General features: G+C 46.4%; 63 protein-coding genes (1 of these 63 only partly in view). 25 read left to right on the forward strand and 38 right to left on the reverse strand.

From position 1 onward, the window contains the following. From HMPREF2871_RS07690 to HMPREF2871_RS07700, 3 genes are all read right to left on the reverse strand, one after another. On the reverse strand, window positions 1-247 hold a 247-nt coding region (locus HMPREF2871_RS07690; protein WP_141747881.1), incomplete at its 3' end, for a porin. 314 nt (window positions 248-561) lie between these two features. Beyond that, entirely contained in the window at window positions 562-1,407 is an 846-nt protein-coding gene (gene truA, locus HMPREF2871_RS07695) for a tRNA pseudouridine(38-40) synthase TruA (RefSeq protein WP_049344877.1), read from the reverse strand. A gap of 227 nt (window positions 1,408-1,634) precedes the next feature. Continuing rightward, a complete protein-coding gene (locus HMPREF2871_RS07700) occupies window positions 1,635-3,623 on the reverse strand; it encodes a FimV/HubP family polar landmark protein (protein ID WP_004519665.1) in 1,989 nt (662 codons plus the stop codon). Window positions 3,624-3,976: 353 nt separating this feature from the next. Here HMPREF2871_RS07700 and HMPREF2871_RS07705 point away from each other — a divergent pair, with 353 nt between their 5' ends. The 6 genes from HMPREF2871_RS07705 (at window position 3,977) to dtd (ending at window position 7,379) form a co-directional block, all read left to right on the forward strand. Beyond that, window positions 3,977-4,510, forward strand: a complete 534-nt coding sequence (locus HMPREF2871_RS07705; RefSeq protein WP_049336720.1) for a septation protein A — start codon at window positions 3,977-3,979, stop codon at window positions 4,508-4,510. Further along, entirely contained in the window at window positions 4,510-4,800 is a 291-nt protein-coding gene (locus tag HMPREF2871_RS07710) for a YciI family protein (RefSeq protein ID WP_004519663.1), read from the forward strand. Before HMPREF2871_RS07705 ends, HMPREF2871_RS07710 begins: the two co-directional genes overlap by 1 nt. Continuing rightward, on the forward strand, window positions 4,797-5,069 hold the full coding sequence (locus HMPREF2871_RS07715) for a BolA family protein (RefSeq protein WP_049322785.1): 273 nt from the start codon (window positions 4,797-4,799) through the stop codon (window positions 5,067-5,069). Before HMPREF2871_RS07710 ends, HMPREF2871_RS07715 begins: the two co-directional genes overlap by 4 nt. 68 nt (window positions 5,070-5,137) lie before the next feature. Continuing rightward, entirely contained in the window at window positions 5,138-6,010 is an 873-nt protein-coding gene (locus tag HMPREF2871_RS07720; RefSeq protein ID WP_049336722.1) for a peptidylprolyl isomerase, read from the forward strand. A gap of 44 nt (window positions 6,011-6,054) precedes the next feature. Beyond that, complete coding sequence (locus HMPREF2871_RS07725) at window positions 6,055-6,819, forward strand: peptidylprolyl isomerase (protein WP_049336724.1); 765 nt, start codon at window positions 6,055-6,057, stop codon at window positions 6,817-6,819. Between the two features lie 98 nt (window positions 6,820-6,917). Further along, the gene (gene dtd, locus HMPREF2871_RS07730) at window positions 6,918-7,379 is read left to right on the forward strand and encodes a D-aminoacyl-tRNA deacylase (protein WP_049336726.1); all 462 of its coding nucleotides are present in this window, start codon (window positions 6,918-6,920) and stop codon (window positions 7,377-7,379) included. A 59-nt stretch (window positions 7,380-7,438) separates the two neighbouring features. Here the strand turns inward: dtd and HMPREF2871_RS07735 are convergent, their stop codons facing one another. The 14 genes from HMPREF2871_RS07735 to hisC all read right to left on the reverse strand — a co-directional run bounded on the left by HMPREF2871_RS07735 (window position 7,439) and on the right by hisC (window position 17,927). Beyond that, window positions 7,439-7,957, reverse strand: a complete 519-nt coding sequence (locus HMPREF2871_RS07735; RefSeq protein ID WP_049336727.1) for a gluconokinase, GntK/IdnK-type — start codon at window positions 7,955-7,957, stop codon at window positions 7,439-7,441. Between the two features lie 91 nt (window positions 7,958-8,048). Continuing rightward, complete coding sequence (locus HMPREF2871_RS07740) at window positions 8,049-9,434, reverse strand: GntP family permease (RefSeq protein ID WP_004519658.1); 1,386 nt, start codon at window positions 9,432-9,434, stop codon at window positions 8,049-8,051. A gap of 557 nt (window positions 9,435-9,991) precedes the next feature. Then, window positions 9,992-10,768, reverse strand: coding sequence for a twin-arginine translocase subunit TatC (gene tatC / locus HMPREF2871_RS07745; RefSeq protein WP_039862097.1), 777 nt, complete (start codon window positions 10,766-10,768; stop codon window positions 9,992-9,994). Between the two features lie 15 nt (window positions 10,769-10,783). Then, complete coding sequence (gene tatB, locus HMPREF2871_RS07750) at window positions 10,784-11,446, reverse strand: Sec-independent protein translocase protein TatB (RefSeq protein ID WP_049344878.1); 663 nt, start codon at window positions 11,444-11,446, stop codon at window positions 10,784-10,786. A 3-nt stretch (window positions 11,447-11,449) separates the two neighbouring features. Continuing rightward, a complete protein-coding gene (gene tatA, locus HMPREF2871_RS07755) occupies window positions 11,450-11,653 on the reverse strand; it encodes a Sec-independent protein translocase subunit TatA (protein ID WP_003679438.1) in 204 nt (67 codons plus the stop codon). Between the two features lie 35 nt (window positions 11,654-11,688). Then, a complete protein-coding gene (locus HMPREF2871_RS07760) occupies window positions 11,689-12,012 on the reverse strand; it encodes a histidine triad nucleotide-binding protein (protein WP_004519654.1) in 324 nt (107 codons plus the stop codon). 118 nt (window positions 12,013-12,130) lie between these two features. Next, a complete protein-coding gene (locus HMPREF2871_RS07765) occupies window positions 12,131-12,454 on the reverse strand; it encodes a phosphoribosyl-ATP diphosphatase (RefSeq protein WP_003679440.1) in 324 nt (107 codons plus the stop codon). A gap of 32 nt (window positions 12,455-12,486) precedes the next feature. Next, the gene (gene hisI, locus HMPREF2871_RS07770; protein ID WP_100066640.1) at window positions 12,487-12,885 is read right to left on the reverse strand and encodes a phosphoribosyl-AMP cyclohydrolase; all 399 of its coding nucleotides are present in this window, start codon (window positions 12,883-12,885) and stop codon (window positions 12,487-12,489) included. A 52-nt stretch (window positions 12,886-12,937) separates the two neighbouring features. Next, window positions 12,938-13,705: an imidazole glycerol phosphate synthase subunit HisF gene (hisF, locus tag HMPREF2871_RS07775; protein WP_049336730.1), complete on the reverse strand. Its 768-nt coding sequence runs from the start codon at window positions 13,703-13,705 to the stop codon at window positions 12,938-12,940. A 40-nt stretch (window positions 13,706-13,745) separates the two neighbouring features. Beyond that, on the reverse strand, window positions 13,746-14,063 hold the full coding sequence (locus HMPREF2871_RS07780) for a hypothetical protein (protein WP_004519651.1): 318 nt from the start codon (window positions 14,061-14,063) through the stop codon (window positions 13,746-13,748). Between the two features lie 178 nt (window positions 14,064-14,241). After that, window positions 14,242-14,979 (reverse strand): 1-(5-phosphoribosyl)-5-[(5-phosphoribosylamino)methylideneamino]imidazole-4-carboxamide isomerase, encoded by a 738-nt coding sequence (hisA, locus tag HMPREF2871_RS07785; protein WP_049336731.1) that lies wholly within the window; start codon window positions 14,977-14,979, stop codon window positions 14,242-14,244. Between the two features lie 72 nt (window positions 14,980-15,051). Beyond that, a complete protein-coding gene (hisH, locus tag HMPREF2871_RS07790; protein WP_049336732.1) occupies window positions 15,052-15,696 on the reverse strand; it encodes an imidazole glycerol phosphate synthase subunit HisH in 645 nt (214 codons plus the stop codon). A gap of 169 nt (window positions 15,697-15,865) precedes the next feature. After that, window positions 15,866-16,822, reverse strand: a complete 957-nt coding sequence (gene hisB / locus HMPREF2871_RS07795; protein ID WP_049344879.1) for an imidazoleglycerol-phosphate dehydratase HisB — start codon at window positions 16,820-16,822, stop codon at window positions 15,866-15,868. Window positions 16,823-16,841: 19 nt separating this feature from the next. After that, entirely contained in the window at window positions 16,842-17,927 is a 1,086-nt protein-coding gene (hisC, locus tag HMPREF2871_RS07800) for a histidinol-phosphate transaminase (RefSeq protein ID WP_049336735.1), read from the reverse strand. A gap of 217 nt (window positions 17,928-18,144) precedes the next feature. Here hisC and HMPREF2871_RS07805 point away from each other — a divergent pair, with 217 nt between their 5' ends. From HMPREF2871_RS07805 to rplS, 9 genes are all read left to right on the forward strand, one after another. After that, window positions 18,145-18,501 (forward strand): DUF2069 domain-containing protein, encoded by a 357-nt coding sequence (locus HMPREF2871_RS07805; RefSeq protein ID WP_049336736.1) that lies wholly within the window; start codon window positions 18,145-18,147, stop codon window positions 18,499-18,501. Then, the gene (locus HMPREF2871_RS07810; protein WP_049344880.1) at window positions 18,498-20,330 is read left to right on the forward strand and encodes a PglL family O-oligosaccharyltransferase; all 1,833 of its coding nucleotides are present in this window, start codon (window positions 18,498-18,500) and stop codon (window positions 20,328-20,330) included. Before HMPREF2871_RS07805 ends, HMPREF2871_RS07810 begins: the two co-directional genes overlap by 4 nt. Window positions 20,331-20,537: 207 nt before the next feature. Then, entirely contained in the window at window positions 20,538-21,215 is a 678-nt protein-coding gene (gene misR, locus HMPREF2871_RS07815; RefSeq protein ID WP_003748666.1) for a two-component system response regulator MisR, read from the forward strand. Window positions 21,216-21,230: 15 nt separating this feature from the next. Continuing rightward, window positions 21,231-22,628: a HAMP domain-containing sensor histidine kinase gene (locus tag HMPREF2871_RS07820; protein ID WP_004519642.1), complete on the forward strand. Its 1,398-nt coding sequence runs from the start codon at window positions 21,231-21,233 to the stop codon at window positions 22,626-22,628. A gap of 55 nt (window positions 22,629-22,683) precedes the next feature. Beyond that, complete coding sequence (locus tag HMPREF2871_RS07825; RefSeq protein ID WP_004519641.1) at window positions 22,684-25,080, forward strand: bifunctional acetate--CoA ligase family protein/GNAT family N-acetyltransferase; 2,397 nt, start codon at window positions 22,684-22,686, stop codon at window positions 25,078-25,080. A 75-nt stretch (window positions 25,081-25,155) separates the two neighbouring features. Next, entirely contained in the window at window positions 25,156-25,404 is a 249-nt protein-coding gene (rpsP, locus tag HMPREF2871_RS07830; protein WP_003684452.1) for a 30S ribosomal protein S16, read from the forward strand. Window positions 25,405-25,419: 15 nt separating this feature from the next. Then, window positions 25,420-25,929 carry a ribosome maturation factor RimM gene (gene rimM / locus HMPREF2871_RS07835; RefSeq protein ID WP_004519640.1) on the forward strand — a complete coding sequence of 170 codons (510 nt, stop codon included), beginning with the start codon at window positions 25,420-25,422 and terminating at the stop codon, window positions 25,927-25,929. Beyond that, complete coding sequence (trmD, locus tag HMPREF2871_RS07840; RefSeq protein WP_004519639.1) at window positions 25,929-26,678, forward strand: tRNA (guanosine(37)-N1)-methyltransferase TrmD; 750 nt, start codon at window positions 25,929-25,931, stop codon at window positions 26,676-26,678. Before rimM ends, trmD begins: the two co-directional genes overlap by 1 nt. Window positions 26,679-26,692: 14 nt before the next feature. Continuing rightward, window positions 26,693-27,058, forward strand: coding sequence for a 50S ribosomal protein L19 (gene rplS, locus HMPREF2871_RS07845; RefSeq protein WP_003679470.1), 366 nt, complete (start codon window positions 26,693-26,695; stop codon window positions 27,056-27,058). 211 nt (window positions 27,059-27,269) lie between these two features. On the opposite strand, the gene HMPREF2871_RS07850 is transcribed toward rplS, so the two are convergent. After that, window positions 27,270-28,679, reverse strand: a complete 1,410-nt coding sequence (locus HMPREF2871_RS07850) for a PepSY-associated TM helix domain-containing protein (RefSeq protein ID WP_049336743.1) — start codon at window positions 28,677-28,679, stop codon at window positions 27,270-27,272. A 343-nt stretch (window positions 28,680-29,022) separates the two neighbouring features. On the opposite strand from HMPREF2871_RS07850, the gene greA reads away from it, so the two are divergent. Then, window positions 29,023-29,499: a transcription elongation factor GreA gene (gene greA / locus HMPREF2871_RS07855; RefSeq protein WP_039862094.1), complete on the forward strand. Its 477-nt coding sequence runs from the start codon at window positions 29,023-29,025 to the stop codon at window positions 29,497-29,499. A gap of 98 nt (window positions 29,500-29,597) precedes the next feature. Continuing rightward, window positions 29,598-30,026 (forward strand): DUF4149 domain-containing protein, encoded by a 429-nt coding sequence (locus tag HMPREF2871_RS07860; RefSeq protein ID WP_004519635.1) that lies wholly within the window; start codon window positions 29,598-29,600, stop codon window positions 30,024-30,026. A 135-nt stretch (window positions 30,027-30,161) separates the two neighbouring features. Here the strand turns inward: HMPREF2871_RS07860 and HMPREF2871_RS07865 are convergent, their stop codons facing one another. Further along, window positions 30,162-30,923 carry an OmpA family protein gene (locus HMPREF2871_RS07865; RefSeq protein WP_049344881.1) on the reverse strand — a complete coding sequence of 254 codons (762 nt, stop codon included), beginning with the start codon at window positions 30,921-30,923 and terminating at the stop codon, window positions 30,162-30,164. 442 nt (window positions 30,924-31,365) lie between these two features. Here HMPREF2871_RS07865 and HMPREF2871_RS07870 point away from each other — a divergent pair, with 442 nt between their 5' ends. After that, the gene (locus HMPREF2871_RS07870) at window positions 31,366-32,316 is read left to right on the forward strand and encodes a CysB family HTH-type transcriptional regulator (RefSeq protein ID WP_049344882.1); all 951 of its coding nucleotides are present in this window, start codon (window positions 31,366-31,368) and stop codon (window positions 32,314-32,316) included. A gap of 86 nt (window positions 32,317-32,402) precedes the next feature. On the opposite strand, the gene fnr is transcribed toward HMPREF2871_RS07870, so the two are convergent. After that, the gene (gene fnr, locus HMPREF2871_RS07875; RefSeq protein WP_039862092.1) at window positions 32,403-33,137 is read right to left on the reverse strand and encodes a fumarate/nitrate reduction transcriptional regulator Fnr; all 735 of its coding nucleotides are present in this window, start codon (window positions 33,135-33,137) and stop codon (window positions 32,403-32,405) included. Window positions 33,138-33,299: 162 nt separating this feature from the next. Between fnr and hemN the strand changes: the two genes are divergently transcribed. Continuing rightward, window positions 33,300-34,721, forward strand: coding sequence for an oxygen-independent coproporphyrinogen III oxidase (gene hemN, locus HMPREF2871_RS07880; protein WP_004519630.1), 1,422 nt, complete (start codon window positions 33,300-33,302; stop codon window positions 34,719-34,721). 154 nt (window positions 34,722-34,875) lie between these two features. Here hemN and HMPREF2871_RS07885 read toward each other — a convergent pair whose 3' ends face one another. The 10 genes from HMPREF2871_RS07885 to HMPREF2871_RS07925 form a co-directional block, all read right to left on the reverse strand. After that, complete coding sequence (locus HMPREF2871_RS07885) at window positions 34,876-35,832, reverse strand: IS110 family transposase (RefSeq protein WP_049344883.1); 957 nt, start codon at window positions 35,830-35,832, stop codon at window positions 34,876-34,878. Between the two features lie 402 nt (window positions 35,833-36,234). Then, a complete protein-coding gene (locus HMPREF2871_RS07890; RefSeq protein WP_049344884.1) occupies window positions 36,235-37,290 on the reverse strand; it encodes a zonular occludens toxin family protein in 1,056 nt (351 codons plus the stop codon). Then, window positions 37,291-37,581, reverse strand: a complete 291-nt coding sequence (locus HMPREF2871_RS07895) for a DUF2523 domain-containing protein (RefSeq protein WP_049344885.1) — start codon at window positions 37,579-37,581, stop codon at window positions 37,291-37,293. It abuts the gene before it with no gap. A gap of 3 nt (window positions 37,582-37,584) precedes the next feature. After that, entirely contained in the window at window positions 37,585-39,093 is a 1,509-nt protein-coding gene (locus tag HMPREF2871_RS07900) for an IgG-binding virulence factor TspB family protein (RefSeq protein ID WP_070629761.1), read from the reverse strand. 315 nt (window positions 39,094-39,408) lie between these two features. Further along, a complete protein-coding gene (locus HMPREF2871_RS11900; protein ID WP_161799807.1) occupies window positions 39,409-39,576 on the reverse strand; it encodes a hypothetical protein in 168 nt (55 codons plus the stop codon). Window positions 39,577-39,736: 160 nt separating this feature from the next. Continuing rightward, the gene (locus HMPREF2871_RS07905) at window positions 39,737-40,015 is read right to left on the reverse strand and encodes a hypothetical protein (protein ID WP_036472918.1); all 279 of its coding nucleotides are present in this window, start codon (window positions 40,013-40,015) and stop codon (window positions 39,737-39,739) included. A 67-nt stretch (window positions 40,016-40,082) separates the two neighbouring features. After that, window positions 40,083-40,301 (reverse strand): major capsid protein, encoded by a 219-nt coding sequence (locus HMPREF2871_RS07910; RefSeq protein ID WP_049344887.1) that lies wholly within the window; start codon window positions 40,299-40,301, stop codon window positions 40,083-40,085. Window positions 40,302-40,386: 85 nt separating this feature from the next. Next, on the reverse strand, window positions 40,387-40,590 hold the full coding sequence (locus tag HMPREF2871_RS07915; RefSeq protein ID WP_049336678.1) for a hypothetical protein: 204 nt from the start codon (window positions 40,588-40,590) through the stop codon (window positions 40,387-40,389). 13 nt (window positions 40,591-40,603) lie between these two features. After that, complete coding sequence (locus HMPREF2871_RS07920) at window positions 40,604-40,915, reverse strand: hypothetical protein (protein WP_049344888.1); 312 nt, start codon at window positions 40,913-40,915, stop codon at window positions 40,604-40,606. Window positions 40,916-40,927: 12 nt separating this feature from the next. After that, window positions 40,928-42,229 (reverse strand): replication initiation factor domain-containing protein, encoded by a 1,302-nt coding sequence (locus HMPREF2871_RS07925; protein ID WP_161799808.1) that lies wholly within the window; start codon window positions 42,227-42,229, stop codon window positions 40,928-40,930. 451 nt (window positions 42,230-42,680) lie between these two features. Between HMPREF2871_RS07925 and HMPREF2871_RS07930 the strand changes: the two genes are divergently transcribed. From HMPREF2871_RS07930 to HMPREF2871_RS07945, 3 genes are all read left to right on the forward strand, one after another. Continuing rightward, window positions 42,681-43,013 (forward strand): hypothetical protein, encoded by a 333-nt coding sequence (locus HMPREF2871_RS07930; protein ID WP_004519629.1) that lies wholly within the window; start codon window positions 42,681-42,683, stop codon window positions 43,011-43,013. 612 nt (window positions 43,014-43,625) lie between these two features. Next, window positions 43,626-43,871, forward strand: a complete 246-nt coding sequence (locus tag HMPREF2871_RS07940) for a DUF1289 domain-containing protein (protein ID WP_004519627.1) — start codon at window positions 43,626-43,628, stop codon at window positions 43,869-43,871. Between the two features lie 38 nt (window positions 43,872-43,909). Next, the gene (locus tag HMPREF2871_RS07945; RefSeq protein ID WP_004519626.1) at window positions 43,910-44,896 is read left to right on the forward strand and encodes a TraB/GumN family protein; all 987 of its coding nucleotides are present in this window, start codon (window positions 43,910-43,912) and stop codon (window positions 44,894-44,896) included. Window positions 44,897-44,994: 98 nt separating this feature from the next. Here the strand turns inward: HMPREF2871_RS07945 and argF are convergent, their stop codons facing one another. The 7 genes from argF to HMPREF2871_RS07980 all read right to left on the reverse strand — a co-directional run bounded on the left by argF (window position 44,995) and on the right by HMPREF2871_RS07980 (window position 50,786). Further along, window positions 44,995-45,990, reverse strand: a complete 996-nt coding sequence (gene argF, locus HMPREF2871_RS07950; RefSeq protein ID WP_004519625.1) for an ornithine carbamoyltransferase — start codon at window positions 45,988-45,990, stop codon at window positions 44,995-44,997. A 146-nt stretch (window positions 45,991-46,136) separates the two neighbouring features. Then, window positions 46,137-46,892, reverse strand: coding sequence for a methylated-DNA--[protein]-cysteine S-methyltransferase (locus HMPREF2871_RS07955; protein WP_004519623.1), 756 nt, complete (start codon window positions 46,890-46,892; stop codon window positions 46,137-46,139). Window positions 46,893-46,990: 98 nt separating this feature from the next. Then, entirely contained in the window at window positions 46,991-48,124 is a 1,134-nt protein-coding gene (gene dapE / locus HMPREF2871_RS07960) for a succinyl-diaminopimelate desuccinylase (RefSeq protein ID WP_004519622.1), read from the reverse strand. Between the two features lie 112 nt (window positions 48,125-48,236). Continuing rightward, a complete protein-coding gene (locus tag HMPREF2871_RS07965) occupies window positions 48,237-48,857 on the reverse strand; it encodes a glucose-6-phosphate 1-dehydrogenase family protein (RefSeq protein ID WP_004519621.1) in 621 nt (206 codons plus the stop codon). A gap of 34 nt (window positions 48,858-48,891) precedes the next feature. After that, entirely contained in the window at window positions 48,892-49,401 is a 510-nt protein-coding gene (locus HMPREF2871_RS07970; RefSeq protein WP_004519620.1) for a hemerythrin domain-containing protein, read from the reverse strand. A 92-nt stretch (window positions 49,402-49,493) separates the two neighbouring features. Then, window positions 49,494-50,072 (reverse strand): azurin, encoded by a 579-nt coding sequence (gene azu, locus HMPREF2871_RS07975; protein WP_003748712.1) that lies wholly within the window; start codon window positions 50,070-50,072, stop codon window positions 49,494-49,496. Between the two features lie 291 nt (window positions 50,073-50,363). After that, window positions 50,364-50,786: a DciA family protein gene (locus tag HMPREF2871_RS07980; RefSeq protein WP_070629763.1), complete on the reverse strand. Its 423-nt coding sequence runs from the start codon at window positions 50,784-50,786 to the stop codon at window positions 50,364-50,366. Window positions 50,787-50,940: 154 nt separating this feature from the next. Here HMPREF2871_RS07980 and secA point away from each other — a divergent pair, with 154 nt between their 5' ends. The 3 genes from secA (at window position 50,941) to HMPREF2871_RS07995 (ending at window position 55,482) form a co-directional block, all read left to right on the forward strand. Then, window positions 50,941-53,694 (forward strand): preprotein translocase subunit SecA, encoded by a 2,754-nt coding sequence (gene secA, locus HMPREF2871_RS07985; protein WP_049335622.1) that lies wholly within the window; start codon window positions 50,941-50,943, stop codon window positions 53,692-53,694. A gap of 132 nt (window positions 53,695-53,826) precedes the next feature. Continuing rightward, window positions 53,827-54,927 carry a chorismate synthase gene (aroC, locus tag HMPREF2871_RS07990; RefSeq protein ID WP_004519617.1) on the forward strand — a complete coding sequence of 367 codons (1,101 nt, stop codon included), beginning with the start codon at window positions 53,827-53,829 and terminating at the stop codon, window positions 54,925-54,927. A 117-nt stretch (window positions 54,928-55,044) separates the two neighbouring features. Further along, window positions 55,045-55,482: a ProQ/FINO family protein gene (locus HMPREF2871_RS07995; RefSeq protein ID WP_004519616.1), complete on the forward strand. Its 438-nt coding sequence runs from the start codon at window positions 55,045-55,047 to the stop codon at window positions 55,480-55,482. A 342-nt stretch (window positions 55,483-55,824) separates the two neighbouring features. Here HMPREF2871_RS07995 and HMPREF2871_RS08000 read toward each other — a convergent pair whose 3' ends face one another. Beyond that, window positions 55,825-55,895, reverse strand: partial view of an inorganic phosphate transporter gene (locus tag HMPREF2871_RS08000; protein ID WP_039862088.1) — the 3' end only. 1,504 nt of this gene lie beyond the right edge of the window; only the last 71 of its 1,575 coding nucleotides appear in the window; its start codon lies off the right edge, out of view; its stop codon occupies window positions 55,825-55,827.

Here is a 55,895-nt window from a genome sequence, read left to right on the forward strand (position 1 = left end):
CACCGGCGATAGAAGTGTTTTGTTCAACTTGCCAAATAGCATTCAAGTTGCTACCCAAGTGTTCGTGGCCTTTGAAGCCGATGCGAGAACCGTAGTCAGCAATCTCAGTAGCAGTTTTAGAAGTAGTCTTACCTTCTTTTACTTTAGAAATTTCAACGCCGGCTTTAACTTGACCGTACAGAGTCACATCAGCCATAGCTGCAACAGGCAGAGCTGCCAAAGTCAGAGCAATCAGAGATTTTTTCATTGCTGTATTCCTTTTCTATTGTGAAGAAATAACTTAAGCAGACCGGACAATCCGCTTAGGCTTACATTATCGCTGGAATCAGCGATTCCATGACTGTTACTATAATTGCTCCTCTCTAAAAAAACAAACTTTATTCAATCCACCCCCACCACCCTTGAAACCCGGCAAAGGCAAACACAGCCTAAAAAAAGGAAATTTATTATTTAAAATCAATGATAAATTTCTTTTAAAACCAATTGTGCATTTTTACAACACTTTATTAATTTACACATCAATCACGCTATTTTGTTGCTTTTATACCAACAATCCGTCAATTAGGCCGTCTGAAAAACGTTACCCGAAACATCCATCCACTCAGGCAGAGGCAGTTTTACCACCCCAAACTCATCAGGATAATCAACGCCTGTCAAATACAGGCCGTCAGACATAAAAGTCGGAGGTGCTTTCAATCTGCTTCTTGCATGAAAGATTGACTGAAATTCATCCACACTAATCCTGCCACTTCCTACATATACCAATGCGCCCATGATATTGCGCACCATATGATGCAAGAATGCATTTCCATGCAAATCAAGGCACAAATAACGAGGAGTCCCACTAATACTTGCTCTATACAGCGTTTTTATCGGCGATTTTGCCTGGCACTCAGCCGCACGAAAGCTGGAGAAGTCATGTTCACCCTCCAATAAAGCAGCAGCCTGCCTCATTAGATTTAAATCTAATTTCAAATGCGTCCACCCCACCCTGCCGACCAACAACGGAGAGCGAACCGGAGATGACTCCAGCAAATAACGGTAATGCCGGCCATAAGCATCAAATCGGGCATTGAAATGCGGTGCAACTTTTTGTGCAAGCAATACAGCCACACCGTCAGGCAAATGCGCATTGACACCACGCACCCACGCCTGCTCCGGACGGCATACAGATGTATCAAAGTGTACGACCTGAGCTGTCGCATGCACACCCGTATCCGTCCTTCCTGCAACAATCGTATTAATCTGCTCTCCTGCTATTAAAGTTAATGCCTGCTCTAAGGCCGTCTGAACAGTCGGCAGGTCTCCTGCCTGTTTTTGCCAGCCATAAAAACGGCTTCCGTCATAAGATAGAGTTAAAGCCCAACGCTGGACGGAATGTCCTGTTGTATTTACTTGTTCAGTCATTTCTTATACTTCTTGTAAATTGATATTGTTGCCTACGCTCAAGTAACAAATATTAAAAAGGCGTGATTAACACACGCCTCCATTTTGTATTTCAGACGGCCTTCATCTTCAACCATCATATAAAGCTGAAATCTTACCCAACCAATAATAGACTCAGATAAAATCTTGCTTTTTAATTTACCATAAAAAAGATGCCGTCTGAAACGGCATCTTCATTTGACTAGCACTTACGCGCCAAGTTCTTTCATCAGTTTTTGGGCTTTATGCAGAATATCGCCTTCAGCCTCCTCAATCAGCCCTTGCAATGTTTCTCGAGCCGCTTCAGGATCACCGATTTCGATATACATCTTAGCCAAATCATATTTGGCTTCAAGCGGTGCAGTCATGCCAACTGATTCTGAAACAAAGCCTCTTTCACTATTGCTTTTATCGGCGGCTACTGAAACATCTTCAGCTCCCCATTCCAATGCACCTTCTTCAATCACAAACTCAGAAGCAGCTTCTTCTTTCTCTACTTCTTCTTTGGTTCCTTGAATTTGCAAGTCTTGATCTTGCTTGATCTCGAATGGCAACGCATGGCCGTCTGAAGCTTCAGGGGTTTCTACCGTAAACTCGAGTGGCTCTTCATTTCTTGACTCGGAGACTTTTTTCTCTGCCGCCAAATCAAACTCAGCAAATGTATTTGCCTGCTCTTCTTTACGTTCAGGCATAACAACGGATACCGGCTGATATGGATTTTCTGGTTCAGGTTCGTACACGCTTTCTGTTGATTCGATATTGTCCCAATCAGCATGGCGACGTTGTTCTGTCTCAACATCATGCGTTACTGCACCTGAAAGAATACCTGCCTGACTATTGTCAATCTTACCTAAATCAAGTTTGACATCATCGATATTGGAAGATTCTTCTACTTCATTGATAACCACATCATCTTCAAAATCGTCTTCGATAAGCAGGCCATCTTGAGTTTTTTCAGACGGCATTACTTTAGTTGCAGCAACCGCAGCAGCTGAAGCAGCAACATCTTTCTGTACAGCCTTCTCTTCATCCATACGGCTTACAGGTGCTGCTTCAGGCTCGTCTTTACGTTTACCCGCAGCTTTTAACAACAACCAAGCAGCAATAAGGGCTGCACCGCCTGCCAATAACCATTTCCATAAATTGCCATTTGATTCGCCCTCTGTTTGCTCCGCGATAGAATCAGTGGTTGCAACAGACTCAGAAGCCACTACATTCTCTTGAGCATCAGAAGAAGCCATAGCTTCTTGAATATCGGATGCAGGAACAGTCGATGCGGCATTTTCATTAACCGCTGCAGATGCTGCTTGTTCTGTTTGTTCAGCTGAAGCTTGTTTTACTTCTTCCTGTTGCTGTGTATTTACGCCAGCATCTTTAACCTGGGCTTCAGTTTGAGCCTCAGGCTGAACAACAGGTTTTTCTGTTTTAGCCTCTGTTGCATTAGCGGTTTCATTGGCTTTTTCTGTTGCCGTATTAGTTTTAGCAGGAGCAGAAGCAGCCAAACGTTGCAATTCGCTACGGTTTGGAATATTCAGCACCTTACCTGCCAACATACGGTTGGCATTGTTATCGATAAACACATCCGGATTGGCATTAACCAATGCTTGAATGGTTTGATCCAAGGTCATACCTTGCGGACGGATGCTGGACGCAATGGCAATCAGGGTTTCACCCGTACGCACCAAATGCTGTCTACCTGAACGTGCAGCTGTGTCGTTTTTAGCAGAGGCCGTCTGAACTTGTTTTTTCTCAGCCTTACGCTGCACATCCTTACGCGCTTGAGCTGCCTGATTACCTACTGCTTTATTGTTTTTAGTTGCAGGCTGTTGGGCATTGCGTGTCGGCTCGAAGGATTGGGATTCGGCAGTTTGACGGGGGCGGACGGATGCCGCATCTTTAGCGTCGTATCCGGCCGGATCGATGATAGCAGTGTATTCACGCGATTGCGCGCCGACACCTACTTGGAAAACCAAAACAGGATCTTTGATGGCTTTAGAGGAACGAATGGTAACGACTGCCTTATCGCCTGATTTGCGTACCGCCGCGCGCAAATTACCATTTGAAATAGTGGCCTTACCGCCATTAAGCAGAGCCTGAGCTTCCTCGCCAGTCACAGTGATACTGCCTGTAAAAGGCTCACCCAAATGAGATTGAACGTTCAAACCGCCCAAACCTGCAGAAGCGCTGAGCGATGTCATTAAAGCGATAGAAGCTGTAATTAATTTAATATTGTGATGTTTTTTCAAAACTGATCCCCTGTTCGGAAATTATGGTACTAACCAATGTGCGCGCATTTAACCATATATTTACTAGATATTACGTCATGATATATTTTTAACCCATTTCTGCCAAGCAATACAGGCTATTCAGCCTGAAATTCCTTGGTAAATCTATTACTTTTGCATGCTTGTGTTTCTTTTTTACAAATTTCGCCAACCCAAAACAAATATCTCATATGGATATATGTGGTATTAAAGTCATGGGGAAAGGTGCAAAAAAACACATCTCCCTGTATGATTAGCATTTACTCAATTAGTTTCATCATTAATATATGAAGGTTTTGAGCGACTTATTCGCCGTATTCTTATTTTTCATCACATACATCATCACCAAAGACATGATTGCCGCAACGGCTGTTGCGGTTATAGTCGGTATTGCCCAAGCTGCGCTGACCTTTTGGAAACACCGCAAACTGGACACCATGCAATGGGTCAGTCTGATTTTGATTGTCTTTTTTGGCGGTGCAACGATTCTGCTGAAAGACAACCGCTTTATCATGTGGAAACCGACCGTTCTGTTTTGGATCGGCGCAATCGTCATGCTGTTTAGCCATCTTGCCGGTAAAAACGGGCTAAAAGCCGTGATGGGTAAAGAAATGCAGCTTCCTGATTTTGTATGGACGCGCCTGACTTATGCATGGATTGGCTTCCTGATTTTTATGGGGGCTGCCAATCTCTTTGTCTTTACGTATTTTCCAGACCAATGGGTCAATTACAAATTGTTCGGCACATTGGGTTTCACAATCATTTTTTCTATCGCACAGGGCATGTATCTGATGCGTTTCCAGCCTAAGGAGGATCAATAATGGAATATTTCATGCTTTTGGCCACTGATGCCGAAGATGTCCACGAAGCACGCATGGCAGCCCGCCCTGCTCATTTGGCACGCTTGGAAGAATTGAAAGCGCAAGGCCGTCTGCTGACTGCCGGCCCCAATCCTCTACCAGACAATCCGGAACGCGTTTCCGGCAGCCTGATTGTGGCTCAATTTGAATCTTTGGACGCAGCACAAGAATGGGCTGAACAAGACCCTTACGTCGATGCCGGCGTATACGCAGAAGTATTGATTAAACCCTTTAAAGCCGTGTTCAAATGAGCAATATGCGTCAAATTATCGAGGAACGCCTGCAGGCACTTGAGCCTGAGTTCTTCGATTTTGAAGATGAGAGCCATCTGCACGCCGGCCATGCCGGCAATAAAGGCGGCGGGCATTATGCGATATTGGTGGTCAGCAACGCATTTGAAAATATCGGTCGCCTCCAGCGGCAACGTATGATTAAGCAGCTTTTGCAAGACTTGTTTTCAGACGGCCTGATTCATGCACTCAGTATCAAAGCGGCCACGCCGGACGAATACTTCCATTAAGATTACTACTTAAACTTTGATTTCTAATCATTAATTTATTTCCAATCATTATTTAAAAGAGAAATACGATGAAAAAAACCTACTTTGCTTCAGCCTTGATGCTTGCCCTGACTACCGGCACCCTGTTTGCCCAAACTTTGGTGACCGTCAACGGTCAAGCCATCGACAGCAGCGTTATCGATGACCAAGTTGCTTCCGTACGCGCCAGCAACCCGAACGTTCAAGACACTCCTGAATTGCGTCAAATGCTGACTGAACGCCAAGTTATCAGCACTGTTGTTACCCAAGAAGCTAAAAAATTAAAACTGGATCAAAGCGCTGAATTCAAAACTGCATTGGAGCAAGCGCGTGCCGATGCCGCCAAGCAAGGTGCAGATAAAAAAGCCACATTCAAAACCGAATGGGCAGTTTTCGAAAATGATTTGTTAGGCCAAGCTTTCGCGGCGCATATCGTCCGTCAATATCCTGTTCAAGAAAAAGATGTCAAAGCCGCTTACAACGACTTCAGCAACTTCTATAAAGGTACTCAGGAAGTCCAAATGGGCGAAATCGTGACTGACAGCAGCAGCAATGCCCAAAAAGCCATTGCCGATTTGGATGCGAAAAAAAGCTTTGTTTCGGTATTGAACCAATACTCAATTGACGAAGCGGCCAAAAAAGCCGGCGGTATCCCTAAAGCTTATGTTCCGCTTAAAGATTTGCAAGAATCAGCGCCTCCGCTTTACGCAGCTGTCAAAGACCTGAAAAAAGGTGCGCACACTAAAACGCCGCTGCAAAACGGTAATTTGTACGCCGTTTTCTACGTCAATGACCGCCGTAACGTTACCGTACCTTCTTACGAAGCCTCTAAAAACGAGATTGGCAGCGACTTACAGGCAGCCCGTGTTGATGCGGCCATTCAATCATTGCTGAAAAAAGCCAGCATCAAAGTCAACAAATAATATAACGTGCCCGCCGTGATAACGGCGGGCAATAAGGAACTCACATGAACATCAAGCCCAAAACTGCCGTTTTGGCTATCCTCGCCCTATCAACCATCGGCTTGGCAACTGCCAAAGCACCTGAAATCGATCCCGCCCGTATCGACAGCATGGTTGCCGAAGTATTGAGACAAGCCGATCAACATCCCAACCAGACTGCCAAACCCGATGGTCAGGCAATCCGCAAAGATGTGGTTACACGTTTGCAGACTTTGGAAATTTTGAAAAATGAAGCCATCCAGGCTGGTTTGGACAAAGATGCAGAAGTGCAGAATCAGCTTAAAAACGTTGAAGCTGAGTTTTATGCCAACCAATACGCTGCTTATCTAGAACGTCAAACCGCGGTTGACGATGCTGAGTTGCGCCGTTTCTACGACCATCAAACACGCATTATCAAGCTGCAACAAGTCAGCTTTGCTTCAGCCGACGAAGTACGCGCCGCGCGAGAGCTGCTGCTAAAAGGCTTGTCATTTGAAGAGCTGATGAAACGCTATCCAAACCCCGAACAAGAGTTCGACGGCTTCATCTCTCCGCAGCAGCTCTCTCCTCAACTGGCTACCGCTTTTGCCGACATGAACCGAGGCGATGTAACGCATGAGCCGATTCAAATGGAAAACCGTTTTTATCTGTTTAAACTCAGTGCAGTAGAACACGATCCCAATGCCGAACCTTTCGAACTGGTACGCAATCAGATTGCCCAAGCTGTTAAACGACAAAAAGTCGAGAATCAGATCGAACGTATCTTAAAAGAAAACGGCATTAATCCGTAAATTGATTCAATGGTTTCAGGCCGTCTGAAACCATACTCCAACCCAAAGGGCGTGTCTTTTACGCCCTTTTTTACAAACTTCTTTTATTCAAAAACATCATGCGCGCTGTTATCCAAAAAGTTACCCAAGCCAAAGTTGACGTTTTGTCCGAAAACTCCTGCGAAACCTGCGGCAAAATCGATAACGGATTTATGATATTGCTCGGCGTTACCCACACCGATACAGAAACAGACGCCAAATACATTGCGGATAAAACCGCCAACCTGCGTATCTTTGAAGACGAAAACGGCAAATTAAATTTATCGCTCAAAGATGTCGGTGGCTCGATATTACTGGTTTCCCAGTTTACCCTTTACGCTGATGCGCGCAGCGGCCGCCGCCCATCTTTCTCCAATGCTGCCCCTGCCGAACAAGCGGATAAGCTTTATCAATATACCGCGCAACTTTTGCGCAAACATGGATTGACTGTCGAAACCGGCAGATTCCAAACCCATATGCAGGTTTCCCTTTGCAATGACGGGCCGGTTACCTTATTGCTTGACTCGCAAAAAACATTCTAAATCCCATCAAAAAAGGCCGTCTGAAATATTTCAGACGGCCTTTCCATTTCTGATCATTACTAAATCAAGCCTTGCGCTTTCACCCAGTTCACAATATCTGCCTCAACGGCTTCAGGCGAACCCGGATTGTCAATTTTAACGCCGTACTCATCCGCACCCAGCTCTTCCAAAATCTCCAGCTGCGAATCCAGCATTCCGGCTTTCATATAATGCCCCTGACGCGACAGCATACGTTCAAGATTGATTGCTTGAGGCGGAGTCAGATGAATAAAAGCCACCTTCCCTTCTGCACCACGCAGAATATCGCGATAGTGATGCTTGAGTGCGGAACAAGTAACAATGGAATATTTTTCCCCGTTTTTTGCCTGCTCTGTCATCCAGTCACGCAAATTGCCCAGCCAAGGATAGCGGTCTTCGTCCGTCAACGGAATACCGGCACCCATTTTGTCGCGGTTGGCTTGAGTATGGAAATCATCGCCTTCGGCATATGGGCATTGGTTGAGATGTTTTTGCAAAGACAATGCGGCAGTGGTTTTACCGCAACCGCACACGCCCATCATGACAAAATGTGTCGTCATTTTTCTACTCCTTGTTTATCTAGATTTTAACGGTATTTGAAAACAGGCGGATTGTGTTATCTCAAAAACACTATCCGCCGGCCATTTTCGATTAAACCAAGATAAACAACACTGACGATAAAGCAAAACCGATGAGTGCGATAAGTGTTTGGTTGACCGTCCATGTCTTCAAGGTCGTCGGCACATCCATATCCAACAGACGGCCGACAAGCCAGAAGCCTGAGTCGTTAAAGTGGCTGCAACCAACGGAACCTGCCGCCGTCGCCAATACCACGCAAGTAATCTGCCAATCGCTGAAACCTGCCGCCGCAACGGCCGGTGCCATCAACGCGGCAGCGGTAGTCAGGGCAACAGTCGCAGAACCTTGCGCAATACGCAAAGCCAAAGCTACCAAGAAACAGCCCAGTAAAACAGGAATACCCAAGTCAGCCATGCTGTCGGCCAAAGCCTTACCGATACCGGAAGCACGCAATACGCCGCCGAACATACCGCCTGCACCGGTAATCAAAATAACCGAGCAAACCGGGCCCAATGCGCCATCAATGGTTTTCTCCAAAGCGCTGGCTTTTTCACCACGTTTACTGCCCAATACATACAGGGCTACCAAAACAGAAATCAGCAAAGCAATTGGTGTCGAACCGAGCATTCGTGCAAACTGCACCCAGCCTTCATCCGCACTGACCATTTTCTCGCTGATCAGAGTAGACAAACCAGTATTCAAGAAAATCAACAACATAGGAATTAGCATAATGCCAATGACCGTAGATGCCTTTGCAGGCGCTTTCGGTTGGTCGTTATCTTGCGTACCGCCGCTGAGCAAATCAGGAACGGGCACATGAATGCTGCGGCCCAAAATCTTACCCAATAAATAGCCGCTGAAATACCAAGTAATCAAGGTAACAGGCAAACCCAAAATCAGCAGTTGACCAATATTTGCGCCATAAAATTCAGAAGCTGCAATCGGGCCGGGATGTGGCGGCAGGAAGACGTGCATGACGGAAAATGCGCCAATAGATGCCAACGCATAGGGCAAAACAGTTTGCTTCATGCGGCGTGCCGTTGCAAACACAATCGGCAACATCACCACCAAACCGGCATCAAAGAAAATCGGAAAACCGAAAATCAAAGAAGCCACGCCTAAGGCAAACGGCGCACGATTCTCACCAAAAATCCGAATCAGCGCATCTGCCAAAGACTGAGCACCGCCGGAAGTTTCCACCAAACGGCCAAGCATTGCACCCAAACCAACCAACAACGCCACGCTGCCAAGTGTACCGCCGAAGTTTTTGACCAATACATCATTAACAATGCTGCCCATAGGCAGACCTGTTACGATGGCAGTCAGCAAGCTGACCAATACCAACGTCAGCAAGGCATGAACGCGCAGTTTTACAATCAAAATCAAGATCAGCAAAATCGCTGCCGCGGCGATACCGAGCAAAGTACCGGCACTCAGCGTTTGAGTCCATCCATCCATTTTGAAGCCTTTCTCTGTAAGAAAAATACAAACTTATTAATGTTTCTTAACACACGTAGATAAGATAACACATTTCACTATGGATTCATACGGCTGGATTTAGTCAAAATATAAACTTCTCTTTTTCAAAACCCTTTTTGTAAGATGCTTGATAAATAAGGATTACAACGAAAAACAAGGGTGACAAAAAGGCCGTCTGAAACGTAGTTAATTTTCAGACGGCCTGACATCATTCTTCTCGATAAAATAGAAACGAATATTTTTTCAATTACCTAAAATCAAGTATTTTCGGCTTATGCCTTGGTAAAAATCACCCCATTTCCCAAACGTAATTCCGGCAGTTTGGTATTAAAATCCAGCCCATTGAGGCATGAGGGACTGTTACGCATTACTGCTTCGATTTCGGCAAAATCCTCGGTCAAAAATTTTAGCCGAATCAAAAGAATCTGGACAGTAATGTTTTACGATTCCCCGAACATTCATCATGCTTTTTCTTAAAAACTGAAAGTGCCATGATACAAAGGCCGTCTGAAAAATTCTTCAGACGGCCTTGATTCTTAAACTTCTGCCGGTGGTTGCGGTGTATCCTCATCTTCCTGCTGCGTTTTCGCTTTGGCAAAACGGCTGAACCAAATACCAGCTTCGTAGAGCAGAATCAGCGGAACGGCAAGCAGGGTTTGGGAAATTACGTCAGGCGGCGTGATGATTGCGGCCACGATAAACGCACCGACAATCACATACGGACGCGCATTCTTAAGCTGTGCAGTCGAAACAATGCCCATTTTGGCAAGCAACACCACAACGACGGGAACTTCAAACGTCGTACCGAATGCAACAAACATGCCCAAAATAAAGGACAGGTATTTATCGATATCGGTCGCCATATTGACACCGACAGGGGTTACACCGGCCAAGAATTTGAAAATAACGGGAAATACCAGAAAATAGGCAAACGCCATACCAACAAAGAAGAGCGTCACGCTGGACAACACCAGCGGCGTAATCAAACGCTTTTCGTTTTGGTATAAAGCCGGGGCGACAAACGCCCAGACTTGATACAGCGTGTGCGGCAACGACAGCAGAAACGCCGCCATCAAGGTAACCTTTACCGGCACAAAAAACGGCGCGATCACATCGGTCGCAATCATGCTGGTATCTTTAGGCAGATTGGCCATCAATGGTTCGGCAACAAAAGTATAGAGCTGCTGGGCAAACGGCATCATGCCCAAAAAGCAGACAACGATACCGATGACGATCCACATCATTCGGCGGCGCAGCTCGAGAAGATGCTCGATAAGCGGTTGGACGGGTTGTTCGTGTTGAGGTTCGGACACCGGTTGACTCACTTTTTACTTACGGACGCGCAGTTTGGGCTTGGCGTGGAATTTCGGGCGCATATCGCGTTTGCGGCTCATCGCCTGCTTACGCAAAGAAGTCGTATGCAGCGGAGGAACATCGGCAGCAGGAGCTTCGACATAGCTGACTTCAACCGCCGGTGCGGGGGAAACCGATGCGGTCAAATACTCACGCCAAGCGCGGTCTTGCTCGGACTCGGCATTTTCAGCTCCGACAGGCTCTTGAGTTTGCGCTGCTCCACCCTCTTCAGGAACTTGGGCCGCACTTTCATTTTCAGTGCTGCTTGAAGCCAAATCAGGCAGAGGATTACCGAACTCGTCCACGCCAAAATCAGCTGGCGTTTTTTGTTCGGGCAGGCGCTCCCAAGGCTTGAGGCCATCTGAAATATCATTCAGATTTTTTTGTGCATCATCGCCTAAGTCTTTGATACCGTCGCGAAACTCCGAAGCGGCGGCTTCAAATTCCTGCTTCACCTTGCGCAATTCGTCCAACTCAGCCTGAGTATTGAGCTCCTGCTTGACGTTGTTGACGAAGCCTTGCAATTTGCCGACCAAACGCCCGACCGTGCGCGCGGCTTGCGGCAGACGTTCTGGACCCAGCACTATTAGGGCGACAACGCCGACCAGCAGCAATTCGCCCAAACCGAAATCAAACATGGATTATGCTTTGTCTTCGTCTTTTTTGTGTTCGATGACTTCGTCTTTTTTGGCATCTTTGCCGTCTGTACCTTCATTCAGGCCTTGTTTGAAGTCATGCACTGCACCGCCGAGGTCTTTGCCGACATTGCGCAATTTTTTGGTACCGAATACCAAAACGACGATAATCAGTACGATAATCCAGTGCCAGAGAGAGAAGCTACCCATGATAAATCCTTGAATTTATTAAAAATAGATGATAGTTATGCAGGCGTACCCATGATATGTATATGCAGGTGGAATACTTCTTGTCCACCGCCTTTGCCTGTGTTGATCAGGGTTTTGAAACCGTCGGTCAAACCTGCCTCTTGGGCGATTTGAGGGACTTTCAACATCATTTTCCCCAACAGGGTTTGATGTTCGGCGGTTGCGTGTGCCAGTGAATCGAAGTGTACTTTCGGAATCAGCAGCAGATGCACCGGCGCAGCAGGACGGATGTCTTTGAAACAAAGCATCTCATCGTCTTCGTAAACAGTTTGTGCCGGAATATCTTTGGTTGCGATTTTGCAGAAAATACAATTATCCATAATGGCTCCAATGGCCGTCTGAAAACGGGTATAACGAGTTTCACCCCAAAAAGGGAAATCGTTTTTGCCCTAAGAGACGGATTCTGAAACAGGTCAAATACGGGATTGTAATATAAATTCAAGATTCTTTGCGAGAAGCTTTTTCCACTAATCCCGACAAACCTTGACGGCGCGCAAGCTCGTTTACTACATCTTCGGCACGCAATCCGTGATGCGCCAATAAAACCATGGTATGAAACCACAAATCCGCCACTTCGTAAACCAAATGTTCGCCACCGCCATCTTTAGAGGCCATCAAGGTTTCACCCGCTTCCTCGATGACTTTTTTCAGAATCTTGTCTTCGCCTTTGTGCAGCAGCTGGGCAACGTAAGAAGCATCGGGATCGCCGCCTTTGCGCGAATCGATGACGTTTTGAATTTGGGTAAGGATAGTATCGGTCATGGTCAGTTTCTCTTATTTTCTTTCAGACGGCCTTAAGGATGTTTATGTCCGTAAATCGCCTCTTCGTCTTTCAACACGGCATCGACTGTCTGCCATGCGCCGTCTTGCCAAACTTTGTAAAAACAGCTTTCGCGCCCAGTATGACAGGCAATGCCGCCGTTTTGTTCAATCAACATGACCACTGCGTCGCCATCGCAATCCAGGCGCAATTCATGTACTTTTTGCGTATGCCCTGACTCTTCGCCCTTCATCCATTGTTTTTGGCGGGAACGGCTGTAATAGTGGGCAAACCCGGTTTCTACGGTTTTTTGCAGGGCTTCGGCGTTCATCCAGGCAACCATCAGCACACGGTGTGTCTGCCAATCTTGGGCAATCGCGCAAACCAAACCTTTTTCATCAAATTTTACGGCATTCAGCAGCGTTTCGTTTATGTTCGACATTCGCATTTTTTTCCCATATTTTCAGACGGCCTTTGGATAGTAATCACAAACGCACTTCAATTCCTGCTTCACGCATGGCCAGTTTTGCTTCGCGGATGCTCGCTTCGCCAAAGTGGAAAATACTGGCGGCCAATACCGCATCGGCCTTCCCGTCCTTAATGCCGTCCACCAAGTGTTGAACAGAACCGACGCCGCCAGAAGCAATGACCGGAATATCGACCGCTTCGCTGACCGCGCGTGTCAAAGGCAGGTTGAAACCTTGCTTGGTGCCGTCTCGGTCCATACTGGTCAGCAAAATCTCGCCTGCACCGCGCCGCTGCATTTCGACAGCCCATTCCACCGCATCCAAACCGGTCGGATTACGTCCTCCGTGGGTAAAGATTTCCCAACGGGTGTTTTCAGGGTTAACCGCTTTGGCATCCACGGCAACAACAATCGCTTGCGAACCAAAAAAACCGGCCGCTTCGTTTACCAAATCAGGATTGGTTACAGCGGCCGTATTGATGCTGGTCTTATCGGCACCGGCATTAAGCAGACGACGGATATCGGCAACCGTACGGACACCGCCGCCGACGGTTAATGGAATAAAAACTTGTGAAGCGACTGCCTCAATAACGTGCAAAATAGTGTCGCGATTGTCGCTGGAGGCAGTGATGTCCAAAAAGGTCAACTCATCCGCGCCTTCATCGTTGTAGCGTTTGGCAACGTCAACCGGATTGCCTGCATCGCGCAGACCCAAAAAGTTGACACCTTTTACCACGCGACCGTCTTTTACATCCAGACAAGGAATAATTCGTTTTGCCAATGCCATACTCAATACCTATTATCCGTTATCAGGCCGTCTGAAACCGTCAGGCCAAAAATTTGCTCAACCAATCCGGCAAATGTTGCAACAGCTGAAAATAACCAATGCCGGCTATCATCGCCAAAACACAGGAAATAATGAAATTGCTGTCAATGCGGCCGACAATGGAAAAAATTAAACCGGCAAATGCCCAGATTATCCCGTTGAAAATCATCCAATAGGTATCGATAATCGGCAAATCAAACGCCGTCAGCTGCCGCAATATCACTGCAATCAGTGTAAACCACAAACTTTCGCTTAGCGGATACACTTCGCGGTCGGATGACCAGATAATCCAAAAACCCAAAACAAACGCTTCAAGCATACCAATCCCTTAATAAAATAAGATATTGAGTGAGTTGTTTTTTTATAATTATTTCAGACAGATTTTAAGTCTAAGGACTTTGCAAAATGCCGCTTTTGAAGGCATTTTCAGCTATACGCCAACTCCTGCGCTGTTACACCTTGCAAAGCCCCAATCTGCATAATTAAACGCACTTAGGTCAAGCCAAAGAATCGGCCATTTTTTGTGCCTGTGCGAAATCAATACTTCCCTCATAAATTGCGCGGCCGGTAATCGCACCGCTCACACCCTCTTTTTCGACGGCACACAATGCGTGGATATCGTCCAAATTCGTCAAGCCGCCGGAAGCGATAATCGGGATATTCACTGATTGAGCCAATTTGACGGTGGCTTCGATATTCACGCCGCTCATCATACCGTCGCGACCGATATCGGTATAAATAATGCTGTTGACGCCATCGTCTTCAAAACGCTTGGCCAAATCGACGACATGGTGTTCCGTTACCGTTGCCCAACCGTCTATCGCCACCATACCGTCTTTGGCATCCAAGCCGACGATAATCTGACCCGGAAAGGCCTTACATGCTTCGCGCACAAATTCAGGATTTTTTACCGCGGCCGTACCGATAATCACATCGGTCAGACCCAAATCCAAATACTTTTCGATGGTGCCCAAATCACGGATACCGCCGCCAAGCTGTACCGGAATATCTTTAACCACGGCGGCCAAAATTTCTTTAATCGCCGGAAAATTTTGAGGAACGCCTGCGAATGCGCCGTTCAAATCAACCAAATGCAAACGGCGTGCGCCTTGATTGCGCCAATGCAACGCCATCTCTGCCGGCGAGTCGGAAAACACCGTCGCCTGCTCCATCAAACCTTGTTTTAAGCGAACACAGCGTCCTTCTTTCAAATCAATGGCAGGTACCAACAGCATTTTCTTCTCCTCTATTCAATTTCAGTATATTTTACACAAATTAGCGATTTTTAGCAGATTTATGTTAAAGCCTCAAATCTGCCAATTTAAAAAATTACGCAGCAGCAGCAATCCTGCCTGATGGCTTTTTTCCGTGTGGAATTGTGTGGCAAATACATTGTCCTTACCGACAATGCAGGCAAATTCATTCGGATATTCACTGACACCTAAAATAATCTCTTCATTTTTCGGTGCAAAATAATAGCTATGGACAAAATAGAAATACTCGTTCTGCCCAATGTCTTGAAATAAAGGATGCGGACGGGTTTGGCGCACTGTATTCCAACCCATATGCGGCACTTTCAGACGGCCTCCCTGTGCATCGGTTTGATTGGGCAAAAACCGTTTTACTTGTCCTTCAAACCAACCCAAACCATCTGTATCGCCTTCTTCGCTGTGTTCGAACAATAATTGCGCACCTACGCAAATTCCAAAAAACGGCTTGTTTTTCAGGCCGTCTGAAACCGCCTCGCCCAAACCGCTTGCCTTCAGCGCCGACATACAATCCGGCATGGCGCCCTGCCCCGGAAAGATAACCTTATCCGCCGCCATCACCTCTTCAGGCCGCGAAGTCAGATAAATTTCAGCATTTTGATTGGACAAGGCCTGCGCCGCCTGAACAGATTTCAATACTGAGTGCAGGTTTCCCATTCCATAATCGACAATCGCTACTTTCATTGTTTCTCCTCAGGCCGTCTGAAAACATTTAATGATTAATATAATAATAAGAATGATTGTAGCAAAAGATGGTTTAAAACAAAATATTGCCACTATACAAGACAAATAATAAAAGGCCGTCTGAAATCCCAATCGGTTTCAGACGGCCTTTATTCATTCACACGATGCCTTATTCTTCAGACGCGGCTTCCGCTTCTTCTTGAACAGATTCTTCACTCAGCGTGCCTTTGGTAGAAGGTGTTTGACCCATCATGCGCGGATCGTATTCGACCGCCATGCGCAAGGCGCGGCCGAAGGCTTTAAAAACGGTCTCGGCTTGATGATGTGCATTACGGCCGCTCAAATTATCGATGTGCAAGGTCATCATACTGTGATTCACAAGGCCGTGGAAAAATTCTTCAAACAAATCAACATCAAAACGGCCAATCAGGGCGCGGGTAAAGTCGATGTTATACACCAAACCAGGACGGCCGGAAAGATCGATGACCACGCGGCTCAACGCTTCATCCAGCGGAACATAGGCATGACCGTAACGGGTAATGCCGGCTTTATTGCCAAGCGCCTGTTTCAAGGCCTGACCCACCACGATACCGATGTCTTCAACCGTGTGATGGTCGTCAATGTGCAAATCGCCTTTACAGGTAATATCCAAGTCAATCAAACCATGGCGCGCCACTTGGGCAAGCATGTGTTCAAGGAAAGGAACGCCGGTATCCAAGCGGTATTTACCGGTACCGTCAAGGTTGAGGCTGACGGTGATTTGGGTTTCGCAGGTATTGCGGGTAACGGTAACAAAACGGTCTTCGGTTGAAACACCAGCTTCGACTGCTTCGACAGTTTGTTTTTCCAAACGCGCCACTTCAACCGCTGCTGCTTTTTCTTGGTCTTTGCTGTGATCACGGTTCAGCCAGCCTTTGCGTTTGTGCATGCCGGATTCCAACTTCGCAGCCAGGCTCGGACGAATGCCGCGTGCAGACTCATCGCCTGCTTGTTGTTCCAAACGGCGTTTGATCTGAGACAAAGAGGCGGAGTTTTCATAACCGCACGCGCGTGCAAGCTTGGTCAATGAACCGGCTTCTTCAACCAGTAACAGAAAATTGGTCAAATGCAGTTGAGCTTTGTTCATAATGGTAGTTTCCTTGGAATCAAAGATTGGGGTAAAGGTTTCTAATAACGGCCAAGACAGCATCATTTTGCGCTGCCGAGCCTATGGTTATGCGGACACACTGATCCAAAAGCGGATGGCTGCCATGCAGTTTTTTAATCAGTATGCGGTATTGCTTCAATGTTTCAAACAGCCCGTCCGCATCAGGAACGCGAACGGTAATAAAGTTGGCTTCGCTCGGAAAAACTTCCAAACGGTTTAATTTCAACAATTCATTCATCACGCGCGAACGCTCGTTTTTTAATATATCAATGTTTTGCTGAATGATTTGATGATGTTTCAATGAGAATTTTGCCGCCGCCAAGCTTAATTGATTCATATTGTAAGGCGGAAGGATTTTGGCCAGTTCACCCATAATGCTTGGACTTGCCGCCGCATATCCCATCCGCAAGCCTGCAAAGCCGATTTTACTGATGGTGCGCATTACGACCAGGTTTTCGACTTCGCCCGCCCACGGAAGGAAACTGTCATGATGAAACGCGCCATATGCCTCATCGACAACCACAATGCCGGTTGCCGCACGAATGACCGCCTCTACTTCTTCTCGTTTAAAGCACACGCCGGTAGGATTATTGGGATAGGCAATAAAAATTAATGACGGCTGATGTTGCTCAATCGCAGACAAAACGGCAGGAAGATTTAAAGAAAAATCCGGATTTAAGGGAATACCGACATATTCCATACCATAAAGCGCGGCATTATGACGATACATAACGAAACTTGGCTCAATACCCAATACACGCGCATTTGGTTTGGCAACCAGCATAGTCAAAAACTGGATAAGCTCGTCTGAGCCGTTGCCCAATGCGATTTCCGCTTTATCGGGAATACCGAAAATTTCCCTCAATTCTTCATAAATCCCGCTCTTGGCAGTATGGGGATACAAATGAATCGGTGCCTGCTTTGCCAAGTCCGCCCATTCTGACAACAAAGATTCATATCCGGCGAAAGGATGATGCGGACACTCCATAGCGTCCAACTTAATAAAACCTTCCGGCAAATCAGCAACCTGATAGGCTGTCATTACTTTAATATCATCACGGATAACTTCAGCAACGCGATTCATGGTTTTCTATCCTCCTGAGATAAAGTATTTATAATAGTAGCACAATCTTTATTAGATATATATATTAATAAGACTATAAAACAAGATAAAGTTTCATTAATTTGAAGAAAAAACAATAAATCCTTTCTTGAGCATCTTTAAGCAATATTCTTGGCTTACCCCGCCTTTTTAGCGGTATAATTTTAAGTTTTCCAGTACGGCTTACGCCCTCAATCTTGTGAATAATACACGCTCCCCATTACCTTATCTTGCAACGTCCATAAGCCTTATCCTGCTGATTCTGCTTTCCTTGTCGTGGGAATTGTGGATCGCTCCATTGCGCGAAGGCGGCTCATGGTTGGCACTGAAAGCCCTGCCTTTGTGCTTGCCGTTGACCGGTATTTTGAAAAAACGCATCTACACTTACCAATACAGCTCCATGCTAATTCTGATTTACTTTGCCGAAGCCTGTATGCGCCTGGCTGACACAGCCGTCGCCAGCCGGATTTGCGCCGCCGTTTCCGTATTATTGTGCATTGCCTTTTTCCTCGGCTGCCTTGCATTTATCAAACAACAAAAACACACATCAAAATGACCTACCACACACTTTCAGACGGCCTGACCGAATCTTCAGTGAAAACCTTTTGGCCTTTATGGCTCAGCTTTATTTGGATTTGCGCCGTCCCTTTTCTTTCACTCTACCGAGTCGGCCCACTACCCAGCTTTTATCTGGAAGCCATTTCACTGAGCGGCTCATTGGTACTGACATTGATTAGCGCACACAAAGGCCTGCTGAATATCCGTCTTCCCACACTCAGTATCGGCCTGTTTGCCATGGCTGCATTTTGGTTGCTCCAAGCACGCCTCATGCATTCGACCTACCCCGGCATGAGCGATATTACTGCCTGGACCTTTGTCATTTTGGCACTGGGCGCATGGTCGGTGCGGGGCTGGGTAGCAGCTTACGGACAGGAGCGCGTCGTCAGCATCTTCGCTTGGTCTTTATTGATAGGTGCAACTATGCAGGCTGCCATCGTTTGGCTGCAATTTAAAGGCTGGTCCAACGTAGAGTGGTTGAACGGCATCATTGCCCGAAGCAACGGCACCGTAAACGGCCAACTCGGCCAACGAAACCATTTGGGACATTATTTAATGTGGGGCATTTTGGCGGCATCCTATTTATGGACGGCACGCAAAATGTCCAATACAGCAGGTTTTCTGTTTGTATTGGCTTTGACCGCAACCCTCGGCCTTGTCAACTCACGCACCATCTTAGGCTACATTGCCGCCCTATTCCTGATTACACCGTTATGGTTTTGGCGTACCCGTTTCCAACACAAACGCGCACTGTGCATTTTTCTCCTGACCGCCATCCTGGCCGCCGCTTTCCAATTCGGTATGGGCAGCCTGTTGGACTTGTTTGGCAACGTCAAATACGAAACCGCTGTCGAACGCGCAGGCACCAGCGGTTTTGAAGGTTCCATGCGCCAAATCGAATGGAGCAAGGCATGGATTGCCTTTCAATCCGCACCTTGGTTCGGCCATGGCTGGAACAGTTTTGCCCAACAAACCTTCCTGATCAATGCCCAACAACAATACTTCCCCAACAATATCCTCGGCGTACTGTTTACCCATTCGCACAATATCGTCATGCAGTTATTGTCCGAAATGGGCATTGCCGGCACCTTACTTGCAGCCTTAACCCTGCTTGCAGCCGTGTGGCGACTGTTGGGCCGCAATCAAACGCCGGCCTCGCTGTTTTTACTGACTGCCGCCGCCGTCAGCCTTTGCCACAGCATGCTTGAATATCCTCTTTGGTATATCTACTTCCTCACTGTATTCAGCCTGATTCTGTCGTTGACACCCTCTTATCCGAAAGATGTTTCAGACGGCCCTTTATCCACCCGAATCAGACAATGGGCAAGCGGTATAGCTGCTTTATCGATTTTAATCGGCATAGCAAACCTCAGCTGGGAATATCAAAATCTGACCCAATATAGCCGTGTAGGGAAAACCGATGATCAGCAAACGGTTCAAAACAAAATCGACGGCTTGCAACGACTTTCCAAAGAAAGCCCCATGCTTGCCTATTACGCCGATTTGAGCTTGAGCAAACGTGCAGATCCGACCGATGCCTATATCCACCCATGGGCAGAAGAGGCCGCACTCAAAGCCCTGACCTACCGCCCCTACTCCAGCGCCTACCAAGTTGGCCTTTACCTCTACCGACAAGGTAAAAAAGAAGAAGGTGCGCAATGGATGCAGGCAATGCAATATTATTATCCTTATATGATGTATTTCTACGCCGACAAAATACGCAGCCACCCGACATTCGCCCCCTTACTGCCCAAACTTTTGTCCGATTGCAAAGATTTCATCAACGCACCGAAACACCAAACCGCCCAATCATGCGACAAACCCTGAACAAAACACACCTAATTGTCAGTTTGTCCTTACAGGCCGTCTGAAAATGTAAAGAGCAGCAAGTTTCTATGCAAAAAAGCGCAAAAGCACAGAAAATTACGCTATCAACAAAAGCAGATTGCATGTTAAGATTGAATACAACTCTATTTTAAGCGCCGCACCGCCTATTTAGTGCCACGGCGCATACAATCACGAAAAGGAAATTCCATGAGTCGCGTATTACTCGTAGATGACGATGCCCTCTTGACCGAATTGCTGACCGAATACCTGACTGCCGAAGGCCTCAACGTTCATAGCGTTCCCGACGGCGAAGCCGGCGTTCAAGAAATTCTGACCGGACAATACGATGTCGTCGTATTAGACTCCATGATGCCTAAAATGAACGGTTTGGACGTACTGAAAAACGTACGTACCCAAAGCACCGTGCCCATCATTATGCTGACCGCGAAAGGCGACGACATCGACCGCATTATCGGTCTGGAAATGGGTGCGGACGATTATGTTCCGAAACCATGCACACCGCGCGAACTCTTGGCCCGCATCAACGCCATCCTGCGCCGTGCGCAACACAGCAACGAACAAAACAACGCGCCTAACAGCATTTCTGTCAGCGACGTTGTCCTCTACCCTGCCAAACGCCAAGCCAGCATCAAAGACACTCCGCTTGAGTTGACCAGCACCGAATTCAACCTGCTCGAAGTTTTGATGCGCCACGCCGGACAAGTCGTCAGCAAAGAGACCCTGTCTATCGAGGCACTCGACCGCAAACTGGCTAAATTTGATCGCAGCATCGACGTACACATCTCCAGCATCCGCCACAAATTGGGCGATGCCTCCCTGATTCAAACTGTACGCGGCTTAGGCTACCTGTTTGTTAAAAACTAAAGATTAAACAGATCAATGAAACTGTTTCAACGCATCTTCGCCACATTTTGCGCAGTCATCGTCTGCGCAATCTTTGTGGCGAGTTTTTCATTTTGGCTGGTACAAAACACCCTCGCCGAAAACCAATTCAACCAACGCCGCACCATCGAAACCACATTGATGAGCAGCATCATCTCCGCGTTTAACTCGCGCGGAGACAGCGGTGCGCGTGAAATTCTTTCGGAATGGAAAAACAATCCGGTTTCCAATGCCGTTTATGTGATTACCGGCGACGATAAAAAAGATATTTTAGGCCGCAACATCGACAGCCTGTCCATCGAACGCGCCCGCATCTTTGCCATCAACAATCCCGAATCCGATTTAGCCCACATCGAATACGACCGTTTCGGCGAAGAATACCTCTTCTTCATTAAAGGCTGGGACAACCATCAAGCCCAACGCCTGCCCAGCCCGCTCTTCATTCCCGGCCTGCCGCTCTCGCCGATTTGGCACGAATTTATCATTCTGTCTTTCATCATCATCGTCGGCCTCTTGATGGCATACATCCTTGCCAACAACATTACCAAGCCCATTAAAATTCTTGGCGGCGGTATGGACAGGGTAGCCAACGGCGAACTCGAAACCCGCATTTCCCAGCAAGTTGACGACCGTGACGACGAATTGTCCCACCTTGCCGTGCAGTTCGACAAAATGGCCGAGAAACTGGAAAAACTTGTTGCCAAAGAGCGTCATTTGCTCCACCACGTTTCTCATGAAATGCGCTCGCCGCTGGCACGTATGCAGGCGATTGTCGGCCTGATTCAATCTCAGCCGCAAAAGCAAGAGCAATACCTCAAGCGCCTTGAAGGCGAATTGGTGCGCATGGATACTCTGGTCGGCGAATTGTTGACCCTATCCCGCTTGGAAACTTCCAATATTCCTTTGGAAAAAGAAAACCTCAAACTCGTTCCGTTCTTAACCAACTTGATTGAGGACAACCAAAGCATTGCCCACCAAAACAACCAAAGCGTTACCCTGAGCATTGACCCAAAAATCCCCGAAAATGCCGTGGTCAGCGCCAACGAAGGCTATCTATACCGCGCCTTTGACAACGTTATCCGTAATGCCATCAATTACAGTCCGGAAGGCAGCACCATTCAAACCCATATCGGACAAGACGGCAAACACTGGATTATCGATGTGACCGACAACGGTCCGGGTGTCGATGAAATGCAGCTTCCGCATATCTTCACTGCCTTTTATCGCGCCGACTCCAGCGCGCACAAGCCCGGTACAGGTTTAGGGCTTGCATTGACACAGCACATTATGGAACAGCACTGCGGTAAAATCATTGCTGAAAATGTCAAACCCAACGGCCTGAGGATGCGTTTTATCCTTCCCAAAAAGAAAGCCGGAGACAAAAAAGAAGTCTAAAAATAAGGCCGTCTGAAACTTTTCAGACGGCCAAAAACACAAATAAGGAACCATCATGAGCGCAACCGTCCAAACCGGCTCCGGCTACTTCTTCATGCCTGAACACATCATCCTCGTCGGCGCCAGCGAACGTCCGCACAGCCTTGGCGAACGCATTTTCAGCCACCTGCTCGGTTCCTCATATCAAGGCAAAATCACCCCCGTCAATCTTCGACACAGCAGTGTAGCAGGCATTCCCTCCTACTCCAGCCTCAGCAAAATCCCGGGACAAGCCGATTTGGTTGTTGCCGTTATCCCGCCCGACCATTACGACTCGCTGTTCAAAGCCTGCCGTAAAAAAGACCTGCACCACATTATTCTGATTCAAGATTGGGAAAACCTACCGCCCGAATCCTGCAAAAACGCCCGTTCCACCATTCAAAAACATCACGGCGATGAATTGAACATCACCGTATGCAACAGCGCAGGCATCCAACTTCCCTCACTCAACCTCAACATCAGCACCCAAACCGACTATCCGGCCGGCCATATCGCATTACTCACCGGCCACAGCACCGTCAGCCGCAACATCAACCACCTGCTGAACACGCTGCATCAAGGCGTATCGCGCCACATCAGCCTCAACTATGATCTAAGCCCTACTACATCGGCCGACTGGCTCAACCGCTTCGGCCACAACCGCCATACTAAAGTTGCCGTGATCCACTACAATCCGGCCGAAAACCAACGCGAGCTGTTCAGTGCCATCCGCCACTTTACACGCCACACTCCGCTTATCCTATTGTCTACACACTACACCGACGACACAGACAAAGCCATCCTGCGCAGCCTCAGCCGCCATTGCAATTTCCAACCGGTATTCAATAACGCCGAACTGGAAGCAGCCCTAAAAGCCCACCTTTCCGGCATTCCCGTCATTACCAACCCCACCATATTGTCCGATACGCCGATAGAATGGCTGCGCACTACCGCCAATGCCTGCGAATTGACCCTCGACCTCCCAACCGATGTACCATCCGTCCGACAAGGCTGCATCGGCAGCAACCCTACGCCTGCACGCATCCACCGTCTGGCGCTCGAACAATTACAAAATCCGCATACTCAAGCCCTGCTTGGCATTATTTCGCCAGATACGCCAGACGCATACAGTATTCATCAAACTCTGGATAATTTGGCACAAAAAACCAGCAAGCCCATTCTCGTCAGCTATCGTTTTTCAGACGGCCTGACTCGGTTTAACACGCCGGAAGAAGCCTTGCTGACACTTTATTTCCGCAATCAAACAGCCTATTTGCAACAAGTACAAAATACCCCTGCGCCAGCCAAAACAGGTCGTCTAAAAACACCCAAAAGCAAAAGTATCGATAAAGCCATTGCTTCCGGCCAAACCGAACTGATGGCGGAAGCCCTATACCTGCCTCCGTGCCAAACCCAAAAACACAATGCCGTCCAATTCCGATTCAACCGCCATGCCATTTACGGCAATATCCTTACCGCCCATTACAACGGCAAAACCGAAGCCGCATTACCTCCTTTTACCACACTCGATATCCAGCGTTTAAGCCAGTTTGCAGAACTTGACAACACTTCCGTTCTCAATCAATTCCTGCATTCCCTAAACACGCTTATCCACAACAACCAGCATATCGGCGACATCATCCTCAACTACAACGGCAGCCAATACAGCAGCACCATCATTCCCAAAATTGTGGAAAAACCAGCCACGCCGACAACCAAAATCCCCAAAAAAGCCGTCCAAACCTTAGAACAGGCCGCCGCTAAAATGCAAAGTGCCGCCGCCTACCTCCAACAAAAAAATCCGGTCGCAGCCGAGTTTCTACGCAACACCGGCGAAGCCGCGTCCGAACTACTGCACCCTAAAACCGAAACTCCCGAGATACAAAACGTACTCGCACCCTATCCGAGCCAAACCGATACCTTTACCCTGCCCGACGGCAACACACTGCACATCCGCGCACTAGAACCTGAAGATGCCGAAGCCAAACAAAAATTTGTCCGCCAATTACCCGCGGCCGACCGCTATACGCGCTTCATGACCCATACCAACGAGTTGCCGCCGCCGACACTCGCACGGCTGACCCGTCTCGATTTCCATGCCGAATGCGCGTGGGTAGCCTTCGCTTCAGACGGTCGTATCGTCGCAGTTAGCCGTTACAGCCGCATCAATCGTAATGAGTGCGAGTTCGGCATTACTTTAGCACCTGAAACACGCAAAACCGGCTTGGCCGGCAAAATGATAAGCCTCATTATCCAAACTGCCACACAGCAAGGTTATCAAATCATGAATGCGGAAATCCTCAAAGAAAACACACCGATGCTCAAACTCGCTGAAAAATCAGGATTTACCGTCACTCCATCGGAAACCGACCGCGGCCTGTATCAAGCAAGCCTCGATTTGAACGAATGGCAAAACAGCAACAAAAACAAATAAAAACTTGCATAACCCGTGTAAAATATCCTAAAATTAGCGGTTTCTATATATCCGCATTTTTCAAAAGGACTCAAAATGGTAGTTATCCGTTTGGCTCGCGGCGGCTCAAAACACCGCCCTTTCTTCAACGTAGTCGTAACTGACTCTCGCAACCGTCGTGACGGCCGCTTCATCGAGCGCGTAGGTTTCTACAACCCCGTTGCCAACGAAAAACAAGAACGTGTACGTTTCGACGCAGACCGCATCAACCACTGGGTTGCTCAAGGTGCGAAAGTTAGCGACGCAGTTGCCAAACTGATTAAAGAGCAAAAAATCGCTGCTTAATCAGCTGAAACGACCATGACAGACACTCAAACACGGGTAGCCATGGGCTACATCAAAGGTGTGTTCGGCATTAAAGGCTGGCTTAAAATTGCCGCCAATACCGAATATACCGACAGTCTGCTGGACTACCCAGAGTGGCAGTTGTGCAAGGATGGCAAAACCCTGAATGTTGTGCTTGAGGCAGGTAAAATTGTCAATGGCGAACTTCAGGTCAAATTTGAAGGTATAGACGATCGCGATCAAGCATTTGCCTTGCGCGGCTATACCATCGAAATTCCCAGAGAGTCATTCGCCCCTACTGAAGAAGACGAATACTACTGGGCAGATTTAGTCGGCATGACCGTCATCAATAAAGAAAACATTGTCCTCGGCAAAGTCAGTAACCTGATGGAAACCGGCGCGAATGATGTTTTGATGATTAAAGGCAAACACGGACAAATCCTGATTCCCTTCGTCTCCAACTATATCGAATCTGTCGATACCGACAGCAAAACTATTATCGCCGACTGGGGTTTGGATTACTGATGCTGATTCAAGCCATCACCATTTTTCCAGAGATGTTCGACAGCATTGTCGAATATGGTGTTACAGGCAGGGCAAGAAAACAAAACCTTTGGCAATTTCAAGCCGTTAATCCCCGAAAATTTGCCGACAACAAACTTGGCTATATCGATGATCGCCCCTTCGGAGGTGGTCCGGGAATGATTATGATGGCGCCGCCGCTTCAAGCAGCAATTGAAGAAGCCAAAGCAAACTCGCAAAAACCTGCCAAAGTAATTTATCTCAGTCCGCAAGGTCAGTCGCTGACACATAAAAAGGCCGCAGATCTTGCCGAACTGCCCCATCTTATTCTTCTATGCGGACGCTATGAAGGCATAGATGAAAGACTATTGCAAAGCAGTGTGGACGAAGAAATCAGCATTGGCGACTTTGTCGTCTCAGGTGGCGAATTACCCGCCATGATGTTGATGGATGCTGTCTTAAGATTGGTTCCGGGCGTATTGGGCGATATACAGTCAGCCGAACAAGACTCGTTTTCAGACGGCCTTTTAGACTGTCCTCATTACACCAAACCCGTAGAATTCCAAGGCATGACAGTTCCTGATGTCTTACGCTCAGGGAATCATGGCTTGATTGCCGAGTGGCGATTGAAACAATCACTGCGACGCACTTTAGAGCGCCGACCCGATTTATTGGAAAAGCGCAGTTTAATCCCAAAGGAATCCCGCCTCTTAAAAGAAATCTTGCAAGAGCAACAGGAAATCCAATCATAACTTAGGAAAAACAAATGAACTTGATTCAACAATTAGAGCAAGAAGAAATCGCTCGCTTGAACAAAGAAATCCCTGAATTCGCTCCAGGCGACACCGTTGTCGTATCTGTACGCGTAGTTGAGGGTTCTCGCAGCCGTCTGCAAGCATACGAAGGTGTTGTTATCGCTCGCCGCAACCGTGGCCTGAACAGCAACTTCATCGTTCGCAAAATCTCTAGCGGCGAAGGTGTAGAACGTACTTTCCAACTGTACTCTCCTACCGTAGAAAAAATCGAAGTTAAACGCCGTGGTGACGTACGTCGCGCCAAACTGTACTACTTGCGCGGCCTGACCGGTAAAGCAGCTCGCATTAAAGAAAAATTGCCTGCTCGCAAAGGTTAAAGCCTTCATCAAAAACCCACTTCAATGAAGTGGGTTTTTTGTTTTTATACAAGAACGCCTTGTCTTTCTTACACAATCCTGTAAGCCAATCACAATTCCCATCTCACGCATAAACTTAAACAGAATTATAACTCCCCCTGCTTCTTTTAACCTTTATAACAAAGGCCGTCTGAAACAAAAGATGCAGACGGCCTTTAATCACATCAGACGGTTATTTAAACCATCTTGCCAATGCTGGGATACGCGACAACAACAGTGTATCCAAAATCCAAATAACAGCGATTGCAGCAATGGCCGTTGGAAAAATCACAGCCAAAATCAGAAGTGGCACAGCCATTGCCCACCATACCGGAAATTTAATTTTCTGTGCAGGAGGAACTAAACCTCGCGCTTCCGAAGGGCGGCGTTTCCACCACATTACACAACCGCTGACACAGATAAAGATAATCGCCAGGCAGAACAAGACATTTGCCAATACGCTCCACCAGCCCAGCGTACCCATATGCAAAGCAATGCTTGCCGCCATGAATTTACCAAACCAGTTGTAATCATCGAAATGAATATCAGCCAGGATTTTGCCACTGTATTGATCAATGTGTACCGTACGATCCGCAGTCGGACTAATCATATCGTAGCTCATTGAGTCTTGCGACAGCGTCCATACACCGGTCTCACCCTTAGGCAAATTAAGCTGATAGCGACCTTTAAAGCCAATTTCGCGCGCAAAGCGGTCAACCGTCTCCAACGTCATCGGCTCACTCGGATTAATGCCGTTTTCGCCCATTGTCGTACCGGAAACCGGCATAGGCGTCAGCTCCAAAATCCACGGCACTTCTTTGGATTTACCGTCGTTCAGCACATCACCATGGGTTGATACGGAAGATACAGGATTAGGCTCCACGCCCCATTTACCCGTAGGAAATTGACTCCACGCTTGAACCACTTTACCACCCCAAATACCTGCCCAAGCAACGCCCGACAGACAGAACAGCAATAAAATCAAAGAAACCCAAGAGCCAAATGCACCGTGCAGGTTGCGCCACCAAGAACGACCTTTGCCTGCTTTAGGTAAAAAAACAGCCTTCAGACTACGCTGTTTTACCCACCACAAATAAATACCGGTCACAATCATGATGATGGTTAGCGACGCAGCGGTTTCCAACAGGTAGTCCCCTGTCGCCCCAATCATAATATCGCCGTGGATTTCATCCATCGTGTGATACCAGCCTTGACCGCGCGGCATCGTGTTCACGACTTTTGCCGTATAGGGATCAACGGCAACCATAGTGGCTTTATCGTCATTGTTCACGCGGAATACGGCAACCATATCATCTGTGCGCGGCGCAATATACTGCACCACAGAGGAAGTTTCCGGATTCACAAACTGTCTGGCAGCTTCAGCCTGAGCCGACAAAGGCTGAACCACTGCCTGAGGCGTAACATGTATGCGCTCGCCTTCTTTACCGGTAATATTGGCAAATAGCAGCATTCCCAACCCTGTAACAGCCAGCAGGGTTAAAAACGGCGCAACCAAAAGTCCGGCATAAAAATGCCATCGCCAAACAGTCAAATAACGGCGGTTAGCCTGTTGTTCATTTTGGGAAGTTGGTTTTGTTTCCATATATTCTCTTTATATAGTCAAAGCAGACTAATTATTACGAATTAGTATCAGGCATTTTAATCAAAAACATTCATTTAAGAAACCGTTTTTCCGATGCAGCTTTGAAATACTTCAATATTTAGTTTTCAGGCCGTCTGAAAAACAAAATAGACAGAAAACAACACTTTACTGAAAATCCGTTTTAATTATTGCGGTTTCGGCAGAATTTGGTAGAATACAGGCATTACTTATTTATTCATCAAGCCGCCAAGCTTTGGCGGCTTGTATTTTTATTTCCAATCCGGCTACCGCGCGTGGCCGGATAAAATTTTAAAAGCATCATCATGCTTTCATGGAGAACTCAATGCAAAAAATCCCTTTGACCGTCCGTGGTGCAGAATTGTTGAAACAAGAACTTCAACACCTCAAAAGCGTAGCACGCCCAGAAGTCATTGAAGCCATCGCCGAAGCACGTTCACACGGCGACTTGTCTGAAAACGCAGAATACGAAGCCGCCAAAGAGCGTCAAGGCTTTATCGAAGGCCGCATTGCCGAGTTGGAACACAAACTCTCTATGGCGCACATCATCAACCCTGCCGAAATCCATGCAGAAGGCAAAATTGTGTTCGGCACAACTGTGACACTGGAAGATTTGGAAACCGAAGAACAAGTTACCTACCAAATCGTCGGTGAAGATGAAGCAGACATCAAAGAACACAAAATCTACGTTGGCTCCCCCATTGCCCGAGCCCTGATCGGCAAAGAAGAAGGCGACGTTGCAGAAGTTCAAGCACCCGGCGGCGTGCGTGAATATGACATCATTGCCGTGCAATATATTTAAATAAACAAAAGGCCGTCTGAAAACATTTTCAGACGGCCTTTTGCTGTACCTAAAAACACCATAATCAAAGAAAATAAAATCTTCACAGGAGAAGCATAATGAATCTACTATACAAAATTATCCAAACCGCTGCCGCCATGTGGCTTGGTATGCAGCTGACAGCAGGCTATGTTACTGCCCCTATCCTATTCCGCATCCTGCCCAAAATGCTGGCAGGAGAAATTGCCGGCATTTTATTTGCTATTACAGCACTTTGTGGCTTAGTTATTTTTGGCGCAGCCTATGCCTTTTTCAGACGGCAGCTGGCCTTACTTTCTTGGTGGATATTGGTACTTTGGCTACTCTTAGCCTGTAATCATCTTTTGGTTACGCCGGTTATCGAGGCACACAAGTACGGACTAGATAACTGGTTACTGTCCCTAGTAGGTGGAACATTCGGCGTTTGGCACGGCTTATCCAGTATCATCTTTTTGATTTGTACAATACTCGCCGCTGTTTGCGTATGGAAATGGCCCAAGTCAAACTAATCTGTCTTAATAAAAGGCCGTCTGAAAATAAGTCTTTCAGACGGCCTTTTATTTTGAATCATGAATTCCCCGACTCTTCAAATATAAACCATAAAAAAATGCCCTGCAATATGCAGGGCATTTTTCAAAAACCGATTAAGGTTTAGCGTAACCGTGAACGCCATTGTAAGGAGCTGGGATCCAACCTTCATCAGTAGCAGGCAATTCGCCTTGACCTTCGATAGTTTGACCTGGAGCAACTTGACGAGTAACAACGCTGCGGATTTTAACATCAACGCGACGGTCAGGTTCGATACAAGCGATAAGAGCAGCACGTTTCTTAGCTTTAGAAACTTTTTTGCCCAGTTTAGCAACTTCAGCTTCACAAGTAGCAGTCATGCGAGCTTGAGATTCGCCCAGACCTACTGCAGAGATTTTGCTAGAAGCAACGCCATGGCCTACCAAGTAGTTAGCAACTACGTTAGCACGACGCTCAGACAGAGCTTGGTTGTATTCTTCAGAACCCATGAAGTCAGTGTGACCTTCAACACGTACAGTTTGTACGTCTTTGTTGCTCAGGCGTTGAGCCAAAGAGTCCAGGTTTTCTTGAGCTTCAGGACGCAGGTTGTCTTTGTCGAAGCCGAACAGAGTTTTAGTAGACAGAGAAACAGTTTCATCAACATACTCAGGAGCTTGTTGTACAGGAGCAACTGCTTCGCGGTCACCACATTCAACACGGCCTTGGGTAGCTTTGTCGAAGTAGCTGTTTTTCCAGCATTCGCCGTAGTTATTACGAACGATTTCTTGAGATTGGCTGCTTACGGTGTAACCGTGTTTGGTATGCGCTTCGCTGGCCATTGCGGTGCCAGAGGCAACCAAGGCAACGAACAATGCGCTTAATTTCAGCTGTTTGGTCATTTTATTCCCTCATCAAATTGTTATGCGGCGGACTAGGAAAGCAACCGCTGCAAAGTACCAATATACAGGCCGCAGTATCAAAACAGCGGCAAATCGGATATATCAGGTTGCACTATAAAGAAGCGCAAGGCAAACTGTCAATACTCGATGCCTTCAAACAATTATGAAGTGCCTGCTTCCTAGTAGTTAATCATGCCGAAAAATCAATCTTGTGTCATTAATTTAGGGCAAAATCAGACAATTCACCTACCTAAAGTTGTACAAAAACAACAAAACCCCTTTCCCTCTTCTTTCCTGAATTTCCTGTTTTCATATCATTAAAAGATATTTTCATTAAAAACAACCATTTTCAAAACTCGGGGCAAAACTGGGCAAAATATGTTAAATTACATGCCGTTTGTCGCACAAAATCCACAATAACAACGTATCCGATACTGCCACCATGAAACTGCAACAATTACGTTACGCCCTTGAAGTTTACCGGCACAATCTGAATGTCTCCGAGGCTGCCGATGCGCTTTTTACATCCCAGCCCGGCATTTCCAAACAAATCCGCCTGCTTGAAGAAGAATTGGGTATCCAAATTTTTATCCGCAGCGGCAAACGTGTGGTTTCCGTTTCGCAACCGGGCAAAGCCGTATTAGAGATTTCGGAACGGATTTTGCGTGATGTACAAAACATTAAAAATATCGGCAGCGAGTTTACCGATCACGACAGCGGCTCGCTAACCATCGCGACAACGCATACCCAGGCGCGCTATGCTTTGCCCAAAATCGTTGCGGAATTTGTCAAAAACTACCCTAAAGTCAATTTGACCATCAAACAAGGCAGCCCTTCTGCCATTGCCCAAATGGTCAGCAGCGGAGAAGCAGATTTGGCAATTATTACCGAACGCATTGACGATCACCCCGAGTTGGGCAAACTACCCTGCTACGAATGGAACCATGCCGTGATTGTTCCGCACGATCACCCTCTTTTGGACTGCCGCAATCCTTTAAGCCTTGAAGATTTAGCTTCTTTTCCGCTAGTTACTTACGAATTTGCTTTTAATTCCGGCAGCAGCATTGCGCGTACATTTAATAAAGCGCATATTGAGCAACCTGATGTTGCCTTATCGGCTGCCGATACAGATGTATTGAAGACGTATGTCCGCTTAGGCTTGGGCGTTGGTTTAATGGCGAAAATGGCGTACGATCCTGCGGTCGATCAAGATTTACAGCTGATTGATGCGGCACACTTATTTGAACCATCACCCACTTGGATAGCCTTACGCACCGATACCTACCTGCGCGGTTACGCGTATGACTTTATCCAGATGTTTGCACCGAAACTGACCAGAGAAGTAGTCGACCGCATTCTGTACACGCCGGTTGTTGAAGATTTTTCAATTTAATATCTGACTATAACTTGCGTAACTTAACAATTATTCTTTAATTCTTGTTAAAAAGGCCGTCTGAAATATTTCAGACGGCCTAAGATTCAGATAGCGTGCGAACAACCAGAAACCATTTTCTTCAAGGTTGTCGCATCTAAGATTTTGATGTGCTTGTGTTCAACAGAAATCAAGCCTTCATGATGGAATTTAGACAAGGTGCGGCTGACTGTTTCCAGTTTCAGCCCCAAATAGCTGCCGATTTCCTCACGCGACATCCGCAAGATAAAATCATTGGCGGCAAAACCTCGTGAATAGAGACGCTGAGACAGATTGAGTAAGAATGCTGCCAATCGCTCTTCAGCGCGCATATTGCCCAAAAGCAGCATAACGCCCTGATCTCGGACAATTTCGCGGCTCATCAAGCGGAAAAAGTGAGAACGGAGGCTGGGAATATCCTGACCAAGTTCTTCAATATGTGTAAACGGAAGCTCGCATACCTCGCTGTCTTCCAAAGCCACAGCATCACAGCTGTGAATATGGGAACAAATCCCATCCATACCGATCAGCTCGCCCGACATAAAAAAGCCGGTTACCTGATCTCGTCCATCTTGGCTGGCAACTGTTGTCTTAAAGAAGCCCGCACGGATGGCAAATAAAGAGGTAAACGGCTCGCCGGCACGGAACAGGTATTCACCTTTTTTCAGACGGCGGCTTTGACGGATAACCGCGTCTAATTGTGAAAATTCGTTAGGCATCAGTCCGACAGGCAAACACAGCTCGCGTAAAGAACATGTGGAACACAAGGTTTTCATTTGATGTGTTGCATTGTGTGTGGCCATAACGCACCTTTAATTTGCTTAGTTCTCTCAATCCCTGATGAAGCCGAATAACTATTGACCCATGTCAAAGTTGGCATATCATTATGAGGCATTCTACCAAACTATCGAAATTTTGACTAAAATTTTCCCTAATTTCCTTACTTCATACTACAAGCCCCGACCATGAAAATCATCCCTATCTCAAATAACACTAACACAAACAATGAATTACCGGAATTCGACCGCGAATTGATTGCCAGTTTGCCATCAAGCGGTCCACGTTATACATCCTATCCGACCGCCGACCGCTTCCATGAAGGCTTTAAAGAAGCCGAATATATCCAAGCTTTAAACCTGCGTAACATGGGCGCGCTCAACAAACCCCTTTCACTCTACATCCACATCCCCTTCTGCAATACCATCTGCTACTACTGCGGCTGCAACAAAATCATTACCAAAGACAAAAGCCGTGCCGATGCCTATATCCAGTATCTGGAAAAAGAAATGGAGTTGCTGGCACCGCATTTAGGCGGACGACACCAGCTTGCGCAACTCCACTTCGGCGGCGGCACGCCGACATTCCTAAGCGACGACCAACTCGAACGCGTCTTCGAAATGATCCGCAAATACTTCCAGCTCATCCCCAACGGCGAATACTCCATCGAAATCGACCCGCGCAAAGTCAGCCGCAAAACCGTCCTCAAACTGGGCAAACTCGGTTTCAACCGCATGAGTGTCGGCATTCAAGACTTCGATCCTAAAGTGCAGGCAGCCGTCAACCGTATCCAAAGTTACGAAGAAACCAAAGAAGTCATCGATGCCGCCCGCGAAGCAGGGTTCAAATCCGTCAGTGTCGATTTGATTTACGGCCTGCCGCACCAAAACACCGAAAGCATCAAAACCACCATCGACACGGTCTTGTCGCTTGACCCTGACCGCCTCGCCCTCTACCACTACGCCCACCTGCCGCATATCTTCAAACCGCAACGCCGTATCGACACCAATGTCGTTCCCGGCAGCGAAGAAAAACTCGATATGCTGCAATATTGCGTCCAAACCCTGACTGAGCGCGGCTACGTTTTCATTGGCATGGACCACTTTGCCAAACCTGACGACGAACTCTCCATCGCCCTCAAAGAAGGCTTCCTGCAACGCAACTTCCAAGGCTACTCAACCTATGCCGACTGCGATTTGGTAGCGATCGGCGTGTCCTCTATCGGCAAAATCGGCAGCACCTACTCCCAAAACGAGCGCGACATCGATGCCTATTACGCCGCTCTTGATGCCGGACATCTGCCGATTATGCGCGGCTACCAGCTTGATCAAGACGATATCCTGCGCCGCAACATTATTCAGGATTTAATGTGCCGCTTCTCGCTTGATTATCAAATTTACGAAAGCGTGTTCGGCATTCCGTTTAGCCGCTATTTTGCAGCCGAACTGGAAGATATGAAGCAACTTGAAACCCTCGGCCTGGTCCGTCTCAAACCGCACAGCCTGACCGTGACACCGAAGGGCCGTTTCCTGATCCGCAACATCGCCATGGTGTTCGACTACCATTTGCGCCATAAAGAAACCAAAGCCAAATACTCGCAAACCGTATAAACAGGAATGGAAAAGATGATATATTGGCCTGTCAATTATTAAAATAAGTTAATTTATTATGTTTCTGTTTTTAATAGGTATTTAGTTATTGCATTTCCAACAGAAACGACAAAGAACGGCTGTTTTTACAGCCGTTTTGTTTTGTATAAATTCGTTAAACAGTCTGATGTCGCGCTTTATCAAACGGCTTTTTAGTCTTGTGTATATAAAAGGCGATTTTTGCCAATTTCCGCATTAGTGCAACGATGATTATCATCTTAGGCTTTTTTGCCGCTTCCAAATTTCTGACAAGTTGAGGAAATGCATTCATACGGTAGGCAACAATGGCAGGCATGAACAAGGCGCGTTTTAATTGCCGGTGTCCGTATCTGCTCAATCTGCCTTTTTTATTGACACTTGTCCCTGATTGTTCAATTTTTGGACTTAGGCCGGCAAAGGCTACAAATTTATTTGCTGTTTCAAAATTTTTATCTGTCAAGTGTCTTAGTAGGATTACTGCAGTTTCTTTTCCTATTGCCGGGATGGTTTGCAGGTTTTGATATTCGATATTTAGACTTTCTTTCTGCTTTATCATGCCTTCTATCCGCTTTGATGTCTGATCTATTTTTTCTTCAAGCAGTTCTATGATTGCTTCATGGGTTGATTTTATGTAGATGTCTTTTGCAGTATGTAACCTGTTTTGTGTTTCTTTTTTCTGTTCTTTTAGTTGTTGCAGCAGATTTATCAGTTTGTAGAGTATTGGATTTTCAGACGGCCTAAACGGTGTCAGTTTGTCTAAATGTCGGTTTGCAAATTCAGCAATAAGTTTTGAATCTGCTTTATCTGTTTTTGTATGGCTAAACTGACTTTTTGCGTATTCTTTGATTTTTAAGGGATTGATAACAAAGATCGTATATAGCGCGCTCAAATATTCTGCCGCCTGTTCATAGTAAATGCCTGTTGCTTCCATACTTATGGCAATTTTTCTAATTCGTTTTGTTTTTATCCAATTAATCAGATTCTCAAATCCTTCTGTATTGTTGGCTATTTTTATATAGTCTTTGCTTCCTTTAGTTGTAATCAATGTTGCGTCTATCGTGTCTTTAGATACGTCAAACCCTATGACATTCATTTCATTTTCCTTATTTATTCAGCCTGATACGGCTATGATGATATTCAATCTTTAAGGTAATTGGACGGTTCGACATATCTTTTCCTCAGTTTTTAACTCTGGTCGTTATACTGTCTAAACCGCCCAGGCTTTTGTTTTGCGCTTAAACAAAAACCTGTAAACCGTCTTAATTAAAACGATTTACAGGTTTCAATTTAATTTACCCAATTTCAAAAAGGCGGGAGTTCCCGCACCCCGTTGATATTTATTTAACCGTTGATTCCGCTTAGGCTACATCAACAATTAAATAAATATCTCTTAACTGCCGACCTTTGCACCGTTTTGGAATCCTGTTGTTTCGCCTGCTTCAACATAGCCGTCATACATCAGATTTTGAGGGCTTTTACCGCCCATCGTAAGCACTTATCCATTTTCAGGCGCGTAGGCTGTCTGCGGTGCTGTTTGTGGCTGTTGTACGGTTTGATGCTCGTCCTTGTACGGGTTAAACGGCAAGCCATTTTTGACGTAGTCTTTGCACATGACTTTTGTGATTTCTTTCAGCGGTGTGCCCTGGCTTGAGTAACAGGTACATCCGCTTTTGCCGCCATCGACACAGCCAACAGGGTATTCAAATGTTTTGACTTGGCGGACGCCGTTGTAGATGGGTTTGCTTTCGGGTTTTTCGACGAGTGTAGGTACAAAATCTTCAGGTTTGAGATTTTGCCCTATATCGGCAGTCGCAGGACTAGTTTTTGGTTCTACGCCATCTACATCGGATGCGGCTATTGTTGACGTTGTTTGCTGTTCATCCGCGCTAAATCGTTTGCTCATGTTGTTTATCGTGTAAAGGGTAAAGCCTATCAACAGCGGTATAAACAAGACGACGAATATCAGGCTTTTGGGTATGCGGCGTTTAGGCTTAGTGTGTACTTCGGCGGATTTATACATGCCGAAGGACTTTTTAGGGACGACAAACGTCCGCTCAATGGCTTTGGCAATATTTACGCTGCTATCGGGCTGGTCAACGCATTCGTTCCATTCGTAAAGCTTACGTCCCACTGGCTTGATTGAAACGTGCATATGCCTTTGAACGAGCTTTCTTACGAAACTATCAAGATAAGTTGGATGTTGAGTAATCAGCACAATATCTAAACCATGATGTCGATGTAATGCCAAAGCTTCTATAAATGGAGGTACTTTTGAAGCGGCTGAACGTGTGCCCATCAGCCTTTGCGCTTCATCTATGATGACGAGCGAGCCATAAGGGAGAAAAACTTGAAATGGCTTTTCTTTAATTTGTTCATCTGTAAGTTCTTCATGTTCTATCTTCAATTCAGGAATGCCGTTGACGAACAACGGACGTTTTTTCTTTACGCCGTCTTTATCAGTAAAATGTGTGTAGCTTTCGTCTGTCATCAGCATATTGACGACAGAGCTAGTTTTTCCGCTACCTGGTACGCCAGTTTGTAAAATAATCATTTAGCTTTTCCCCCCTGGAATAAATGACAGTTTGCTAATACTTTGCATAGCAACGTTAAATGCAAATGCACCGAATATCAGACCTAATGCATGGCCGAAACCTGCCATCATGACAATTTGAAGAATGTCTGATGGCATTGAGTTGAACTGATTTTTTACGTAGTCTTTTATAAAACCTAATCCAACTGTAAAGCCTGTATAAGTTACAAAACTAATGCCAAGGGCAATAAATACTTTTGCAACAATATAGGTTAATAGCCTTTGTAATATGGCGAAAAACGCAGCTTTCATGCTTTAGTCCTTTCTACTTGAAAACATGATATATGCTGCTGCTACCGCAGCGATACCAATCACAAGAAATCGGATCATTTCGGCAAAATTACAAATCATGTCATATTTAAATTCCATGGTTATGCCCAAATAGGTTGCAGTTCTTGGAGCAGGGCAAACACCATTATCGGGTAGGAAGAAATCAGTGCTAAATGTTGTATCGTTATTTGTATGAGGAATTTTGAAAGGTTCTTCTTGTTCCTCTACATCGCCTTTTTCTGAACAAGCTAATATGTCAGGGAAAATATTACAGAGTAACCCTTTGGATTCTTCTTTCTTGTCATCTTTTTTGTCTTCTTTTCTTTTGTCTTTATCTTTATCAGATGGATCATCATCCGGATCAGGTTTATCATCTGGACGTTTATCAGGCTTATCATCGGAATCGGGTTTATCATCCGGCTTTTTATCAGGCTTTCCGTCAGGATTAGGCGTAGGATCTGGATCAGGCTTGGTATTGGGTGCTTCAGATCCGCCCGGTGTCAGATCGGGACGTTGAGTAGTTGCGACTTCTGCCGTTGTATTGCCGTTGGAGTCTTTGCCGAAAGTTATGGTAATTTGCACTGGCTTGCCGTTTTCTGGAGTGATAGGGCCAATGGTTACGACTGTTCCGGCAGGGACTTTTATATTTTCTTTGTATTCAGGTTTACCAGCGCCTTCAACAAAGGGGGTAGGGTTGCCATCAATTATAGAAGTGGCAATCTTTAAAAATTCATCCTCTTCTAAAGTTTTCGTTAAAGCTCCATTTTGAAAATAATAACCATATCTAGAGGGTTTACTAGTTTCGCAGGCTACTCCATCAAGCCAAAAACAATTTTTAAAATAAATCTCAGGTTCATTTGGTTTTATTACAGTATCAAAATATTTTTTAAATTCAGATTCAACTTGCATTACTAATAGTTGTTGAGCTTGCTTCTCGCTCACTCCGCCTTTGCTTAAAGCTCGCATAACTGAAGAATCAACCCCCACACAAGAATCTTTTTCAGTTGTACATAACGCATCTTTATATACTTTTAAAAATTCGCCACTTACATCGTTAAACTCATAGCCAGCAGATTCTAAGGACGGATTAACAGCTTGATATGCTTCGTAGGCAAAATAAGCAGCTGTACCCCAACCGCTTAATCGAGAACCTAATGCTGCACCTCTTTTTACAAGGCCAAATGCACCAGATAGGACGGCTTTTCGGGAAACTTGAGCTTCAATAGTTACGGGGACAGTTGAGGCAGAGCGGAGACCGGTGGAGGCTTCACGGACGTGAAGTGATTTATCAAATCTTGAAACATATTCATGATGAAACTTAGGTCCATTATTATCAAGATACATCCAAGGGCGTATCCCATTCTGATTAAATCCGCCAGCCGGTACACGCATACGACCATTTTTTTCAACGTGTATGTCGACATCAGCGAACGAAAAATTAAACCCTAAAAGTATAACGACCGTAATAAAAAGCCGTTGTAATATCTTCATCATAATGTTCAGACCACTCAAACCCATCTTTTTTGAAATTCACTTTCAGAATTGAACAATCTTCAAAAAATACAATTACTTCATCTAAGTAACTTCTGTTCAAATAATATTGCATTGCGTTTTTTGCAATCTCAATAAAATTATGGAACGGATACAAATTTTTCAAATTGAATAATTCAGTCATAAACACATGACACAATTTTTCATTTGAATAATTAGGATTCGTATCTTTTTTAAATCTCAATTCTTCTTCTGAAATATAAAACATAATCTAACTTTCGTAATGGTTGCTGAAAGTTAGATTATATCGCTTCTTCATTAAAACGAACCATAACCACTAGCTATCATGTCTTCAACCGTACTATCTTCTGGCATAAGACCGGCATCAATCAGAAAAATTAAATAATCCTGATGTTGGTCATAACCATCTGACCAAACCCTATCCATATAATCTTCGTGCGTTTCATGATCAGAGTCAGGCTCCATAAAATCACCGAAGCCATAATCTGCTCCACCATAACTAGCCCCTTGTTCATACTAAAAATCATCGTCCATATCACTACCTATCACTACCTATTTAAAAATCATCCAGCCCACCACGACCGGAACAAACACACCAAGATAAAAATAAAAATCCATCATGGTACTACCTCAATTTCTGCCATATCAACCTAATACCCCAAACCGCTGCCATGATGGCAACAACTGACCAGCCTATATAGGATCCGTCTTTCATGCTGTCTATCGGGTTACATTCTGGCAATTCAGCTTTTAAAATCTGCTCCCCATATTTCCAGCCAAACTTAGTAAAATTAAGCTGATATAGCTTTCCGTCATCACCAATTTTGGGAGGCACTAAACTGAAATAGACGTTTTCGGCATCCTGACGGGTTGCGTAACAATTATTTCCGACTTGGTAGCCCATTATTTAAATTCTCATGTCAATTAGTATTCAGACGACCTTTAAGGGGTCGTCTGAAATATGCTTCAAATTAGCGCAATACGCGGCGGATCAGCTGGATAGCGAAGATTGAAGCGATAATACCCAGTACGATTGCCGCAACAGATAATGCGTCAGTCTTTGCAGTTTCCAAGTCGGTTTTAACGCTTTCAGGAACTTCAGCCCATGCTTGAGTAGCAAAAGCCAATGGAACAGCGGCAGCAACAGCCAATTTTGCGCCGTATTTACGGCAAGTATTCATCAATTTCATGATGTTTTCCTTTACGAAATGTTTAAAAAAATGTGTTTGCGGGCTATGTGAAGGTTTTAGAGACCGCCCGCCGAGCCTCTTAAAATTAATCTTCTTTTGTATAAAAACTGAAAATTAAAAATTCGCCGCCGATTTCTTCAATCGCCGAACTGAAAGCATCTTCATAACTTTCATATTGACCGGCAGATTTAATGTTAGGCGTGAAACCAATATCGCCGAATGGATCGGGATAGATGAATTCATGATTTTCAAGTTCTTGAACAATAAATTTTTGCTGATACTTACTCATGATCCAGCCTTCCTTAGGCTTTGGGCGCTGCGCCTTTAACTTGGAAATCAAGCAATTTAGGAACGAGGCCTTTACCTGTTGATTCCATTGCTACGGTTACATCAACCGCGCATGGGAACTTGAGATTTTTCAGCTTTTCGAAATTATGGCTATCGCCAAATTTCATGCTTGCTGCGGTAAAGCCTACGGCATTGCCGTTTGACGGCATTGGGCTGGCTACCAAAACTGTGCAAGAATCGATTTTGTTACCGTCGATTTCGCCTTTAAATTGTTTTGCACCCAACAAGGTTGCTGAATACGTGGTTACTTGGCTTTGCTCAAACATTTTGAATTTCCTTTACTTGTTTAAAAAATTTGAAATAATTTTCTCTTCGAGTTCGATGTCTTTAATGTGTTGTTTTTCCCTATCTTGTGGGAATGCGGTTTCTTTCTCATCAAGCAAATCATCAAGTAATGTTTGCATGTTCAAATCATCAATTGCTTTTTGCTCTTCGTGTATATACTGAATCTTTTGTGTCTGATCTCTACAGTCGTATTGTTCAGGTTGTAAACCTTTGGGATAACCTTCAATGCCTTTTACAAGTTCATCGACAATTTTTGTATCATCCCAGCCTATATCGCGGAGTAAATTAACCATCTTTCCTACCTGATTACGCGCATGGAACAGTTTATGATCGAAAGATAAATTTACTGTTTCTGTCTTGGCATCCATCCGCTTGGCTTCTGTTTTGAATATCGCCGAACATATCGGGTAAGCACCACCAAGATACGAACCGGGATAAAGCAAAACATCTAAGGGGATTTCTATATCGCCTGCCCGAAATTCAGTTTCAAACCTGACCCATGGACTGTTGACATCGCCGAATTGTTTTCCTTTCTCATAAACTCGAGTGAATTTAGAATTGCCGCGTTTACCTACATAAAATGTTTTGCCGCTACCATCATCAGTGCGCCATGCAGTACCGCGGCATTCGCTTTTTGGCCTCATGTTATGAACGTCAAAATGACCGTTATCATGATCAAGTAATGCTTGATCGGGTGTGTATTCGCCGTTAAAAAAATCATGGGCCACATCAACACGGGTAATTTTTGGACGTATGCACTTACTTAAAAACTCATACAGTCGGTTTTCCCAACCGGGTATAGCAGCCTGGCAACCTGTACCATTCAATTCAACCAGCATTGTTTCTCGCTGACCGCCGTAATGAACCTTGCCATATTCGACGTTATCCGGGCCGAGTTGGTAACAGCTTTTATAGAAAAACTTTCCTTTGAACGGTAGTTTTTGGGTAATACCAAAACCTAAAATTTCTTCTAACAGCTCGCTATACTTCACAATAAATTCTGTATCTGATACCAATCCTTTACCTGTTACTTTAGGCAAACTGTCTTCATGAATTGTGAAAGTGATTTGGTCAATAAATGCACCGTCATCCCTTCCTCTTCTTAACGGTATTTCAATGAATTTGCCTTTTCCATCCGATACGAAATGGCTGAAATATTCAAACTCAAAATCTTGGTTATCCGATTTTTCCGCACCCTTCGGATTAGGGGTTTTATTTTGCTCCCCCCCTATTAGCCTAGGGGGGCAGCCTTCGGCGGTTGGCGCAGCCTTGCCGTCCGCTGGCGCGGCCGCCATGTCTGTGCCTACCGCCACGGCTTTATCTTCCCAAGCTTTCACGTCTAAATTCCTCATTCATCAATTCCCTTACTAGAAGTCTTCCGCATTCGTTTGCGGCATTTTCAGCCTTGTGTTTTAAAGCTGGATAAGAAATAGGAAAGCAAAGGGTTTTGACACATTGAGATTCATCATTTATATCCTTGAAAACTTTGAGGATATAAGACTTTGGAAAAGATACTGGTTCGGGATTTACGGTATAGAAAATAAGCATAATTAAAGCCCCTTCACTGGCTTAGTTAAGGGGCTTTACAAGAATTAAGAATATGCGCCCCTGATGGAACGCAATATATAAGGTCGTCTAAAAATTTTCAGACGACCTTTGTTTTTATTTTCAATACTTTCGGGTAACATAAAACCATATTTTCCGCTTTATCAGAATTCAAAGTTAATTTGTATAGGCGCGTATCCTATGGTTACCGAACAGCAAAACGATATCCTCAGCATCAATCAAGTACAGCTTCTCCTTGCAGAAAAACGCACGGCACTTGCTATCATGCGTACGGGCATTGCCGTTTTCGCACTCCCTTTGTCTATTTTCAGTGCGCTGATTGCGACATCGAAATGGTACGAGGCCGTTGATGTTTGGCCTTTGCTCGTACTGGTCAGTCTGATGAACATCAGCTTGATTATTTTCTCGGTCTATCTAATTACCCGCTCGCTCCGTAGAATGCACCAATATGACCAGCTGATTGCCGATATCAAATACAACAATCAGTCTTTGCGCAAACTGATTAAGTCATAAAATGCAGATAGTTGGGGCTACACATAGGTCGTCTGAAAATCAAAATATAGCGGAACTCCAAATATGTATTAAAACATGATTCTGCCAAACATACCGTAATTATTCTTGGTGACGTTACTGTACACTTTGCTCCCCCATTTGAATCGATACGATACCATTGAAGTAATTGGGATTAAAATGAACAACAAATATAAAGAATGGATAAAAATCATACTGCTCCCTCATTTAATAACGGCTATTTTTTTAGGGCCAGCAATAATTGTTTTTTGGTCAGGTGGATTTATCGGTCTCTATTCTGTTATAAACGTGTTCAGTGAATTAGGATCGCTTAAATATTATATTTATATTGGAATTCCTTTAATTTTTATAATGTTCTTACTTGGGTTTTATTGGAGAAATCTGAAAATAGGGAAGATACTGACTTCTTCTGCGATATATTTATGGTTTCTCTTAGGTTTTTTATGCCTAGGGTGGCAGATATAAACTTATTGAAATGATCAACTCAATTGGATATTAGGAACCCTGCTGGATACACCGATCGTGTGTAGACAAATACGAATGCAGTCTGCAATTTTGGTTTGTCCAGTCTCTTGTCTCAAACGCTTTTAAAATATGGAACAACCTGATTTTTTCCCCATCCCCAGTCCCTGCATCGGCGTTTGTGAAGCCAATGCCAAAGGCTATTGCAAAGGCTGCCTGCGCAGCCGGGAAGAGCGCTTGTACTGGCTCCAGATGACCGACAGCCAAAAGCATCAAGTCATGCACCTTCTATCCCTCAGGAAAGCCAAAATCCGCAACCGCAAAATGGAAAAAACCGAAACGGGCGAACATCCGGTTCAAAACCTGCTCGATTTCTAAATTGCCCTTGCCTACCGCACACCACAATAAGGAAAAACATGAAAAAACTGCTTGCCTGCCTGCTTGTGCCATTGACTGCCCTCGCCCTGGGCGCCTGCAAACCCGCCGCGATCTCACCCGACAACAAACCTGCCGAACTTAACTGGCAGCAGCCTAAACTGACCAGCAATGTTTGGAAAATCAGCAAAGAAGGCCAACCCGATTCCTACCTGCTCGGCACCATCCACATGGGACGAACCAATCAAACTTTGTCTTCCGATGCGGTCAAACTGTTGCAATCCACCAACCAACTGACCACAGAAATTGACCCACTGCCGGACAGCAGTCCGGAAACGAAAAAAATGTATCAAAAATACTTCAAAGAAGTCATGAGTACCGAACCGCTTAGCCGCAAGCTTGGCAAAACAGATTTCCGTCTTTTACAAGAAATCTATTCAAAAAATGAAGAAAGCCGACCCATCACCAGAATTGCCGACAAACTCCACCCGTGGGCAGCATTGGTTTTTGCCGGCAGCGCATTTCCCCAAGGATATAGCGCAGAAACCGGTGCAGATATGTTGCTGACCAACGCAGCAGTCAATATCAACAAACCGCGTAGTTCATTAGAAAGCTTGGACGAAGTTTCCGCAATCTTCAAAGCACAGCCTGAAGAAACCATGCTCAACTTTCTGAAAGCCAGCATTAAAACCAATAAAGAAGAAACCGAAGATATCAAAAAACTCCATCAAGCCTATTCAGAAGGCCGCTTTGAAGAACTCATCCCACTTTTGGAAGAAACCGAACAGTGCACCCTCAAACGTGTTGATGCTAAACACGCCAAAGCCATGTCCGATTGGCTGAAAAACGACCTCCTGATCCGCCGTAACTTGGCATGGCTACCTGAAATCCGCAAGCAATCGGCCAAACAAAGCACCCTCTTTGCTGTCGGCATTGCCCATTTACCCAGCGGAAAAGGCTTAATCGAACTATTGCGTCAAGAAGGCTATCAAGTGACGCCCGAACCCAAAGTCCTGATTTGGCAATAAACCCAATCAAACAACAAGGCCGTCTGAAAGTCTTTCTTTCAGACGGCCTTTATTTAATCTCTATTAAATGAAGCGGTAAGCAGCGTTGAGCGCAAAACTCAATCGCCCAATGCCGCTACCATCACCGCTTTAATCGTGTGCATCCGGTTTTCTGCCTGATCAAACACAATACTGGCTTCGCTTTCAAAGACTTCTTCCGTTACTTCCACACCATTCAGGCCGAATGTCTCATAAATCCATTCACCGACTTTGGTTTCACGATTATGGAAAGCAGGCAGGCAATGCATAAACTTGACTTGCGGATTTTCAGCCGCGGCCATTAATTCGGGCGTAACTCGGTAATCTTTCAGCAAATCGATACGTTCCTGCCACGCCTCTTTAGGCTCACCCATGCTGACCCACACATCGGTATGGATAAAATCCACGCCTTTCACGGCTTCTTTCACATTCTCCGTCAACAGAATCCGTCCACCGGTCTCTTTGGCAACAGCCTGCACTGTCTCGATAATGTTTTCAGACGGCCACAAACTTTTCGGTGCACCGATACGCACGTCCATGCCCAGTTTCGCAGCCAACACCAGCAACGAATTGGCCATGTTGTAACGCGCATCACCGACGTAGGCAAACGCAATTTGGTTCAAAGGCTTGTTGCTATGCTCGCGCATCGTCAGCGCATCAGCAAGCATTTGAGTCGGGTGAAACTCGTTGGTCAAACCATTGAACACAGGCACGCCTGCATACTTGGCCAGCTCTTCCACCACATCCTGTCCAAAACCGCGATATTCGATACCGTCAAACATCCGCCCCAAAACCCGCGCCGTATCCTTAATACTTTCCTTATGCCCAATTTGGCTGGCAGAAGGCTCCAGATAAGTTACCCCTGCCCCTTGATCGCGCGCGGCCACTTCAAACGCGCAACGGGTGCGGGTCGATGTTTTCTCGAAAATCAGGGCAATGTTTTTCCCCTTCATCCGCTGCACCTCGCGCCCTGCTTTTTTAGCGGCTTTCAATTCGGCGGCAAGATCGAGATAGGCAGTAATTTCTTCCGGCGTGAAATCCAAAAGTTTTAAAAAATGGCGGTTTTTCAGGCTCATGTCTTATTTCTCTTTTTTCTAGCGTGGGCGTTGCCCAACATTTTTCTCCATGCAGATTTCGTCGGGCTTCCACCGACCTTCTGCTGCTCAATTTTTTTAACGTGCGAAGCCTGCCCGAAGCATGGCCCCTTATCCTCTATCAAAACTCAAAACAAGGCCGTCTGAACCTCGCCTCTCTCCAAGGCAAGCAACGATTGTTTGCGGTTCAAACCGCCTGCGTAGCCGGTCAGCTTACCGTCGCTACCGATAACGCGGTGGCAGGGAATCAAGATAGACACCTTGTTCTGCCCGTTTGCAGCGGCAACGGCGCGAATGGCTTTAGGATTGCCCAACTGTTGCGCCTGCTCCTTGTAGCTGCGCGTTTCGCCGTAAGGAATAGTCAGCAGCGCATTCCACACCTGCTGCTGAAAGGCTGTACCTATCGTTTCCAAAGGCGTCGCAAAAACTTTTAGACGGCCTTGGAAGTATAAATCCAATTCTTGACGCAAAAGTTGCGTTTGCTCATTTTCTTGGAAAATAAACTGTCCGTTCAAAGCTTTTTGGACAGCCATGATTTCCTGTTCCATATGTTTCTGCCCGACAAATTCCAGCAGACACAAACCCTTGCTGCCGAACACCGCCAACATCTCGCCCAACGGCGTGGCAACCGCGGCCGCAGTCAGTTCGTTCGGACTATCAGGATAACGCGTTTCCAACAGTCGGATAGCTCGGCGGATACGGACATATTCTTCAGGCGCACAACCGATACAGTCAATAAAATCCTGCTCAAACTGCTTGGCTTCGTGTTCGGTAAGACGCTCGTGCAGTAAGGCTTCGAGAGTAGCGGGAAAGTCAGTTTCCAACTGCTCTCGGATTTCATTCCACTTTGATGGAAGCTCGTTTAAAGAAGGCAGAGTAATCATATTTTGCCTTGTTCAATTATCGATAACTTAAGAGAAAACCGAAAGAGCAAAAGAATCGTATCGCCCTATCGTTTTTCAAAGCCTACGGTACGGCCTTTTCACTTCAACAGGCGTTTCAACATACCTTCATACACCGCCGACAACTTCGGAATATCTTCCAAACGTACGTTTTCGTTGATTTGGTGGATGGTCGCGTTAGACGGGCCTAATTCGATGAGCTCTTTCGCAATGGCTTTGATGAAGCGTCCGTCCGAAGTGCCGCCGGTGGTGGACAATTCAGCCTCAACGCCACAAATCTCGGCAATGGCTTCGCGTGCCACATCGGTCAGTTTTCCTGCCTGTGTCAGGAAAGGTTGGCCTGAGCAAGACCACTGCAAATCGTATTGCACGCCGTGTTTATCCAAAATGGTATGAACGCGTTGTTTCAGCCCTTCTTCAGTAGACTCGGTAGAGAAACGGAAATTGAATTTGACGTTTAGCTCGCCCGGAATCACATTGGTCGCGCCTGTGCCGCCGTTAATATTGGAAATTTGGAAACTGGTCGGCGGGAAGTATTCGTTGCCCTCGTCCCAGACTTCCTGCGTCAGCTCCAGCAAGGCCGGGGCAAAAGTATGCACGGGATTGATTGCCAAATGCGGATAGGCAATATGGCCTTGCTTGCCTTTGATGGTCAGATTGCCCGACAACGAGCCGCGTCGGCCGTTTTTCAACATATCGCCCAATTTATCCACGGCAGTCGGTTCGCCGACGATACAGTAATCAATCAATTCGCCACGCGCTTTCAATACATCGACAACTTTGGTTGTGCCATCCAGCGCATCGCCCTCTTCGTCTGAAGTAATCAGGAGCGCGATACTGCCTTGATGATCGGGATATTCGGCAACGAAACGCTCACAGGCGGTAACGAAGCAGGCAATGCTGGTTTTCATGTCCGCCGCGCCGCGGCCATACAGACGGTCTTCACGCTCGGTCGGTTCAAACGGAGGCGAATCCCATTTTTCAACAGGACCTGTCGGCACAACGTCGGTATGTCCGGCAAAGCAGAACACCGGAGCCTGAGTACCGCGGCGCAACCAAATGTTTTTGGTGTCGCCGAAATGAAGCTCTTCTACGGCAAAACCGATTTTTTGCAGGCGTTCGGCCAGCAGTTGTTGGCAGTTTTGGTCATCCGGCGTAACGGACGGGCGGGAAATCAGCTCTTTGGCAAGCTCTAGGGATTGGGTTTCGGTCATATTTGCTCACTTTGAGAAACAGGCCGTCTGAAACGTTCTGAATATGATTTTCAGACGGCCTTGAGTTTATTTGAAGATACTGAATGGGCAGTTTCCCTTTCTGCATCCTGATTTATTTTCCATGACAAGCTTCATACAGCGGCAGTAAGTCTTCCACTGTTTCCACTATCCATTTCGCGACATCCTGCTTGCCCAAATCATCGCGTTCGATGTGTTTGCCGATACAGAAGAAATCTTTATCGTCTCGAAGCTTTCTATCGCCGTCGCTTTGTTGGGCAACGGTACGATAATCGTCATATTCGCTTTCCGCACCGTGCCACATATCGAAGGAAGCGTATTTTTCAGTATCAAAATTATCCAGCCAGCGGTTGTAATCAGGCAGCGCAATGGGAGAAACATCGGCTTTATAGCAATGCCAGTCCAAGCTGACGCTCAAACGGCGGCGATTCAGCAAAATCGATAAAATCGCTGCGGAATTTTTATATTGTTCGTATTTGAAATAGGCAAAAAAATGGGCGCGGACCTGCCAGCCGTTACACCAGCGTTCGATATGCGGCGGCGCAAACGGTGCACCCAATTCGGCGGCAACCTGCTGGATTAGCTGCTGCCATACCTGCCAGTTTTCTTTATAGTCTGCCTTGATTTGCGGAATGCTTTCAGGCTGGTATTTTTTAAGCTGGGAAAACTGGAAAAAAGGGATATTGAACAAATCGCAACTTTTTGGGGTCAGCATAGTGTATTCCTTGAGACGATTGTTTCAGACGACCTTATTTGCGGCGGCGTGCAGCCATAATTTCGCCGATTTCGGTCAGTTTTTCTTTGGGGATAAAGGTTTTGCCCATATCAAATAGCGGCTCTTCAATCGCCAGATGAACATCATATCCTGCGACAAAGCGTTTGAACGTTTCCGCATCGGGGATATAGGCGTTGTCTGCTTCGAGTTTGGCGAATTCGGCAGATACCGCCGCCCAGTTGTTGTGCAGGCTGATATGTTGGCGCAAAAGCTCGTCAACGCTTTCTTGAGCTTGCGGCGCATATTGCAATAGAAGCGGGAAGAAATTTTCTTCTTCGTCTTCATGGTGCAACGGCGCGGCAACATTAAAATATTGGGCAATTTGGCGGATGGTTTGCAAAACGATTTGATTGCAGCCGTTTTCGGCAATATAGTTCGACAACATGGCAACCTGGCTGCAGAAACGGCGCACTTTGCCATGACAGGCGTACAGCATTTCAATGGGTTCGGCAAAAGTAACGCTTTTGGTTTCAAACGGATTCATGGTTTTGAAGTTTTATTCTTAAATTAATGTTTCCAGATTATAACAAAACAGCCTGCGCAAGGCAGGCTGTCTGTTTTCGAGCTTGAGGCGGATTAGTCAACCAAAGTAACTTTACCGTTCATCAAAGCGCCGTGACCTGGGAAGGTACAAGCGAATTTGTATTCGCCGCCGGCCAATTTAGCAGGATCCAGAGTCAGGGAAGCTTCTTCGCCGCCGCCAACCAGTTTGGTGTGGGCAACAACGCGTGCGTCGTCAGGTTTAACGTAGTCAGTTGCAGCAGCACCGGCACCGTCTTTGAAAATACCGTCCATGTCTTCGGCTTTACCGATGACGATGTTGTGACCCATGCTTTCTTTAGGTTGGGTACCAGTGTGTTTCAAAGTGATGGTGAATTCTTTACAAGCTTTGCTCACTTGGATTTCTTTAGTGTTAAACTGCATAGCGTCGTTGGCTTCAACAGTAGTTGCGCAGTTGCCGGCAGCAGGAGCGGCGGCAGCATCGGCTGGAGCAGCTTCAGAGGCAGGAGCGGCATCGGCAGGTGCAGTAGTTTCTGCAGGAGCAGCTTCAGAAGCAGCGGAAGCAGCAGGTGCTTCAGCAGGTTTTGCAGCTTCTTGAGAGCATGCAGCTAAGCCGATAACGGCAGCGGAAATCAGAGCCAGATAAGCTTTCATTGATGTATCTCCTAATGATGAGAGTCTTGTTAAGTTCTATTAATAGAACCCGCGCGAATATATTAACAAAGACAAATGTCAAACTTAAACTTATTCACGCAGAGTGATAAGAAATTCAGGCGTTATTTTGCTACAAACTTCACACGAAATCAAAATTTCAGGCCAAGTTTACATCAGTTTACCTAAAAGAAAACAGTTACTGTTTAGGTCGTATTTCTTTAGTATTAGATGCTATCAGTCAAATGAAATAAATTTTAACATTTATTAACCATAATCTCATTCGGCATGATTTTAGCGGCTGTGCTTGCGCACCAATTCTGCCAATGCCGCCGCCAATTCGGGATGTTTGCCTTCCAATTTGGCTGCCGCCTCATCGAAGCTGTCTAAAGCTGCCTCGCTCAATCTCAAACTATTGGTTTTCGGCTGAGCCGGAGGCTTGGGAACTACCCTGACTACCACTTCCCTGACGCCTGTATGCAATGTTTGCAACTTGGGCAACATGGCAGGCAGGATCATTTTCAAACGCGAAGCAGCCATATTATTGGCGACAAGCAAGACCAATCTTCCGTCTTCTACGCAGGCCGTCTGAAAATGCGGATGCAGGTTGGCCGGCAAAACCGTTTTGATTTTTGCATCCAATTTCCGCCATTGTTGCGATTGTTGCAACAAGCCCGCCAATAAATGATTGCGCTTGCCTAATTGTGCTAAATCCATATATTTCAGACGGCCTCTCAGTAAATTAACCAAACAATTACAATTGAAATACAGCAAAACCGCCTTTATTTCAAACAGCATTACCGCGTTATACAAGCGCTTGTGTTAAAATCCCAATTTCGCCCACTATTATATCAAGGCGCAGGAATTATTCATGCTGACAAACATTGCTAAGAAAATCTTCGGCAGCCGCAACGACCGCCTGCTGAAACAATATCGTAAATCCGTTGCCAAAATCAACGCGCTTGAGAAACAAATGCAGGCATTGAGCGATGCAGAACTGCAAGCTAAAACAGCCGAATTCAAACAACGTCTCGCCGACGGACAAAGCCTGGACGACATCTTGGTCGAAGCCTTTGCCGTCTGCCGCGAAGCATCAAGCCGTGTATTGGGCATGCGCCACTTTGATGTACAGCTTATCGGCGGTATGGTTCTGCACAACGGCAAAATCGCCGAAATGCGTACCGGTGAAGGTAAAACTCTGGTGGCCACCCTTGCCGTTTACCTGAATGCATTGTCAGGAAAAGGCGTCCACGTCGTTACCGTCAACGACTACCTCGCCTCCCGTGACGCGAGCATTATGGAGCCTTTGTACAACTTCTTAGGCTTGAGTGTCGGCGTGATCGTCGCCGATTTGCAACCTTTCGAACGCCAAACCGCTTACGGTGCCGACATTACTTACGGCACCAACAACGAATTCGGCTTCGACTACCTGCGCGACAATATGGTTACCGACCAATACGACAAAGTTCAGCGCGAATTGAACTTTGCCGTTGTCGACGAAGTGGACTCCATTCTGATCGACGAAGCGCGTACGCCGCTGATTATTTCCGGCCAGGCAGATGACAACATCCAGCTCTACCGCGTAATGGATGCCGTTCCGGCCCACCTTATCCGCCAAGAAACCGAAGAAGGCGAAGGCGATTACTGGGTAGATGAAAAAGCACACCAAGTTATTCTGAGCGAAGCTGGTCACGAACACGCCGAGCAAATCCTGACACAAATGGGCTTATTACAGGAAAACGACTCGCTCTACTCTGCCGCCAATATTTCCCTGATGCACCACCTCATGGCGGCATTACGTGCGCACACCCTGTTCCACAAAGACCAACACTACGTCATTCAAGACGGTGAAATCGTGATTGTGGACGAATTCACAGGCCGTCTGATGGCCGGCCGCCGTTGGTCCGAAGGCTTGCACCAAGCTGTTGAAGCCAAAGAAGGCGTAGAAATCAAACGCGAAAACCAAACGCTTGCATCTATTACCTTCCAAAACTACTTCCGCCTGTACAGCAAACTATCCGGTATGACCGGTACGGCCGACACCGAAGCCTTCGAGTTCCAAAGCATTTACAACCTCGAAACCGTCATCATCCCGACCAACCGTCCTGTACAACGTAAAGACTTCAACGACCAAATCTTCCGCTCAGCTGAAGAAAAATTTGAAGCCGTTGTCAAAGACATTGCCGAATGCCACAAAAACGGTCAACCGGTTTTGGTCGGCACCACCAGCATCGAAAACTCCGAACTGGTTTCTGACTTGTTACACAAAGCCGGTCTGCCGCATAACGTTCTGAACGCCAAAGAACACGAGCGCGAGGCATTGATTGTAGCTCAAGCCGGTAAAGTCGGCGCAATTACCGTTGCCACCAACATGGCAGGCCGCGGTACCGATATTGTTTTGGGCGGCAACCTCAAACATCAAATCGAAGCCATCCATGCCGATGAAACCCTGAGCGAACAGCAAAAACAAGCGCAAATTTCTGCCCTTGAAAGCGGTTGGCAAGCTGAACACGACCAAGTTGTGGCCGCAGGCGGTTTGCATATTATCGGTACAGAACGCCATGAAAGCCGCCGTATCGACAACCAGTTGCGTGGTCGTGCCGGCCGTCAGGGCGACCCCGGCTCCAGCCGTTTCTATCTATCGTTTGAAGATCCATTGTTGCGCCTGTTTGCACTCGACCGTGCCGCCGCCATCCTCAACCGCCTGGCACCTGAACGCGGCGTTGCCATCGAACACGGCCTGCTGACCCGTCAAATCGAAGGCGCACAACGTAAAGTCGAAGGCCGCAACTTTGATATGCGTAAACAGGTTTTAGAATATGATGACGTTGCCAACGACCAACGTAAAGTGATCTACCATCAACGCAACGAAATCCTGACCAGCAAAGATGTCAGTGATTTGACCCGCGAAATCCGCGCCGACGTTATCAGCGACTTGGTTGATTACCACATCCCGCCTGACAGCATGGAAGAGCAATGGGACATTCCAGCACTGGAGCACCAACTTGCCGCCGATTTCCGCCTGCATGTCGATATTAAAGGCTGGCTGAAAGAAGACAGCACTTTGGACAACCAAGACATTAAAGAACGCCTCATCAAGCGCATCGAAGACGAGTATGCCGAAAAAGTTGAATTGGTCGGCAAACAGGCTATGTCAGACTTCGAACGCAATGTTATGCTGCAAGTTATCGACAACCAATGGCGCGAACACCTCGCCGCTATGGACTACTTGCGCCAAGGTATCCATCTGCGCAGCTATGCTCAGAAAAATCCGAAACAGGAATACAAACGCGAAGCTTTCGCCATGTTTGAAAATCTGTGGCGCGGTATCAAACAAAACATTGCCGCTTTGCTGACTGCCGTTCAAATCGAGCGCAATAGCGAATACGACCACACCGCCGCACAAAGCGTCAGCGATGTTCAAACCGTCCACTCCGATGCGCCTGATATGGAAGAATTGCTCGGTCAATCGCAAACCGATTTGGTTACAGAAGCGTTCGACCCTGACGGCACAGACTTCAGCCCTGAAGCGCTTGCACAAAACGGCCTGATTGTTCACCGCAACGATCCTTGCCCTTGCGGCAGCGGCCTGAAATACAAACAGTGCCACGGTAAATTGAACTAAGTAGTCATCTCAAAAGGCCGTCTGAACGGTGAAACGAGAATCTTTGATTTCGTTCTCACATCTGTTCAGACGGCCTGAGAATTATCCAAACAAGTAAAAAATTTCCAAACCCAATTTCAAAAGAGTATCCCTATGGCAGGCAATACCTTCGGACAAATCTTTACCGTTACCACTTTCGGCGAAAGCCACGGCGCAGGCTTGGGCTGCATCATCGACGGCTGCCCGCCAGGATTAGAATTGAGCGAAGCGGATATCCAATATGACCTTGACCGTCGCAAACCCGGCACCAGCCGCCACGTTACCCAACGTCGCGAAGCCGACCAAGTCGAAATCCTCTCCGGCGTATTCGAAGGCAAAACTACCGGTACACCTATCGCTCTCCTAATCCGCAATACCGACCAACGCAGCAAAGACTATGGCAATATCGCCACCAGTTTCCGCCCCGGACATGCCGATTACACCTACTGGCACAAATACGGTACACGCGACTATCGCGGCGGCGGTAGAAGTTCCGCCCGCGAAACCGCTGCCCGCGTTGCAGCCGGAGCAATTGCGAAAAAATGGCTGAAAGAAAAATTCGGTACTGAAATTACCGCCTACGTTACCCAGGTAGGCGAAAAAGAAATCCAGTTTGAAGGTTACGAATATATTTCCCAAAATCCTTTTTTTGCCGCAAACCAAAGCCAAATTGAGGACTTGGAAAACTATATGGACAGCGTGCGCAAATCATTGGATTCTGTCGGCGCAAAACTTCATATCGAAGCAGCCAACGTCCCTGTCGGCTTAGGCGAACCAGTTTTTGACCGCCTCGATGCAGAAATTGCCTATGCCATGATGGGCATCAATGCCGTCAAAGGCATGGAAATCGGCGCAGGTTTTGATAGCGTAACTCAACGCGGCAGCGAGCACGGCGACGAGCTCACGCCTCAAGGCTTTCTATCCAACCACTCAGGCGGCATCTTGGGTGGCATCAGCACCGGACAAGACATTCATGTGAATATTGCCATTAAACCGACCAGTTCCATCGCCACACCGCGCCGCAGTATTGATATAGAGGGCAACCCTGTCGAACTTGCCACACACGGCCGCCACGACCCCTGCGTCGGATTACGCGCCGCTCCGATTGCAGAAGCCATGCTGGCATTGGTCTTGATCGACCACGCCTTACGCCATCGTGCACAAAATGCCGATGTTCAGGTTAATACACCAGACATTGCCAAATTGGAAAAATAACCGTTTATTTCTGAATATTCTCAGAAAAATTTAGCCAAATCACAGTCTTTATACTACAATAGCACCTTATTGCCGTATGACGAAAATACGGATTTATATTAGAGGAATACAACCGCAATGGCACAAGAAACCGCTTTGGGCGCTGCGCTGAAATCTGCCGTCCAAACTATGAGCAAGAAAAAACAGACAGACATGATTGCCGACCACATTTACGGCAAATATGATGTATTCAAACGATTCAAACCGTTGGCCGTCGGTATCGACCAAGACTTGGTTGCCGCCCTGCCCCAATACGACCCTGCACTGATTGCACGCGTACTGGCTAACCACTGCCGCCGTCCGCGCTATCTGAAAGCCCTGGCTCGCGGCGGCAAACGTTTTGACTTGAATAACCGCTTCAAAGGCGAAGTCAGCGCAGAAGAACAAACCATCGCCCAACAGCACCCAGCCGTTCAACAGGCATTGGCTGCACAAGCCGAACGTCAAGCCGCTAAGGCTACTACAGAAGCAGAAGTAGCTCCTACTCAAGCCGAGACCAACGAAGCTTCTGAATAATGTTCAGACGGCCTGATAAGGCTTGCACTAAATAAATAGAGCCCCAATTTAATACGACATCTTTAACGTCGATGAATTGGGGCTTTTTATTGCCTTAACCTTATAGTGGCTGATTAAAAATAGCCTTGTTTACCCCCACCAAGCCAAGTTTTGAAACCAAAATCTTTTCTAAGCTATTCCCAATAAGGTATTTCTTTATTACGCTGATTATTCTTGTATCAATTTAAACATTGAACAACATTATTTGTTCGACATTAAAGCAATCTAAAATCTACTCTTATGAACATAAGTAAAGGCCGTCTGAAATATCTTTCAGACGGCCTTTTTAAATCAAACAGTCAGTTAAAACACGGCTTGCAAAACCAAATAGCTGACAACAGACAAAACGGCAGCAGCAGGCAAGGTAATAACCC

The organism is Neisseria sp. HMSC067G12, from assembly GCF_001812725.1.
Lineage (GTDB): Bacteria > Pseudomonadota > Gammaproteobacteria > Burkholderiales > Neisseriaceae > Neisseria > Neisseria perflava.

What these genes read in the sequence shown, in the direction of transcription:
- truA (WP_049344877.1), bottom strand. Translation starts at nt 1,407, where the DNA reads ATGACTGAACAAGTAAATACAACAGGACATTCCGTCCAGCGTTGGGCT.
- HMPREF2871_RS07700 (WP_004519665.1), bottom strand. Translation starts at nt 3,623, where the DNA reads ATGACATCGCTCAGCGCTTCTGCAGGTTTGGGCGGTTTGAACGTTCAA.
- HMPREF2871_RS07705 (WP_049336720.1), top strand. Translation starts at nt 3,977, where the DNA reads ATGAAGGTTTTGAGCGACTTATTCGCCGTATTCTTATTTTTCATCACA.
- HMPREF2871_RS07710 (WP_004519663.1), top strand. Translation starts at nt 4,510, where the DNA reads ATGGAATATTTCATGCTTTTGGCCACTGATGCCGAAGATGTCCACGAA.
- HMPREF2871_RS07715 (WP_049322785.1), top strand. Translation starts at nt 4,797, where the DNA reads ATGAGCAATATGCGTCAAATTATCGAGGAACGCCTGCAGGCACTTGAG.
- HMPREF2871_RS07720 (WP_049336722.1), top strand. Translation starts at nt 5,138, where the DNA reads ATGAAAAAAACCTACTTTGCTTCAGCCTTGATGCTTGCCCTGACTACC.
- HMPREF2871_RS07725 (WP_049336724.1), top strand. Translation starts at nt 6,055, where the DNA reads ATGAACATCAAGCCCAAAACTGCCGTTTTGGCTATCCTCGCCCTATCA.
- dtd (WP_049336726.1), top strand. Translation starts at nt 6,918, where the DNA reads ATGCGCGCTGTTATCCAAAAAGTTACCCAAGCCAAAGTTGACGTTTTG.
- HMPREF2871_RS07735 (WP_049336727.1), bottom strand. Translation starts at nt 7,957, where the DNA reads ATGACGACACATTTTGTCATGATGGGCGTGTGCGGTTGCGGTAAAACC.
- HMPREF2871_RS07740 (WP_004519658.1), bottom strand. Translation starts at nt 9,434, where the DNA reads ATGGATGGATGGACTCAAACGCTGAGTGCCGGTACTTTGCTCGGTATC.
- tatB (WP_049344878.1), bottom strand. Translation starts at nt 11,446, where the DNA reads ATGTTTGATTTCGGTTTGGGCGAATTGCTGCTGGTCGGCGTTGTCGCC.
- tatA (WP_003679438.1), bottom strand. Translation starts at nt 11,653, where the DNA reads ATGGGTAGCTTCTCTCTCTGGCACTGGATTATCGTACTGATTATCGTC.
- HMPREF2871_RS07760 (WP_004519654.1), bottom strand. Translation starts at nt 12,012, where the DNA reads ATGGATAATTGTATTTTCTGCAAAATCGCAACCAAAGATATTCCGGCA.
- HMPREF2871_RS07765 (WP_003679440.1), bottom strand. Translation starts at nt 12,454, where the DNA reads ATGACCGATACTATCCTTACCCAAATTCAAAACGTCATCGATTCGCGC.
- hisF (WP_049336730.1), bottom strand. Translation starts at nt 13,705, where the DNA reads ATGGCATTGGCAAAACGAATTATTCCTTGTCTGGATGTAAAAGACGGT.
- HMPREF2871_RS07780 (WP_004519651.1), bottom strand. Translation starts at nt 14,063, where the DNA reads ATGCTTGAAGCGTTTGTTTTGGGTTTTTGGATTATCTGGTCATCCGAC.
- hisA (WP_049336731.1), bottom strand. Translation starts at nt 14,979, where the DNA reads ATGCTGTTGGTACCTGCCATTGATTTGAAAGAAGGACGCTGTGTTCGC.
- hisH (WP_049336732.1), bottom strand. Translation starts at nt 15,696, where the DNA reads ATGAAAGTAGCGATTGTCGATTATGGAATGGGAAACCTGCACTCAGTA.
- hisB (WP_049344879.1), bottom strand. Translation starts at nt 16,822, where the DNA reads ATGAACAAAGCTCAACTGCATTTGACCAATTTTCTGTTACTGGTTGAA.
- hisC (WP_049336735.1), bottom strand. Translation starts at nt 17,927, where the DNA reads ATGAATCGCGTTGCTGAAGTTATCCGTGATGATATTAAAGTAATGACA.
- HMPREF2871_RS07810 (WP_049344880.1), top strand. Translation starts at nt 18,498, where the DNA reads ATGACCTACCACACACTTTCAGACGGCCTGACCGAATCTTCAGTGAAA.
- misR (WP_003748666.1), top strand. Translation starts at nt 20,538, where the DNA reads ATGAGTCGCGTATTACTCGTAGATGACGATGCCCTCTTGACCGAATTG.
- HMPREF2871_RS07820 (WP_004519642.1), top strand. Translation starts at nt 21,231, where the DNA reads ATGAAACTGTTTCAACGCATCTTCGCCACATTTTGCGCAGTCATCGTC.
- HMPREF2871_RS07825 (WP_004519641.1), top strand. Translation starts at nt 22,684, where the DNA reads ATGAGCGCAACCGTCCAAACCGGCTCCGGCTACTTCTTCATGCCTGAA.
- rpsP (WP_003684452.1), top strand. Translation starts at nt 25,156, where the DNA reads ATGGTAGTTATCCGTTTGGCTCGCGGCGGCTCAAAACACCGCCCTTTC.
- rimM (WP_004519640.1), top strand. Translation starts at nt 25,420, where the DNA reads ATGACAGACACTCAAACACGGGTAGCCATGGGCTACATCAAAGGTGTG.
- trmD (WP_004519639.1), top strand. Translation starts at nt 25,929, where the DNA reads ATGCTGATTCAAGCCATCACCATTTTTCCAGAGATGTTCGACAGCATT.
- rplS (WP_003679470.1), top strand. Translation starts at nt 26,693, where the DNA reads ATGAACTTGATTCAACAATTAGAGCAAGAAGAAATCGCTCGCTTGAAC.
- HMPREF2871_RS07850 (WP_049336743.1), bottom strand. Translation starts at nt 28,679, where the DNA reads ATGGAAACAAAACCAACTTCCCAAAATGAACAACAGGCTAACCGCCGT.
- greA (WP_039862094.1), top strand. Translation starts at nt 29,023, where the DNA reads ATGCAAAAAATCCCTTTGACCGTCCGTGGTGCAGAATTGTTGAAACAA.
- HMPREF2871_RS07860 (WP_004519635.1), top strand. Translation starts at nt 29,598, where the DNA reads ATGAATCTACTATACAAAATTATCCAAACCGCTGCCGCCATGTGGCTT.
- HMPREF2871_RS07865 (WP_049344881.1), bottom strand. Translation starts at nt 30,923, where the DNA reads ATGACCAAACAGCTGAAATTAAGCGCATTGTTCGTTGCCTTGGTTGCC.
- HMPREF2871_RS07870 (WP_049344882.1), top strand. Translation starts at nt 31,366, where the DNA reads ATGAAACTGCAACAATTACGTTACGCCCTTGAAGTTTACCGGCACAAT.
- fnr (WP_039862092.1), bottom strand. Translation starts at nt 33,137, where the DNA reads ATGGCCACACACAATGCAACACATCAAATGAAAACCTTGTGTTCCACA.
- hemN (WP_004519630.1), top strand. Translation starts at nt 33,300, where the DNA reads ATGAAAATCATCCCTATCTCAAATAACACTAACACAAACAATGAATTA.
- HMPREF2871_RS07885 (WP_049344883.1), bottom strand. Translation starts at nt 35,832, where the DNA reads ATGAATGTCATAGGGTTTGACGTATCTAAAGACACGATAGACGCAACA.
- HMPREF2871_RS07890 (WP_049344884.1), bottom strand. Translation starts at nt 37,290, where the DNA reads ATGATTATTTTACAAACTGGCGTACCAGGTAGCGGAAAAACTAGCTCT.
- HMPREF2871_RS07895 (WP_049344885.1), bottom strand. Translation starts at nt 37,581, where the DNA reads ATGAAAGCTGCGTTTTTCGCCATATTACAAAGGCTATTAACCTATATT.
- HMPREF2871_RS07900 (WP_070629761.1), bottom strand. Translation starts at nt 39,093, where the DNA reads ATGATGAAGATATTACAACGGCTTTTTATTACGGTCGTTATACTTTTA.
- HMPREF2871_RS11900 (WP_161799807.1), bottom strand. Translation starts at nt 39,576, where the DNA reads ATGGAGCCTGACTCTGATCATGAAACGCACGAAGATTATATGGATAGG.
- HMPREF2871_RS07905 (WP_036472918.1), bottom strand. Translation starts at nt 40,015, where the DNA reads ATGGGCTACCAAGTCGGAAATAATTGTTACGCAACCCGTCAGGATGCC.
- HMPREF2871_RS07910 (WP_049344887.1), bottom strand. Translation starts at nt 40,301, where the DNA reads ATGAAATTGATGAATACTTGCCGTAAATACGGCGCAAAATTGGCTGTT.
- HMPREF2871_RS07915 (WP_049336678.1), bottom strand. Translation starts at nt 40,590, where the DNA reads ATGAGTAAGTATCAGCAAAAATTTATTGTTCAAGAACTTGAAAATCAT.
- HMPREF2871_RS07920 (WP_049344888.1), bottom strand. Translation starts at nt 40,915, where the DNA reads ATGTTTGAGCAAAGCCAAGTAACCACGTATTCAGCAACCTTGTTGGGT.
- HMPREF2871_RS07925 (WP_161799808.1), bottom strand. Translation starts at nt 42,229, where the DNA reads ATGGCGGCCGCGCCAGCGGACGGCAAGGCTGCGCCAACCGCCGAAGGC.
- HMPREF2871_RS07930 (WP_004519629.1), top strand. Translation starts at nt 42,681, where the DNA reads ATGGTTACCGAACAGCAAAACGATATCCTCAGCATCAATCAAGTACAG.
- HMPREF2871_RS07940 (WP_004519627.1), top strand. Translation starts at nt 43,626, where the DNA reads ATGGAACAACCTGATTTTTTCCCCATCCCCAGTCCCTGCATCGGCGTT.
- HMPREF2871_RS07945 (WP_004519626.1), top strand. Translation starts at nt 43,910, where the DNA reads ATGAAAAAACTGCTTGCCTGCCTGCTTGTGCCATTGACTGCCCTCGCC.
- argF (WP_004519625.1), bottom strand. Translation starts at nt 45,990, where the DNA reads ATGAGCCTGAAAAACCGCCATTTTTTAAAACTTTTGGATTTCACGCCG.
- HMPREF2871_RS07955 (WP_004519623.1), bottom strand. Translation starts at nt 46,892, where the DNA reads ATGATTACTCTGCCTTCTTTAAACGAGCTTCCATCAAAGTGGAATGAA.
- dapE (WP_004519622.1), bottom strand. Translation starts at nt 48,124, where the DNA reads ATGACCGAAACCCAATCCCTAGAGCTTGCCAAAGAGCTGATTTCCCGC.
- HMPREF2871_RS07965 (WP_004519621.1), bottom strand. Translation starts at nt 48,857, where the DNA reads ATGCTGACCCCAAAAAGTTGCGATTTGTTCAATATCCCTTTTTTCCAG.
- HMPREF2871_RS07970 (WP_004519620.1), bottom strand. Translation starts at nt 49,401, where the DNA reads ATGAATCCGTTTGAAACCAAAAGCGTTACTTTTGCCGAACCCATTGAA.
- azu (WP_003748712.1), bottom strand. Translation starts at nt 50,072, where the DNA reads ATGAAAGCTTATCTGGCTCTGATTTCCGCTGCCGTTATCGGCTTAGCT.
- HMPREF2871_RS07980 (WP_070629763.1), bottom strand. Translation starts at nt 50,786, where the DNA reads ATGGATTTAGCACAATTAGGCAAGCGCAATCATTTATTGGCGGGCTTG.
- secA (WP_049335622.1), top strand. Translation starts at nt 50,941, where the DNA reads ATGCTGACAAACATTGCTAAGAAAATCTTCGGCAGCCGCAACGACCGC.
- aroC (WP_004519617.1), top strand. Translation starts at nt 53,827, where the DNA reads ATGGCAGGCAATACCTTCGGACAAATCTTTACCGTTACCACTTTCGGC.
- HMPREF2871_RS07995 (WP_004519616.1), top strand. Translation starts at nt 55,045, where the DNA reads ATGGCACAAGAAACCGCTTTGGGCGCTGCGCTGAAATCTGCCGTCCAA.